The organism is Bradyrhizobium vignae, assembly GCF_004114425.1.
GTDB lineage: Bacteria > Pseudomonadota > Alphaproteobacteria > Rhizobiales > Xanthobacteraceae > Bradyrhizobium > Bradyrhizobium vignae.
Map to the genome: position 1 here is coordinate 1 of NZ_RDQF01000018.1, position 57,671 is coordinate 57,671.

The 57,671-nt window shown below is 59.5% G+C and carries 50 protein-coding genes and 5 pseudogenes (1 of these 55 running past the window's edge); 16 read left to right on the forward strand and 39 right to left on the reverse strand.

Features of this window, described 5'->3' with window-relative positions:
* Positions 1-281: 281 nt before the first annotated feature.
* The 4 genes and pseudogenes from EAV90_RS17225 to EAV90_RS17240 form a co-directional block, all read left to right on the forward strand.
* Positions 282-432: pseudogene (locus tag EAV90_RS17225) on the forward strand (DUF968 domain-containing protein); the annotation flags it as partial.
* 44 nt (positions 433-476) lie between these two features.
* On the forward strand, positions 477-737 hold the full coding sequence (locus EAV90_RS17230; protein WP_129144114.1) for a hypothetical protein: 261 nt from the start codon (positions 477-479) through the stop codon (positions 735-737).
* 9 nt (positions 738-746) lie between these two features.
* Complete coding sequence (locus EAV90_RS41725; protein ID WP_129144202.1) at positions 747-980, forward strand: recombinase family protein; 234 nt, start codon at positions 747-749, stop codon at positions 978-980.
* Positions 981-1,217: 237 nt separating this feature from the next.
* Complete coding sequence (locus EAV90_RS17240) at positions 1,218-1,400, forward strand: hypothetical protein (RefSeq protein WP_129144115.1); 183 nt, start codon at positions 1,218-1,220, stop codon at positions 1,398-1,400.
* A gap of 188 nt (positions 1,401-1,588) precedes the next feature.
* On the opposite strand, the gene EAV90_RS40625 is transcribed toward EAV90_RS17240, so the two are convergent.
* From EAV90_RS40625 to EAV90_RS17255, 3 genes are all read right to left on the reverse strand, one after another.
* Positions 1,589-1,954 carry a hypothetical protein gene (locus EAV90_RS40625; RefSeq protein ID WP_245509547.1) on the reverse strand — a complete coding sequence of 122 codons (366 nt, stop codon included), beginning with the start codon at positions 1,952-1,954 and terminating at the stop codon, positions 1,589-1,591.
* A gap of 257 nt (positions 1,955-2,211) precedes the next feature.
* Positions 2,212-2,607 (reverse strand): hypothetical protein, encoded by a 396-nt coding sequence (locus EAV90_RS17250; protein WP_129144116.1) that lies wholly within the window; start codon positions 2,605-2,607, stop codon positions 2,212-2,214.
* Positions 2,608-2,669: 62 nt separating this feature from the next.
* Positions 2,670-3,233, reverse strand: a complete 564-nt coding sequence (locus tag EAV90_RS17255; RefSeq protein WP_129144117.1) for a D-glycero-alpha-D-manno-heptose-1,7-bisphosphate 7-phosphatase — start codon at positions 3,231-3,233, stop codon at positions 2,670-2,672.
* A gap of 430 nt (positions 3,234-3,663) precedes the next feature.
* On the opposite strand from EAV90_RS17255, the pseudogene EAV90_RS17260 reads away from it, so the two are divergent.
* Positions 3,664-4,199: pseudogene (locus tag EAV90_RS17260) on the forward strand (YqaJ viral recombinase family protein); the annotation flags it as partial.
* Between the two features lie 223 nt (positions 4,200-4,422).
* Here the strand turns inward: EAV90_RS17260 and fcl are convergent.
* Both fcl and gmd read right to left on the reverse strand, forming a co-directional pair.
* Positions 4,423-5,401: pseudogene (gene fcl, locus EAV90_RS17265) on the reverse strand (GDP-L-fucose synthase).
* Positions 5,382-6,452, reverse strand: a complete 1,071-nt coding sequence (gmd, locus tag EAV90_RS17270) for a GDP-mannose 4,6-dehydratase (RefSeq protein WP_129144118.1) — start codon at positions 6,450-6,452, stop codon at positions 5,382-5,384. Before gmd ends, fcl begins: the two are co-directional and overlap by 20 nt.
* A 324-nt stretch (positions 6,453-6,776) precedes the next feature.
* On the opposite strand from gmd, the gene EAV90_RS17275 reads away from it, so the two are divergent.
* Positions 6,777-7,892 carry an acyltransferase family protein gene (locus tag EAV90_RS17275; RefSeq protein ID WP_129144119.1) on the forward strand — a complete coding sequence of 372 codons (1,116 nt, stop codon included), beginning with the start codon at positions 6,777-6,779 and terminating at the stop codon, positions 7,890-7,892.
* Positions 7,893-8,196: 304 nt separating this feature from the next.
* On the opposite strand, the pseudogene EAV90_RS17280 reads toward EAV90_RS17275, so the two are convergent.
* The 22 genes and pseudogenes from EAV90_RS17280 to EAV90_RS17390 form a co-directional block, all read right to left on the reverse strand.
* Positions 8,197-9,384, reverse strand: a pseudogene (locus EAV90_RS17280) (IS3 family transposase).
* A 1,010-nt stretch (positions 9,385-10,394) separates the two neighbouring features.
* Entirely contained in the window at positions 10,395-11,276 is an 882-nt protein-coding gene (locus EAV90_RS17290) for a glycosyltransferase family 2 protein (RefSeq protein WP_245509552.1), read from the reverse strand.
* A gap of 443 nt (positions 11,277-11,719) precedes the next feature.
* Entirely contained in the window at positions 11,720-11,965 is a 246-nt protein-coding gene (locus EAV90_RS17295; protein ID WP_129144122.1) for a class I SAM-dependent methyltransferase, read from the reverse strand.
* Positions 11,928-12,287: a hypothetical protein gene (locus tag EAV90_RS17300; protein WP_129144123.1), complete on the reverse strand. Its 360-nt coding sequence runs from the start codon at positions 12,285-12,287 to the stop codon at positions 11,928-11,930. The genes EAV90_RS17295 and EAV90_RS17300 overlap by 38 nt, the downstream gene beginning before the upstream one ends.
* 76 nt (positions 12,288-12,363) lie before the next feature.
* A complete protein-coding gene (locus EAV90_RS17305) occupies positions 12,364-13,323 on the reverse strand; it encodes an alpha-1,2-fucosyltransferase (protein WP_129144124.1) in 960 nt (319 codons plus the stop codon).
* A complete protein-coding gene (locus tag EAV90_RS17310; protein WP_129144125.1) occupies positions 13,286-14,221 on the reverse strand; it encodes an NAD-dependent epimerase/dehydratase family protein in 936 nt (311 codons plus the stop codon). The genes EAV90_RS17305 and EAV90_RS17310 overlap by 38 nt, the downstream gene beginning before the upstream one ends.
* Positions 14,208-15,305, reverse strand: a complete 1,098-nt coding sequence (rfbG, locus tag EAV90_RS17315) for a CDP-glucose 4,6-dehydratase (protein WP_129144126.1) — start codon at positions 15,303-15,305, stop codon at positions 14,208-14,210. The genes EAV90_RS17310 and rfbG overlap by 14 nt, the downstream gene beginning before the upstream one ends.
* A 62-nt stretch (positions 15,306-15,367) precedes the next feature.
* Positions 15,368-16,804, reverse strand: a complete 1,437-nt coding sequence (locus EAV90_RS40635; RefSeq protein ID WP_129144127.1) for a glycosyltransferase family 4 protein — start codon at positions 16,802-16,804, stop codon at positions 15,368-15,370.
* Between the two features lie 9 nt (positions 16,805-16,813).
* Positions 16,814-17,818 (reverse strand): glycosyltransferase family 2 protein, encoded by a 1,005-nt coding sequence (locus EAV90_RS17325; RefSeq protein ID WP_164936983.1) that lies wholly within the window; start codon positions 17,816-17,818, stop codon positions 16,814-16,816.
* On the reverse strand, positions 17,811-19,073 hold the full coding sequence (locus EAV90_RS17330; protein WP_129144129.1) for a class I SAM-dependent methyltransferase: 1,263 nt from the start codon (positions 19,071-19,073) through the stop codon (positions 17,811-17,813). The genes EAV90_RS17325 and EAV90_RS17330 overlap by 8 nt, the downstream gene beginning before the upstream one ends.
* A 5-nt stretch (positions 19,074-19,078) precedes the next feature.
* Positions 19,079-19,852 carry a glucose-1-phosphate cytidylyltransferase gene (rfbF, locus tag EAV90_RS17335; protein WP_129144130.1) on the reverse strand — a complete coding sequence of 258 codons (774 nt, stop codon included), beginning with the start codon at positions 19,850-19,852 and terminating at the stop codon, positions 19,079-19,081.
* Between the two features lie 9 nt (positions 19,853-19,861).
* Positions 19,862-20,851, reverse strand: a complete 990-nt coding sequence (locus EAV90_RS17340; protein ID WP_129144131.1) for a glycosyltransferase family 2 protein — start codon at positions 20,849-20,851, stop codon at positions 19,862-19,864.
* Positions 20,848-21,777, reverse strand: a complete 930-nt coding sequence (locus tag EAV90_RS17345) for a glycosyltransferase family 2 protein (protein WP_129144132.1) — start codon at positions 21,775-21,777, stop codon at positions 20,848-20,850. The genes EAV90_RS17340 and EAV90_RS17345 overlap by 4 nt, the downstream gene beginning before the upstream one ends.
* 8 nt (positions 21,778-21,785) lie before the next feature.
* Positions 21,786-22,535 (reverse strand): cephalosporin hydroxylase family protein, encoded by a 750-nt coding sequence (locus EAV90_RS17350; RefSeq protein ID WP_129144133.1) that lies wholly within the window; start codon positions 22,533-22,535, stop codon positions 21,786-21,788.
* Positions 22,532-23,275, reverse strand: coding sequence for a formyltransferase family protein (locus tag EAV90_RS17355; RefSeq protein ID WP_129144134.1), 744 nt, complete (start codon positions 23,273-23,275; stop codon positions 22,532-22,534). The genes EAV90_RS17350 and EAV90_RS17355 overlap by 4 nt, the downstream gene beginning before the upstream one ends.
* A 7-nt stretch (positions 23,276-23,282) precedes the next feature.
* Positions 23,283-24,425 carry a DegT/DnrJ/EryC1/StrS family aminotransferase gene (locus EAV90_RS17360; protein ID WP_129144135.1) on the reverse strand — a complete coding sequence of 381 codons (1,143 nt, stop codon included), beginning with the start codon at positions 24,423-24,425 and terminating at the stop codon, positions 23,283-23,285.
* Between the two features lie 5 nt (positions 24,426-24,430).
* Positions 24,431-24,985 (reverse strand): dTDP-4-dehydrorhamnose 3,5-epimerase, encoded by a 555-nt coding sequence (gene rfbC, locus EAV90_RS17365; protein ID WP_347338807.1) that lies wholly within the window; start codon positions 24,983-24,985, stop codon positions 24,431-24,433.
* A gap of 12 nt (positions 24,986-24,997) precedes the next feature.
* A complete protein-coding gene (locus EAV90_RS17370; RefSeq protein ID WP_129144137.1) occupies positions 24,998-26,374 on the reverse strand; it encodes an ABC transporter ATP-binding protein in 1,377 nt (458 codons plus the stop codon).
* On the reverse strand, positions 26,314-27,177 hold the full coding sequence (locus EAV90_RS17375; RefSeq protein ID WP_129144138.1) for an ABC transporter permease: 864 nt from the start codon (positions 27,175-27,177) through the stop codon (positions 26,314-26,316). The genes EAV90_RS17370 and EAV90_RS17375 overlap by 61 nt, the downstream gene beginning before the upstream one ends.
* A gap of 153 nt (positions 27,178-27,330) precedes the next feature.
* A complete protein-coding gene (gene galE, locus EAV90_RS17380) occupies positions 27,331-28,311 on the reverse strand; it encodes a UDP-glucose 4-epimerase GalE (RefSeq protein ID WP_129144139.1) in 981 nt (326 codons plus the stop codon).
* A gap of 115 nt (positions 28,312-28,426) precedes the next feature.
* Positions 28,427-28,936 carry a transcription termination/antitermination protein NusG gene (gene nusG, locus EAV90_RS17385; RefSeq protein ID WP_129144140.1) on the reverse strand — a complete coding sequence of 170 codons (510 nt, stop codon included), beginning with the start codon at positions 28,934-28,936 and terminating at the stop codon, positions 28,427-28,429.
* The gene (locus EAV90_RS17390) at positions 28,933-29,577 is read right to left on the reverse strand and encodes a winged helix-turn-helix transcriptional regulator (protein WP_245509548.1); all 645 of its coding nucleotides are present in this window, start codon (positions 29,575-29,577) and stop codon (positions 28,933-28,935) included. Before EAV90_RS17390 ends, nusG begins: the two co-directional genes overlap by 4 nt.
* A gap of 516 nt (positions 29,578-30,093) precedes the next feature.
* Here EAV90_RS17390 and EAV90_RS17395 point away from each other — a divergent pair.
* Positions 30,094-31,227: a glycosyltransferase family 4 protein gene (locus tag EAV90_RS17395; protein ID WP_347338808.1), complete on the forward strand. Its 1,134-nt coding sequence runs from the start codon at positions 30,094-30,096 to the stop codon at positions 31,225-31,227.
* A gap of 196 nt (positions 31,228-31,423) precedes the next feature.
* On the opposite strand, the gene EAV90_RS17400 is transcribed toward EAV90_RS17395, so the two are convergent.
* Positions 31,424-34,381 carry a M10 family metallopeptidase C-terminal domain-containing protein gene (locus tag EAV90_RS17400; RefSeq protein ID WP_245509549.1) on the reverse strand — a complete coding sequence of 986 codons (2,958 nt, stop codon included), beginning with the start codon at positions 34,379-34,381 and terminating at the stop codon, positions 31,424-31,426.
* A gap of 194 nt (positions 34,382-34,575) precedes the next feature.
* On the opposite strand from EAV90_RS17400, the gene EAV90_RS17405 reads away from it, so the two are divergent.
* Positions 34,576-34,890 carry a hypothetical protein gene (locus EAV90_RS17405; protein WP_129144143.1) on the forward strand — a complete coding sequence of 105 codons (315 nt, stop codon included), beginning with the start codon at positions 34,576-34,578 and terminating at the stop codon, positions 34,888-34,890.
* A gap of 232 nt (positions 34,891-35,122) precedes the next feature.
* Here EAV90_RS17405 and EAV90_RS17410 read toward each other — a convergent pair whose 3' ends face one another.
* On the reverse strand, positions 35,123-37,024 hold the full coding sequence (locus tag EAV90_RS17410; protein ID WP_129144144.1) for a polysaccharide biosynthesis protein: 1,902 nt from the start codon (positions 37,022-37,024) through the stop codon (positions 35,123-35,125).
* A 689-nt stretch (positions 37,025-37,713) separates the two neighbouring features.
* On the opposite strand from EAV90_RS17410, the gene EAV90_RS17415 reads away from it, so the two are divergent.
* The gene (locus tag EAV90_RS17415; protein WP_129144145.1) at positions 37,714-38,907 is read left to right on the forward strand and encodes a CaiB/BaiF CoA transferase family protein; all 1,194 of its coding nucleotides are present in this window, start codon (positions 37,714-37,716) and stop codon (positions 38,905-38,907) included.
* Between the two features lie 132 nt (positions 38,908-39,039).
* Here EAV90_RS17415 and EAV90_RS17420 read toward each other — a convergent pair whose 3' ends face one another.
* The 3 genes from EAV90_RS17420 to EAV90_RS17430 all read right to left on the reverse strand — a co-directional run bounded on the left by EAV90_RS17420 (position 39,040) and on the right by EAV90_RS17430 (position 42,327).
* Positions 39,040-40,557, reverse strand: coding sequence for a tripartite tricarboxylate transporter permease (locus tag EAV90_RS17420; RefSeq protein WP_129144146.1), 1,518 nt, complete (start codon positions 40,555-40,557; stop codon positions 39,040-39,042).
* A 13-nt stretch (positions 40,558-40,570) separates the two neighbouring features.
* The gene (locus tag EAV90_RS17425; protein ID WP_162500196.1) at positions 40,571-41,113 is read right to left on the reverse strand and encodes a tripartite tricarboxylate transporter TctB family protein; all 543 of its coding nucleotides are present in this window, start codon (positions 41,111-41,113) and stop codon (positions 40,571-40,573) included.
* Between the two features lie 239 nt (positions 41,114-41,352).
* On the reverse strand, positions 41,353-42,327 hold the full coding sequence (locus EAV90_RS17430; protein ID WP_129144204.1) for a tripartite tricarboxylate transporter substrate binding protein: 975 nt from the start codon (positions 42,325-42,327) through the stop codon (positions 41,353-41,355).
* Positions 42,328-42,784: 457 nt separating this feature from the next.
* On the opposite strand from EAV90_RS17430, the gene EAV90_RS39545 reads away from it, so the two are divergent.
* The 3 genes from EAV90_RS39545 (at position 42,785) to EAV90_RS17440 (ending at position 45,789) form a co-directional block, all read left to right on the forward strand.
* Positions 42,785-42,952 (forward strand): hypothetical protein, encoded by a 168-nt coding sequence (locus tag EAV90_RS39545; protein WP_160118811.1) that lies wholly within the window; start codon positions 42,785-42,787, stop codon positions 42,950-42,952.
* A gap of 147 nt (positions 42,953-43,099) precedes the next feature.
* Positions 43,100-44,044, forward strand: a complete 945-nt coding sequence (locus EAV90_RS17435; RefSeq protein WP_129144148.1) for a DUF4357 domain-containing protein — start codon at positions 43,100-43,102, stop codon at positions 44,042-44,044.
* 173 nt (positions 44,045-44,217) lie between these two features.
* The gene (locus EAV90_RS17440) at positions 44,218-45,789 is read left to right on the forward strand and encodes an AAA family ATPase (RefSeq protein ID WP_245509550.1); all 1,572 of its coding nucleotides are present in this window, start codon (positions 44,218-44,220) and stop codon (positions 45,787-45,789) included.
* Positions 45,790-46,010: 221 nt separating this feature from the next.
* On the opposite strand, the gene EAV90_RS17445 is transcribed toward EAV90_RS17440, so the two are convergent.
* From EAV90_RS17445 to EAV90_RS17465, 5 genes are all read right to left on the reverse strand, one after another.
* Positions 46,011-47,162, reverse strand: a complete 1,152-nt coding sequence (locus EAV90_RS17445; RefSeq protein ID WP_122402285.1) for a hypothetical protein — start codon at positions 47,160-47,162, stop codon at positions 46,011-46,013.
* A gap of 159 nt (positions 47,163-47,321) precedes the next feature.
* Positions 47,322-47,963: a hypothetical protein gene (locus EAV90_RS17450; protein ID WP_129144149.1), complete on the reverse strand. Its 642-nt coding sequence runs from the start codon at positions 47,961-47,963 to the stop codon at positions 47,322-47,324.
* 502 nt (positions 47,964-48,465) lie between these two features.
* Positions 48,466-49,260 (reverse strand): enoyl-CoA hydratase/isomerase family protein, encoded by a 795-nt coding sequence (locus EAV90_RS17455; RefSeq protein WP_122402283.1) that lies wholly within the window; start codon positions 49,258-49,260, stop codon positions 48,466-48,468.
* A gap of 52 nt (positions 49,261-49,312) precedes the next feature.
* Complete coding sequence (locus tag EAV90_RS17460; RefSeq protein ID WP_129144150.1) at positions 49,313-50,512, reverse strand: pyridoxal-phosphate-dependent aminotransferase family protein; 1,200 nt, start codon at positions 50,510-50,512, stop codon at positions 49,313-49,315.
* 137 nt (positions 50,513-50,649) lie between these two features.
* On the reverse strand, positions 50,650-51,852 hold the full coding sequence (locus tag EAV90_RS17465; RefSeq protein ID WP_430644733.1) for a pyridoxal-phosphate-dependent aminotransferase family protein: 1,203 nt from the start codon (positions 51,850-51,852) through the stop codon (positions 50,650-50,652).
* A 133-nt stretch (positions 51,853-51,985) separates the two neighbouring features.
* Between EAV90_RS17465 and EAV90_RS17470 the strand changes: the two genes are divergently transcribed.
* The 4 genes and pseudogenes from EAV90_RS17470 to EAV90_RS17485 all read left to right on the forward strand — a co-directional run.
* On the forward strand, positions 51,986-52,723 hold the full coding sequence (locus tag EAV90_RS17470) for a GntR family transcriptional regulator (protein WP_164936984.1): 738 nt from the start codon (positions 51,986-51,988) through the stop codon (positions 52,721-52,723).
* Between the two features lie 104 nt (positions 52,724-52,827).
* The gene (locus EAV90_RS17475) at positions 52,828-55,803 is read left to right on the forward strand and encodes an FAD-binding and (Fe-S)-binding domain-containing protein (RefSeq protein WP_129144153.1); all 2,976 of its coding nucleotides are present in this window, start codon (positions 52,828-52,830) and stop codon (positions 55,801-55,803) included.
* The gene (locus tag EAV90_RS17480; RefSeq protein WP_122402278.1) at positions 55,796-56,224 is read left to right on the forward strand and encodes a GlcG/HbpS family heme-binding protein; all 429 of its coding nucleotides are present in this window, start codon (positions 55,796-55,798) and stop codon (positions 56,222-56,224) included. The genes EAV90_RS17475 and EAV90_RS17480 overlap by 8 nt, the downstream gene beginning before the upstream one ends.
* A gap of 221 nt (positions 56,225-56,445) precedes the next feature.
* Positions 56,446-56,601 (forward strand): annotated as a pseudogene (locus EAV90_RS17485) (helix-turn-helix domain-containing protein); the annotation flags it as partial.
* Positions 56,602-56,724: 123 nt separating this feature from the next.
* On the opposite strand, the gene EAV90_RS17490 reads toward EAV90_RS17485, so the two are convergent.
* Entirely contained in the window at positions 56,725-57,507 is a 783-nt protein-coding gene (locus EAV90_RS17490; RefSeq protein ID WP_122402277.1) for an enoyl-CoA hydratase/isomerase family protein, read from the reverse strand.
* Between the two features lie 129 nt (positions 57,508-57,636).
* Positions 57,637-57,671 carry the end of a molybdopterin oxidoreductase family protein gene (locus tag EAV90_RS17495; protein WP_129144154.1) on the reverse strand. It continues 2,053 nt past the right edge of the window, so 35 of the gene's 2,088 nt are visible here — the last part of the coding sequence; its start codon lies off the right edge, out of view; the stop codon is at positions 57,637-57,639.

Below are 57,671 nucleotides of genomic sequence, written 5' to 3' on the forward strand. Positions count from 1 at the left end.
GGAGGGCGCGCTTCGCGAGCGGCTTGCTCCGACTCGCGGCAGCCGATCCAGAAAGACACCAGGGTGCGCTTCAGTAACATTGTCATCTGAGGCAATATGAGGGGGCAGTTTTCCATGGCGCGCGACAGGCCGGATGCGTTGGTCTCGCCAAGCCGGCCCGGTAGTCCTCAAGCAGCCGCAGGTTTTTGTCGCGGCGCGAACTCAGTTCAGCCAACCGGCGATGGATCTCACCCGCTCAAGCAAGCAATGGCGAAAGGCCTCCGCATCGATACTGGCCTCCGACGCAGCCCTGCCGGGTGTGCCGGCAAACCCCATGCGATGCCCATCATCTGACATTCGCCCAGCCGCGGGCGCTCGGGCGCAAGGTCAGCGACGAGTTCACCGTCCCACTTTGCCGGTTTCACCACCAGGCTGCATTGGCATGGCGATGAGACTTTGGCGGGCGAACTTGCATCGTCAAGAACATCAAGCGCGTGATGGCCGCCGAGTACAGCCGCGAGCTGTCAGCAAAGGTCTACGCCGGTCAATGCCGCTTTGCGCGGCTCGGCTACAAGCCTTGCGGACGTGCCGGTTACGCGCTCGTGCGGGAGCTCGTCGACGAAAAAATGCAGACGAGACGAGTGATGAAAAAGGGGGAACGGAAGTACCTTCTGACCGACCACATCCGCATTCGACCAGGTGACCCCATGGAAATCGTGGTCGTGAAGTGGATGTTCGAAAGGTTCCTGGAGGTGTAGGAGACAGTCATCGCTTGGGAGCTCAAGCAAAAAGGGCTCGTCTCAAGTACGGGCGTGCCATGGACCCGCGCCGCGGCTGGCACTGTTCCCAGAAATGAGAGCTATATCGGAAACCTGATCTTCAACCGAAAGTCCCAGAAGCTACGGCAGGCCGCGTCAAAAATCCGCCTGAACAAGGGATCCGAAGCGAGGGCTGCATCGAACCCATCATTGATCGCGAGGTCTTCTTCAGCGTTAAGATGATCGAGGAGCGGGGCGTTGATCCTTAAGGTCACACGCTTCGCGAATTACCACCCGTCACGCAAGACGGTCCTCGTCGGAGGCGTACCGTTGATCTTGCTGAAGAGGAAATGCTCGTTCGGTTGCGCAAAACTCTTCTCAAAGAAGGCCGCTTAGCCGAGCAACCGATATAGATTTCGAAAATTGCCGAAGTGAGTTTGGCAGGTCGCAGAGCAGCGCAGTCCGGGGGTGCGATCGACAATGGCCGGTGTCAAGTCGATTGTCGCGAAAATCCTAAGAGACGAACTCACGTCCATCGGCATCCGGTCATTGACCGTTCAGGAATCTGAGAGGATTGCTGCTCATATCTTCGAGCGGATTATTGACCTCGAATTGGAGCTTGCCGCTCGTGACTTCACCTCCACGAGCCGTGATCGCGACTAGCCTTCTCGTGCTTTCGCGAGGTGCTGGTTCGACGAGCAGCCTGGCAAGAATTGAGGCGACTTGAGCCATTCCGACCTCCGTTGGCAACTTGCGAAACGGAGATCACGCCAGATTGACCGGGGCAGCGAGGGTCCGTATGCGCTTCCAGAGGGACAATGGCCTTGCTCAGAAAGCTATCAGCCGGCAGCTTACAGCAGCATACCCGGCTTCCCGAGCCACGCCAGCGCCGTCGAGCAAGCGGTCGAAAGCAATGCGGTCCAAAACCAGGAACGCCCACGGGCGGCGCTGATTGAGCGCAGATACAGGAAGGCTCCGAGGATCTTTCCGTAATTCTTTCGAAATTCTCCGTTAAGCTTAGTTACTTCCGGCAGATCGGATAACGGCTTACATTCTTCGGCCATTGCGCTGGGCTCCATTTGCGGCTGAACCAGCCCCCTATGAACCACTGTTTTGCCCGACGATGCAAGTTCCCATTTCGGGTTTTCGGTACGCCGCAGGTCGCCGACCGCTAGAGCCTGGTAGAGAGTTGGTCGCCAATCAAAAATGCGACCCAAGTAGCTCAGTCGCCTATCTCAGACTTGAATGGGACCAGCGAGGAAGCTCATCGCCGGGCCGGGATCGGCGCAGGTTCGGCCGCACCATCGCGTAGAGCAGGAAAAGGCCGATGGTGACGGCCACCGCCAGCAGATGCCGCCTCCAAGTCTTCGGATTAAATGCCTAGCAGTGATGCATCTAGCCGTCGGGATGATGTTCTCCAGCTGAGCTCGGAATGCTTGAGTTCCTGCTTCGATACCCAGCCAAGCTTGAGGTCTCATCCATTGTTCCGCTTCATGTGTTTGAATCCTCGCCGCTGCCGCAACAGGGCAGCCTTCTCATAACGTTCCAACCCGTGCAGAAGTCTCATTTGTCTTGGTTCGGCGCCCTCGATCACAGCCAAGATCAGATCGAGCTGAATAGCTCGCAAGCGATCTTGTCGACTCCTGGCTTGAGCCAGATCTTGGAGCGCGATCTCCATACCCGCGCCTTTGAACTCCTCCGCAAACACTGCATCGAACCCGGCGAAATCAGAAGCATCGGAATCGTTCCAACGAGACAAACCATGCCGACAAGCGTTGCGGCTCGATATTGCTTTCCCAGCGCTCGTTTGCGGGCCTGTACTCTTGGCTGCGTTTGCACGATTGGCTTCGATCTGTTGCTTAGACGCCAAATTCCCTCCTTGATTTCGTCAGCTAGCAATCGACCGAACTTCTAATCGCGAAGCCGACAGCATCAATCCTCTGTTCCCGCGCCTCCACGATGCGACAGTGCTTGATGCGGACGATTATGGGATCGCGTCGTTAACAGCGGAGCGATAAAGGTATGGAGGTTAGACCCATTGAACAGATAGGCTGCAATGCCGGCCGCCTGCGCCGCAGCAAGGTCGCTCTGCTTGTCCCCGATCATGAAGCTAACATCGATATCCACCGGGTATCGCTCAAGCAGAGCTCTAATCATCCCCGGCTGCGGCTTGCGACAGTTGCAAAGGACACGGTATCGCTCAATCAGTCCATCAGGGTGATGTGGGCAGAACTCGAACGCATCGATATGCGCACCAACGATGGCCAGCTCACGCGACATCCATTCGTGCAAATTGCGAACATGCCGCTCCTCATAATAGCCCCGCGCAATACCCGATTGATTCGTTACGACAAACGCAAAATATCCGGCGTCATTGACTGCCTTTACGGCTTGTTGGGCTCCTTCCACCCACCGGATTTTGTTGGGATCAAAAGCATAGCCGTCGTCCTCATTGAGAACGCCATCACGATCAAAGAAAACTGCTGGACGCTTCAAAGCTCACTCACCCACGTTCGGAGGAATACTGCTGATCTTCCGACAATCACTGCTCCATTTCAACAAGTCGCAGTCGGACAGCATCATGATCCTTCTCTGCGCTGCGCCTCTTGCACATGCAGCTGTTTGCTGTTGAAGCGTAAATTGGCTTCGTTTTGTCGCTTTGATGCTGGTCCGCCTCCCGTCATCCCTGCCCTAAGCGCGTGAGAACAAGAGCCATTCTTGCAGCCAAAACGAACAACAATGTTGCTGCAGAAAGGACTGGCGATCCGGCGCGATTGGAGCGTTACTGAGTTGGCCGGGCGCCAACGCGATTATAGCGCCGGTATCTCGCCTCGCGGCCACGGGGCTTCGGGCAGTGCGGCATGTAAAGCCGCTTGTTCTTGCGTAGGAGATACCGGTGACAACCGTTCAAACGAATGGCGCAGACGTGCCAAATCAAATCATCACATTCAACCCGAACGATCGGCGCCTTTTCATCGGCGGCTCGGACGCTCGCATCATCATCGGGGACGACCAGGAGAGCCTTATTCGCCTTTAGCGCGAAAAACGCGGCGAAGCAGAGCCTGAGGATCTTTAGGACAATCTCATTGTCCAGCTCGGCACGGTTACTGAGGTCTTGAACCGCGCGTGGTATCAGCGGGCAAGCGGTCACACGATCAAAGACATCCAAAAAGCGCGTCCGCCATCCCGTGCACAGATGGATGGCGGCAACGCTGGACGGGACCGTCGAACAGACCGGCGCCCTTTTCGAAGCCAAATTCATGCTGCCCTGGGCCTTCGGAGGAGGCCGCGGCCGAGAAGCATATGGCGCAGCTGCAGCACAACATGTGGGTGATTGCTCCCCGCAACGCGGTGCTCTCGATCATCATCGGGGGACGGCAAATGGGTCGAGATCAAAATCCATGCCGATCCGCTCTACCACATCTCCTCCTCACTGCCGAGAAGAAGTTCTGGCGCTGCGTCCTGTCGCGCGCCGATCAGGAAGAGCGCGTCAATCAAGGTGAGAGAGTTCCAGATCGACGCGCTACAGCGTCCTGAGCGGCGAAGCTACAAATCCAATTCTCACTTCTTACTTGCTCAGCTCCGGAATAGGTGCCACGGGATGTGAGCCTCTGATGGATATGGATCAGATCACGCTTGATCTAAAACGCCTCAAAGGAGGCCTGTGGCGCCTCCTTGGATAGAGCTAGAGGGAGCCCGTGCTACTCGCAATCTCAGTATTGTACTCGTGGGACAGATACGCCGCATAGGTGCGCTTCAGACCATCATGAAGCGACGTCGCCGCACACCAGCCTAGGTTCGTGAGACGACTGACATCGAGCAGCTTGCGCGGCGTCCCATCTGGGCGAGAGGTGTCGAAATGAATCTCGCCGATGTAGCCGATGACGTCTGCCACGAGATGTGCGAACTCAGCTATGGTAATATCCATGCCTGTGCCAACGTTGATCAACTCCGCACCTGAATAGCTCTTCATGAGGTGCACGCAGGCATCCGCCATGTCGTCGACATATAGGAACTCGCGCCGCGGCGTGCCCGTGCCCCACACCACCACGGTTCTCGCGCCCGACACCTTCGCCTCGTGAAAGCGGCGAATAAGAGCCGCCACCACATGGCTCAATTCAGGATGATAATTATCGCCGGGGCCGTAGAGATTAGTCGGCATCACGCTGATGAAGTCGCTCCCGTACTGGTGACGATAGGCCTCTGCCATCTTGATGCCGGCGATCTTGGCGATCGCATAGGGCTCGTTGGTCGACTCCAGAGGGCCTGTGAGCATGGCGTCTTCATGCAGAGGCTGCGGTGCGAGCTTCGGATAGATGCAGGACGATCCCAGGAACATCAATTTTTCGACGCCGCTTTGATGCGCCGCATGGAGAACGTTCGTCGCGATCGCGATGTTGTCGTAAGATGAACTCAGCGCGCAACGTGTCGTTGGCGACAATGCCGCCGACCTTTGCGGCGGCGAGGAACGCGACTTGCGGCCGCATCTGCGCGAACCAGTCGAACACAGCAGCCTGGTTGCGGAGATCGACCTCGTGCCGCTCGACCGTCACGAGCCTGACGTCTTCCCGGGCGAGCCGGCGCAGGAGCGCACTGCCGACCATGCCGCGATGGCCGGCGACATAGACGCTCTTGCCTCTGAGCTCAAAGGGTACTCTTGCCACTTCCGGCGTCCCGTTTTGCTTCGGCTAGATCGCTCGCTACCATTTCCTCGACGAGTTTGGCAAAGCTCCGCTTCGGCTTCCAGCCGAGCACCTGACGCGCTTTGCTCGCGTCCCCCACAAGGAGATCGACCTCGGTCGGCCGGAAATAGGTGGGATCGATCCGCACCACCGTCTTGCCACTCGTGAGATCAACGCCGGTTTCTTCCACGCCCTGCCCGCGCCATTCGATGCGTCTTCCGACCTGCCCGAAGGCGAGCTCGACCATCTCCCGCACGGAACGCATCTCCCCGGTGGCGAGCACAAAATCGTCCGGCTTGTCGGCTTGGAGGATCATGTGCATGCCCTCCACATAGTCGCGCGCATGCCCCCAGTCGCGCTTGGCCTCCAGGTTCCCAAGATAGAGTGTATCCTCCAGCCCGACCTCTATGCGGGCGACGCCGCGGGTGATCTTGCGGGTTACAAAGGTCTCCCCGCGGATTGGACTCTCATGATTGAACAGGATGCCATTGGATGCAAACATGCCATATGCTTCGCGGTAGTTTACCGTGATCCAGTAGCCGTAGAGCTTGGCCACGCCGTAAGGCGAGCGCGGATAGAATGGCGTGGTCTCCTTCTGTGGGATTTCCTGCACCAGGCCATAGAGCTCGGAAGTTGAGGCTTGATAGAACCGCGTCTCCTTCTCCATACCGAGAATGCGGATCGCCTCCAGAAGCCGCAGCACGCCAATCGCATCCGCATTAGCGGTATATTCAGGGCTCTCGAAGCTGACGGCAACGTGGCTTTGCGCGGCGAGATTGTAGATCTCGGTCGGCCGGATCTGCTGCACCAGGCGGATCAGATTGGATGAATCGGTCATGTCGCCGTAGTGCATCAGGAAGGGCACGTTGCCGACATGTGGGTCCTGATAAAGGTGATCTACGCGCCCGGTGTTGAATGAGGACGAGCGTCGCTTGATGCCGTGCACGATGTATCCGAGCGACAGCAGATGTTCGACGAGGTAGGCACCGTCCTGGCCAGTCACGCCGGTAATTAGAGCAATCTGCTTGGTCATCGCTTAGCGTCTCTAGAACCCGCGGCGCAGGCGCAATGCCGATACGGGACGAAAATAAAGCCTGTTCTCACCACCCTTCTTGGACACAGACTCGAGGACAGGTCAAGCCCGGTCAGAGGAAACTCGAGATTGGATGGGCATACTATGGCGGGGGAGGCCAGAACCAATGCTCGCGCATCTTGGGTCTTGTCGTGGAGAGCGGAGCGATGCCAGTGTGCCGGCCCGCAAGGATTGACTTGATGCTCTTGGAAGAACGCTGTTGGAAAAGCTCTACCGGTTCTCGGCTGTGCTATACTGTTTTGCATCACCTCCATAAGAGGCATCATGCCCGAAGATAGATTGTCCCAGGCTGCAGACCGCGACGGGTTTTTAGATTGCCTGAAGGGGCTCGCAATCATGACAGTGGTAGCTGGTCACACGTTCCAGGGGGCAACACCGGATTTTGACGAATACTGGCCCTTTCGGGTGATCTACGCGTTCCACATGCCCATGTTCATGTTTGTCTCGGGCATGACTGCATCATTCGTTTACCAACGACAAATCGCCGCTGGGTCCAACGTCTCGGTTTTGCGAGACGACCTTTGGAAAAAAGCGCAACGACTCCTGGTTCCATTTTTGGCATGGGCGATTGTCAGTTATTTCTTACACCCGCTGGGCGACTTTGTTGCCCATATGGCTAAGGTCATTGCGTTCCCGGATAAAGGACTTTGGTTCCTGCTGGCGCTTTTTCAATGCAGTGTCGCGCTGACCGTGGCCACCTGGCTCATAATCGTTTTCCGTAGATGTGCTCCGCAGGACCAAGCACTTTCCTGGGGCAACCCCTGGACGCAGGCTGGTGCCTTGATTGTTGCAACCTTTTTGGTGAACTTGGTCAGTCGTTGCATTCCCAACGGGTTCGGTCTCTATCTCGCGCGAGTGCACTTTCCCTACTTTGTCGCAGGCCTAGTCTACCAGATCGCCCTCTCCCGCGGCTTACCAGCAATCCTTCGCCCGCTTCCCTATCTAGTCTTCTTGGCCCTCGTCCCTTTCTGGCATCGGACGAACGTATCGTCGGTTATCGCTTATTTTCCCGTCTCCTGGGCCTCGCCCCGTTCGATCAATTCCATCTACGTTATGATTGTCGCCGCAGCCGGCACGTTGGCGTTCGTCGACCTTGCGGGGAGCATCTATCGTCGCCTACCTGTTTTCTTGGAGCGGCCGCTTCCGTTTCTTGGCCAACGATCCTTGGATATTTATGCAATCCACTTCCACGTTCTTGGAACGTGGCCTCCGATCATAGCGCCCATACTGTACAGTCTGGCGGTGTCCACAGCACTGAGACTCAATTCATGGACGGCTTTGATTTTTTTTGGTCAACGCCAAAGCCTACTGTCGCAAGGACGCGATAGCGATTTTCTCCTGCGGGAAGCCAAGCAGTCTCAATCGACAGAAGCGCAATGAGGAGTCGGTTCTGCATGATATGCGGAAACACGCCGATTCTAATTGGCCCTTTTGGGGTAGCGGATCGCTGCCTGACAGGATGATCGTATCGACTTGAGAAGCGATAAAATGTGCGACCAACAAATCGCCTTTAGCTGGAAACACCGAAACACCTCTCGCACTCCCGAGATCGGCCCATAGGCTCAGTCGTTCGAGAACCGCACCGCCACTACCCACTACCTACGAGCCCGCCCGTAATTGCCCGCTATAATAAGATGTACCAACACCAGCAGGACAGTGACGATTCTGACCTGCCACCGAACTTTCATCCGGCCGCGGTTAGAGCCTCGGGGTTTTGTACGCCAAGCGGCGCGGTTGTAGCAACGGACGATCGGCGGAGCTGGTCGGGGTTGCGTAGCCGATCGTCCGTTGCGGTGAGGTGGGCGGCATAAGCCGCGGGGGTCATGTATTTCAGCGACGAGTGAGGCCGCTGAAGATTGTAGTCGGCAACCCAATTGGCGATCTTGGCGCGGGCGTCGTCGAGATCGAAGAACAGAGTCTCGTTGAGCAGCTCGTCGCGCATCCGGCCGTTGAAACTCTCGACGAAGCCGTTCTGCATCGGCTTTCCCGGTGCAATGAAGTGCCAGTCGATGGCTGCGTCCCTGCACCAGGCGAGCATGGCATTGCAGGTGAACTCGGTGCCGTGGTCGGACACGATCATTCCTGGCTTGCCGCGTCGTTCGACGACGGCCGTCAGTTCGCGGGCGACGCGTCGTCCTGAGATCGACGTATCCGGAATGGCGCCCAGACATTCCTTGGTGACGTCGTCGACGATGTTGAGGATGCGGAAGCGCCGACCGTTGGCGAATTGGTCGTGGACGAAATCCAGCGACCAGCGCGCGTTGGGCATCGCCTCGACTAGGATTGGGGCACGGGTCCCCACGGCCTTGCGGCGAGCCCGCCGCTTGCGGACGGTGAGCCCTTCTTCGCGATAAAAGCCGGTAGATCCGGTTGATCCCCGATGGCTCCCCCTCCCGCCGCAGCAGCACGAACAGCCGGCGGTAGCCGAACCGCCGCCGCTCGTTGGCAAGGTCACGCAGCCGGCCACGGAGAGTCGCGTCCGGAGAACGGCTGTAGCGATAGCGGATCATCTTCCGATCCGCTCCGACAATCGAACAGGCCCGCCCCTCCGACAGGCTCATGACGGCCTGCAGATGCGCGACCGCAGCGCGCTTGGCGGCGGGCCCTACCATTTTTTTGAAAGCAGCTCGCGAAGGGCGGCGGCGTCGAGCATCTGCTCGGCTAGAAGCTTCTTCAGCTTCGCGTTCTCGTCCTCCAGCGCCCTCAGCCGCTTCGCCTCTGAAACGTCCATGCCGCCGAATTTGGCCTTCCAATTGTAGATCGTTGCTTCCGAGACCCCGTGCTTGCGAGCCAGGTCGGCCGTCTTTGCTCCAGCCTCATGCTCCTTCAATACCGCGATAATCTGCTCTTCCGTGAACCTTGCTCGCTTCATCTGTCCGTCCTTCTTCGGGCCGGACTCTAACTCCATCTGGAGGAAATACGCAGGGGCAGGTCAATTCCAACCGCAAAACAAAAAATGAAATTTGGAAGGAAACTATGCCACCGTTAACCCTGACGTTCCACGGTGCACCGGGAAATGAGGCTGTTCTGGTCGACCAACACCAGAGCTTTGACCGCTTCGGCGCGCCCCACTTCGGAGCAGCAAATCGGGTTTGGTCAGCCAATTTACCAAAACCCATAGCCGGAAAGGCTTGTCAACCAATTCCGGCTTTTTCGCTCAGACCGGGCCTAGCGTCTATTCCGAGCCAAACCTAAACACGTTAACTTTGCAAGTGTTCGACTTTTGCTTTCTCTAATTCAAGGCCGTTATACCGACGAGCAGCGTATTTTCAGCGAATTCTAGCTGGCTTTATTGGAAGGCTCCGCCGATAATACAACCGGCAAAACGTCGGACTTGACGAGGACATACGATATGTTCCGAGTGTTTTTTCGGAGCCTGGCTCACCAGGTGCCAGCGAACAATTATAGTTTTAGGGCCCGCTCGATTGATCGAGATGCCGAAACAGACCACCGACGAGTTGCATCGGTGATGGCAGCACTAGAAGCTGCGATTAGAGAAGCAGAGGATGAGCGGTCGGGCCTCAAGCACCGCGTCGATGATGCGTTAGCACGTGCAGCTGTCACTTTGGGAAACTGTAGCGACGAGTACCTGGAACGCGAGCCTCTCGATGACCGTCATCAAAGTCTTTTTTCGTCCCAGATATCGAATGGCGAGCGGCGCCTCTCTGAGCTGAATGGGATAATTTCGCGCCTTCAATTCCTAAAAACCGCTGTTCAAGATCGTTTCCCGTTATTCGTATCTTCAGCCAGGTAGCGAAGAGCGCAGACCAAAGCTAACGTTTCAGCGAGTCTAGGTCCGCGTCTATAAGATCGCTCGCCCGATCTCTAAATGACTGACCAGCGTCCGCCTCGGCTTGGCTATCCGCAAATTTCTTACTCTACTCATTCCGAGCGCTGCGGAACTCGCGCCTGACGCAGCTTCTCCTGTAGGCTCCTCCACCGCACCGAGGTCGAATCACAAACAGGCTTTAATCGCTTCTTCTGCATCGGCACATTAATCCCGACTCCGACAGTAGCGATATCGATCACTCCTTTAGCGCATTGCCCGGCCACTCCCCCTAGTGCAGGCCAAATTTCTCCACCTTCAAGTCCGTAGCGCCAGAAGCTCCTAGCGAGAGCAGCCCGACCAGGCAAGATTTTACGCAATTGTAGTCTATCCTGGCGGTACCCCAAAAGTACTCTATCTAATCCGGCGAACTTGCTAGTATGCAACGTTCGCAGCAGTAGCTCGTGATCCTCGGCATACGTAGGTCTTGGATCGTACGGATTTCGACGAAACCATGACGCTCGCCCGCACCACGTGGGATGAGGGAGAGGAAATCCGGAAAATCGTCGCGCAACGATATCCTGATGCGTCAATCCAATCGGCATCTCTCCAATAAGCTCACCATCGCTCGAGAACACAACCGCCCCGCAACCTACAAGGTCAAGACTTGGATCGAGCTGCAGTCGCTCAACTTGCCGCGCTAGCCGTTCTGGGAAGCAAACATCGTCTGCATCCATGCGGGCAATGAATTCGCCTTTGCCGAAGGTGATCGCCTGGTTGAGACGCGTCGCCAATCCCGCAGAAGATGGCTCCCGAATAAGCCGAATTCGCTTATCATTGAACTGTTCGACAATCGCGCTACTCCCGTCCGTTGAGCCGTCATCAATGAGGATCAACTCCCAGTCCTGAAGCACCTGTAGTTGAATTGACTGTACGGCCTCCGCCACCGTCAATGCGCTATTGCGCATCGACATGACGATCGAAACGAGCGGGAGCATAGTCACGGTTCACTCGTATAAGATGCCAGTGCTCGGCGAGAATATCGATTCACATGATCTATACGGGTAAGCATGGCGGACAAGAACTGGGAAGTGTCTTAACTGACCAAAAACTCGAGCGCAGCTCACCACAATGCTTAGTACCGCGCGGGACCGAAGTCTGCATGCACAGCTCGCTCGCAAAACCAGCGATCGAGATGCCGAGTCCTAGTTGTTTGGGGATTAGTTCCATCGCGATGCGACGAGCCATTTCAAAGGATGCGACACCGCCACGCGTGAATAGGTGCGGTAGCGCGCTCGTTTTACTATCGATAGACTGCGGATCAGTAGGAGAGCAACAGCGTCATCCCAGGAAGGCCGAGCCCAGATTCTATCATGCGGAAGCGCGTAGGAAATTTCTCCGCCACCTCTTGGATCGCGCGCGCTGGCCCCACATTGTAGTTCTATTCAGCCGATTGGAAGAAGGTATCATGAACGATCGCGCTGGCGTCCGGCACAGTGGAAAATATCTCATCCAGCTCGTCACGCACGGATTCGTAGGCATGATCGCAGTCGACAAAAAACAGCGGCCGCTTGGGCTCGCCGAGCTCCCGCCACCTATCGAGCGCCACTTTCACACTATTGCCGCGATGTAGATGAACCTTCTCAAGGCTACGTACCAGGCGTCCGTGCTCCGCGCGCGGCGACATGCGAGGCATCCGACGGAAGATCGATCGTGTGAATTTCATAGCCTAGATTGAAAATCCGCTCGCATTCATAAAAAATTCGAGCCGATGCGCCGATATGCGTGCCCCAGTCGAACACGACTGATGGCTTAAGCCGACAAGCTGCGGCACTCATGAGCAGGAGCTCATTTAATGGATAGGGATGTGTGCCGACCACGGGCACGAGCTTTTCCAACAAGAAGCTCGACAGCGTCCAGAGATCGACTTCGAATTCGCTAGCAGTCGGGTTGCGGGCGGGATCGGGCCATGAGCGCTCGACTTCCGCCTGACGACGGAACCTGCCCAAGATCTCGCTAACTGCTGGCAGCGGCGTTCAACATTCCTCCTTTGCCGATTAGATCGCAAGACCAACCACCATCCTCTCAGACCAATCGCCAGCCTGCCGGGTAAAGATCGCTTGTATCCCGCTTCTTCAGTTCATTCGGTGCAAACCATGCCCGAGGTGCAAGCACCACCTTGTCGGGTGATCGGTTAAGCCAAGCTCCCCACCAGCTGAACGAGCTGTTAGCAATCACGTGGTGCCGGCATCGAGCCATCAATGCCATATCTTCCCAGGGACGGTCGGGATCGCCACAAACATGAACGAGCCGGGATCGCGGAACAAAAGCCAGCACTCGCTCTGCCGCCACCGGATCATCGGAGAAGATGAACAATTCCGCCTTCCGAGCGATTGTGCGCTCTAGGCGGTCAAGTGCTTCGCGGTAATAGGGCTCTCCGAGAATGCCATGGAATTCGGCCGTGCCGGGGTTGACGTAGTCGCCGCGGCGGACGTGAACAGAGACAGGCATCGGACTACCCTCAATGAGGGTGAGCATGCCGGCCGCCGACTCGCCGAACGGCTCCCTCGGCGAAAACCATTCCCGTAAACTTTCGGAGATCGAACTGAAGTAACGCTCGCTCTGAAAATAGCCGAACAGTGAAGTGTGCGGCCCAAGCGAATCGAACGCGGTGTCAAAGTGGAAATGCGGCTCGCGATAGCTATCGGCGGGAGCCGCCAGTTTCGGCAACCCGGCCAGCTTGAGGACACGATCGATCCGCTGCCCCCACAACGAGCGTGCGAAATGATTGGGCGGCTTCTCGGCGCTTCCGTTCAAGCTATCTCGCTGACCTGCCTCCGGCACACACATGCGATCCAGTAGGAAAGAACGCAGCTTGTCGTTCTTGAATCCACTTAGATCCAGCACAAGATCCACACCGTGACGTTCCGCGAGCGCCTTGCCGGCTGCGTATTGAAACATCTGATTGCCAAGCCCACCGATCAGAGACACCGTGATCACGTATCGTTCAATCCCTTGAGCGACAAAGTGCGGCGACAGCAGCATCGACACCTTTATCGAGACCTATGGAAGGTTGCCAGCCGAGCTCTGAGCGGAGCAAGCTGGGCGAGCCGACTAACCAAGGCTCGTCGTCCTTACGCATGTCAATTGCTCCAAAGCCGAGCAGCGATGGATCAGCGTGCATCGCAGTTGCGACGCGTTCGGCGAACTCCCGCACCGAATGGCCGTACCCGGTAGCCACGTTCCAAGTTGCGACACCGGCCTTCTCGCCACAATGCGCGTCGGCACGCAACATCGCCTCGATGACGTCCTCAATGTAGACGAAATCGAGGACCTGCGTCCCGGCCGAGATGGCCACGCGTTGACGTTTGGCTAAGCCGTTGACGAGTGCTGGCAGAAGTCGATGGGACGCCTCGCCAGCACCATAGACTTTGAAAAGACGCAACAGACGAAAGCGAATGTCGATGCTATTGGCGATCGCGCTCGCTATCAGACCTCCGGCAGCTTTTGAGGAGCCATAGAGCTTGCCCTGCTCGAGGGGCGACGCTTCGGTAAGTAAGTCCCGGCTGGAGGGGCTCCGATATTCCGAAAAAGTCCCAGCCATGATCATCCTCGCGCCCCATTCGGCGCTGAGCCGCACCAGAGCGGCCGGGAACCCTACATTTATGGCAATCATCTCCTCGATGTTGCGGTCGTTCGGCCGGACGCCATAAGCCGCCAAATGGAAGACCGTATCGATGGGCCCGTGCAGCAGCCGCCGCAAACCACTCTCGCTGAAATCGTCGCATGCAACGATATTCAGCCGATCTCGCCACTCGGGCGGAAGTAAGCTCGACGACCGTGCCAGAACCGTGACGCGGCGGCGTTCCGACAATAAGCGCGCGACGAGATGAACGCCAATGAAGCCCGAGGCTCCAGTGACGAGAACATTAGCGGCCGGCATGGCTCCTCAACGCGTTGCAATAATACTCGATCTGACGAACTGTGATTGGCGCACCTTCCGAGGGACTAGCCGCAAAATCGCGATACCAACTCGCAGTCAGATCGATGGTATCCTCGAAAGATAGAGGAGGCGCCCAACCCAAATGGCTTCGGGCCTTCGTGCTGTCGAGATGGAGGAAGCGCGTCTCCGGGAAACTACCGGGTGCGTAAGTGATCTCCGGCTTTGTCCAAACAGTGCTGAGCTGTTCGACCAGATCCCCGACAGTCCGAGCGGCCTCGTCGCTGGGGCCGAAATTCCAATTGTCCGCGGCCGAGCTGTCGCCACTCAACAGACGGACAGCTAACACCAGATATCCATGAACCAGCGCCATCACATGCTGCCACGGACGTACCGCGCACGGATTGCGCAGCGAGATTGGATTGCGCGTCATCACGGCACGGACGAAGTCCGGAACGATCCGGTCGGCCGACCAATCGCCGCCGCCGATGATGTTGCCGCCGCGGGCATTTGCGATCAGCACGCCGTTGCCGCGCTCGGCCAATGTCGCGCGATAGGAGGCTGCGACCAGTTCCGCGCAGGCCTTAGAGGCACTGTATGGATCCTTGCCTCCAAGTGGATCCTGCTCGCGATAGCCCCAGACCCAATCCTGGTCGCGATAGACCTTATCGGTGGTGATACAGACGACGGCTTTGACATGAGGCGTGAGCCGTGCCGCCTCCAGCACATGCGCGGTGCCGAGCGCATTGGTGGCAAAGGTTTCGATCGGATCGGCAAAGGATTTCGACACCAGTGGCTGCGCGGCGAGGTGAATAATCACCGAGGGCTGATGGCGGGCGATCGCGTCGCGGAGGGCCGCGAAATCGCGGATATCCCCGATAGTGGAGGCGATGCCGTCTGCGACATTGGCCGCGACGAACAGGCTTGGCTCGGTTGCAGGCGCAAGCGCAAAGCCGGCGACATCAGCGCCGATGCGCTTGAGCCAGCTGACTAGCCAGCCGCCGGTGAAGCCGGTGTGTCCGGTCACGAAGATGCGCTCGCGCCGCAAAGCCAGTTCGAAATGAAGCAAGGAACGATCAACGGTCATGGGGCTCATTTGGTCAGATCAGAGGCAAGGAGTCGAGCGACAGGCGGATCGAACATCCAGTATCACCTGCTAGTCGCTTCATCCTCAGGGACGTGCTGCATTGACGACAGGACCGTCTCTCCGCGCAGAATACGTTCATAGGACTGGGCGATCTTGCCCCAATTGAACCTGTCGAGCCACGCCCGGCGGCCGGCCTCCCCGAGTTGCCGCAGATACTCGGGCGAGCGGACCGCTTTCTCCATCTCCCGTGCGAGCAGCGAAGGCGAGACCTTGGTATATCCGCGCTCGTCGACGTCTGCGGGACATATCCAGCCGCCGCCCGTCCAGCGCACGATTTCCTTGGAATTGCCCACTGGGACAGTGAGAAACGGTGTTCCGGCCGCGGCGGCTTCGAACAGAACGAGGGGCGAATATTCCACTCTAGAAGCGAAAACGAACAGATCAGCCTCAAGAAACGCGCTGATCACATCCTCCCGCGGCATGTCCACGCACAGGATCCGCTTCCTGCCGCAGTTCTCCTGGATGACCGTGTCGGCGTCGGCGGTATCAGGTATCTTGAGACGTGGCCGCGGCACTCCGGCCACTGTTGCCGGCGTAGATAAAGTCGGCGTTTTCGGAAACAGTCGATTCCAGACACCGCTCCAGCCTTCGCGATAGAAGTAGACGAACCCCTTCTTGACAGTATTGGGACGCAGCAAAAGGCGCGCGATCACACGCGCCTTGTGCACAAGATTCTGTAGCCAAGTCGGCAAGAAGAGCAGCCACGCGCCAACCGCCGGACCGAGATGTGGCTTGGGCCAGGCACCGTTCAGGATCAATGTGGCGTTGCGGCCGCGCAAATCCATCTCAGCGAATGCCTCGCCGACCTCCTTGTGTCCCTTGGCATTGACTGGCGTGCCGACCGTCAAGAATAACAACTCATCGGGAGGTATCCCGAGCTTGGCTCGCAGCCTGCCGTCGGGAGCACGCGCGAAATCGATTTCGCTCGCGCCATTCGGAACGATCGAGAATTTGGAAATGCCATGCGTTTTGGCGAAGTCGATGTCGCGGTATCTCTCTGCGTAGAAAATCAGGTGGTCAAATTTGCGCAAAACAGCGGGCAATTGCGCGAAGTAATCGGCATAATCGGGTTCGTAGTAGCAAGAGAAGCCGCACGGGACGAAAACCTTACGGGCCTTCACGTGGTCCAGCACAGGCCACAGCGCGTCAAAACTCCATTGCTGCGCGGCCTTGATCAGAATCGCATCGCCGTCGAAGCTAGTGATGAACTTCTGGTAGCGTTCTACTTCTCCTCGAAGTCCGTTGACCAGATTGCCGGTCACATCGAACTCATGGATCCTCACACCATTATGGATGGTCGAGCTGCGATCGGCTTGCTTGCGAGCCGCAACTGAGACGTCGTGACCAGCCGCCACCATCTGTTCAGCGATTTGCCGCATCACCTCCTGTACGCCTCCGCGCGCAGGATAATAGCTTTCGCAACAAAGAAGTAGTTTCATTGGACAACTTTAGATCGAAAAACCTAAACGGCGCAATGCCCCTCTTACGCGACCTGCAGCCCTTCGCGCGTGACCCAAGCCATACTTGTATACACTGAAGTGATGCTGCAAATTTCTCGTCCAGACCGCCACGGGATTGTCTTCAGCGCCAAAGCTTCGATTGCCGAAGATCGTTTTCCCTGCCTGAGTTACGACAGCGCACATTGCATCAATATCAGCGCCTTGCGACATTCTTTGCGGAGCGCCGTGCAGTAGGCTCGCGATGTCTAGGTGAATAGGCAGCGGATTCGGCTCCCCAACCGTCGCCGCCGCCAGGTTCTCTGCCGAGATCAGGATTAACTTGTCCTTGAACGGATCCTTGCCGTCGCGCGACATGCTGGTCGGCACCTCACGATAGATGGTGAGACGCTCCGCCAAGTTGCTGACGCGGAAGCGCCGCGCGATTCGCGACCACAGCTCGTAATCTTCCGGCGGCTGACGCGCGCGGTCCGTGGTGTAGAGCCCGACCTCATCGAGCGCGGCTTTGCGTATCATGACCGATGAATGCACGAATGGATTGTTGAATAGAAGCCCGAAGCGCAGTTCTTCGTCCTCGATCGCATGATCGTGGAACCGACCAGTCGGACTCTCTCCGGTCCAGATCTCGGCGCGTGTGCCGACCAGGGCATAGTCCGGATGCGCATCCAGAAATGCGACCTGCTTTTCCATGCGAGTCGGCAACGCCCAATCGTCATGGTCCTGCCGGGCGATATAGCGGCCGCGCGCGACCGATATGCCGTGATTAAGCGCGGCCGCAAGCCCCTTGTCCTTTTGATGGTAGACACGCACGCGCGGATCAGCGATGCGGTCGAGATAAGGACCGGTCTCGTCCGTCGAGCCGTTGTTGATCGCGATGAGCTCAAAATCTGTGAATGATTGGTTCAAAATCGTGTCGACCGCCGCTGACAGATCGCGGCCGCCGTTCTTCACGGACAAAACGACACTGACCGTCGGCGCACTGACCCGTTTATTCATGTGCATTGCCACTGCTGTCGAGAATCACGGGCTCGGGCACGGGAATAATGAAATGCCCTGTCCAGTTAGGAATTTGGTTGAGCTGCGTGACGATCTCTTCCCGCAGATTCCAGGGTAGGATAAGCACATAATCGGGCCGCCGCTTCTCGATTTCGTCCGGGGGAAGGACTGGGATCCTCGTGCCCGGCAGCAACAGACCCTGCTTGTGCACATTGCGATCGGCGGTGAAAGCGATGAAGTCGCGGCCAATTCCGCAATAGTTGAGCAGAGTGTTGCCTTTCGCCGGCGCTCCATAGGCGGCGACCGATTTACCATCCTCGATCAGCTCAATGAGAAGCCGCAGCAACGACCGCTTTAGCTGGCGAACGCGCTGTCCAAAAGCTTCGTACGTCGCAAGGCGGTCGAGCCCGGCCGAGACCTCCTCCCGTCTGAGCCGATTGACCGCCTCGGCCACCGTCTTGCGGTCTGCATGCCCAACGTAGAGCCGGAGCGAGCCTCCATGGGTGGACAGGCGTTCGACGTCGATTACCCGCAACCCGTGGCGCGCAAACAGCGGCTCCAGCGCCAACAGCGACAAATAGGAGTAATGCTCGTGATAAATAGTATCAAACTCGACATTTTGGATCATTTCCAGCACATACGGAAATTCGAAGGTCGCAACACCTTGCTCGCCGAGCAGAAGCTTAAAGCCCGCAACGAAATCGTTGATATCGGGCACATGCGCAAGCACATTGTTGGCTATGACCAAATCAGCAGTGCCACCCTGCTCGCGCAGCCGCGTCGCGGCCTTTGATCCGAAGAATGCGACTTCAGTCGGTACGCGCCGCAGCTCCCAGGCTGCCTTGGCACAATTGGCGGCCGGGTCGACCCCGAGACAGGGGATGCCGCGCTGAACGAAATACTGCAGCAGATATCCATCGTTGCTGCCGACTTCCACCACCCGCGAGTTGACGCCGAGGACAAGGCGAGCCGCGACTTTTTCCGCAAAGCTTCTAGCATGGGCAAGCCAGCTGTCCGAGAAGGACGAGAAATAGACATATTCCGCGTGGAAATGCGTCTCCGGTGTCTCGAAATCCTCGAGCTGCACCAGCCAGCAGTGGTCGCAGACAAAGCTCTTGAGCGGATAGAATCGCTCGCTGAGGGAGGCATGTTCGGCACGAACGAACGCATTCGAAATCGGCGTCATGCCGAGATCCACCAGCACGGCTGTCAGCGGTGCACCGCAAGACCGACACGACGGAAAACCAGCGGGCATCGCGCCTAGCCCCACTGCCGCCAGGGCGCGTGACCGGATTGCCAGAGCTCTTCAAGCATCATCTTGTCGCGCAGCGTATCCATCGGTTGCCAGAACCCGTAATGCCGGTAGGCAGAGAGCTGCGCATCCCGAGCCAGGGCTTCGAGTGGTGCCGACTCCCACGAAGTCTTGTCGCCCTCGATATGTTCGATCACCGCGGGATTGAGCACGAAGAAGCCGCCATTGATGTAGGCATTGTCGCCAGGCGGCTTCTCGACGAAGGATTTCACGGTCGCCCCATCGATTTCCAGGGCGCCATAACGGCCTGGCGGGCGCACCGCCGTCACGGTCGCCTGCTTTCCATGGCTACGGTGAAACTCGATTGTGGCGGCGATATCGAGATCGGAAAGTCCATCTCCATAGGTGAAGCAGAACGGCTCCTGCGGATCGAGATAATTCCGCACCCGCTTGAGCCGGCCGCCCGTGAGCGTCGTCTCGCCGGTATCGACAAGCGTGATCCGCCAAGGTTCAACGCTGCTCTGGTGGTAGGTGACGCTATTTCTCGTGGCATCAATCGTGACATCGGAATGATGCAGCACGAAGTTCATGAAGTATTCCTTGATCATGTACCCCTTGTAGCCGAGGCAGATCACAAAATCCGTGATCCCATGATGCGCATAGAGCTTCATGATGTGCCACAGGATCGGCCGGCCGCCGATCTCGATCATGGGTTTCGGCCGCACTAAGGACTCCTCCGAGATCCGCGTCCCCATGCCACCTGCAAGAATAACTGCTTTCATTTTGACTCCTTACTTGCCGCCCCATGATCCGGGGAGACGAGCTCTTATTCGTGCGAGATTTCGCATAGCAAACCCAGACACGTGCGCCTTCCAATTCTCGAAGTCTCGCAATGTCCGCAACCTCCAATCCTCGAAATCCGAATTCTCATAGTCCGTTGCGGCTCTGCCCGATGCCGCATAGTCGTATGCAGACCGTGCCGCCAGCACAGCTGCAGTAAATAGCCGATATCCGCTTCCTGCCGCAGCGCAGCGATAGCTTTCGAAATAGACCTCGCGCTCTTCTCGCGGATAGATCTGAGAACGCGGAATGGGCACCGAATCAACTACTTCGATTGGGACACGCTTTTGCAGCGTCAGTTGATCGTCCACGATAAGATTGTACCGACACAGGTAACCGTAGACGAGATTCATGTCATTGCCCCAAGTCGGTGGACGCTCGCGAAATATGTCGACTATCCTTGCGAGCGCTTGCCTGCGAAAAATGGAATAGATCAGATTCGCCTTACCCATGATTTCCGGCTCCCAGAGGAAGCGTATCAGATCAAGCGGTTTCAGTATGGTAGATTGGAAACGCTTGAAGCTCGGATATTCGCGCACGACCTCGCCGCGCATGTTGATGTTAACGACCTGACAGAACCAGGCCGACGCATTTGGCTTGCCCTCGAGGGCGCGAACACCTCTCTCAAGGAAGTCGGCGGGCCACAAATCGTCATCGGATGCCCACAAGAATAGTGGGGCGCGCGCCTGATCGTAAACGAACCAGAAATTCTTCTCCGCACCCTGATTGACGGGCTGTCGCACGTAGCGGAAGCGAGCGTCAATGTTCGCATAGTGCTCGCATAACTTCCTCACCTCGGGATTGGGCGAGGCGTTGTCAGAAATAATGAGCTCGAATTGGCTAAACGTCTGCTGCCGGAATGCTTCAAGCACAAGCGAGAGTAGATCGGGACGATTGTAGGTCGGAAGACCGATTGAGACCCGCGGTTCGAGCGCTTTCATGCGTCTCGCTTTCGCCGCGGTTTCCACCGAAGCACGAAATATAACTCGTGCCGTCTAATGAGATAGGCCGCGAGACGTTGCAATGCCCTCGCCTGCTTGCGGTCCGGAACCGCATCGTCAATCGCCGCGCACATGTCACGAATGACCCCGGAGTGATATGCATGCAACGGTCGCAACGAGCGAAGATGCGTATGCCACTCAGATGAAAGCGGATACCTGCCGCCAACTTGTTCCCATCTGGCCTGCTCGCAGACCGATTTGGCCGCAACTTTGTACATGCCGACGTTGGGCAAGACGCGAATGTTACCCTGTGCAGCCAGCAGAATGAAAAGCGGAATCTCGTTCATGGTGGGCCCGACCCACTCCAGAACGGGCCGTCCCTTGTACTTCAGAAACTCCGTCCGGTAGACGCCGTAGATCAGCTTATCGAAGTTATTTCGAATGAGGTGCTCGATACGTTTGTACGCCGATGATGATGAAAAGCTGTAAAACGGAGCGCCTTCCGCAAAGAACTCGAACAGGCCTTCTGCCGCGATCTCGTACCGAGCTTCCATTTGGCACAATGCCACTGAAGGATCGCGCTCTAGCTCCTCGACGCAACTCGCAACAAAGAAGGGCTCCCATCGATCATCGTCGGCCGCCCACAGAAAAAAATCGCCGACCGCCTTGTCGATGAGAGAGTTGAAATTGGCAATTGAACCTAAGTTTTTCGAATGACGATGATAGCTTACTCGAGGATCGCTCCGCATTCGCTGCCGAACCACTTCCGCCACTCTAGGGTCTTCGGACGCGTTATCGGATACAATAATCTGCAGGTTCTTGTACGATTGACCGCAAATCAAATCCAGCGCACGGGTCAGCGGCTCTGGTCGGTTGTAGGTTGGAATTCCGACCGTGACGAGAGAGTTGGCCATGGCTTCAGGCATCCAAGCCACTAGTACACGCGCTTAAGATAACCATCGGGTGCCACCGTGATGAGCAGCTTGTGTTGTATGCTCTTATCCACTTCGAATTCCGGATGGCGCTTGAGGAAGTCCCACGCCGCCGTCTTCGCATTGTTTCCTCTGCGCCAAGGGCGATCGGAAAAAGCGTCATCGGGCATATCCTCGATCACCGTATCGAACACAACACAGTAGCTTCCGACCGTGGCGAGGCCTGCGTAGGCTTCAAGCTCGGCGAGAACGTGATCATGGGTGTGATTGCTGTCCAGCATGACGAGCACGCTGCGCTTGCCGGCGGCCCTGGCCTTGACTGCGGAAATTACGTCCGGCGCGATACTCGAACCCTCGATCATGGTGATGCGCCGCGCCATCGGATGAGCCTCAATCGCGGCACGGTTGTGGGCGCGAATATCGATATCGATCCCCAGCACTTCGGCGTCCCGTGGGCCATCCGCGATCGCGTTCAATTCCAGCATCGAAGCTGAGAAGATCAAGGAACCTCCGTGCGCGATGCCAGTCTCGATGATGAGCTCGGGCTTGATCGACCAGATGATTTCTTGAACCGCGAGGACGTCTTGAGGGTATTGAATGATCGGACGGCCCATCCACTCGAAATGGTAGGAATACTTGGCGTGGTTGGCGCGGTCCATCCATGCGCGCGTGGCGACGCCGAGTTCACGATCATTGCCCATGCCCGCGATTTCCGCAGCGCATTCGCGCTTGAACCTTTGATACTCGCTCATCGCATTTTCCTCTTGATCTCGACACGAACTTCGTACACGTCATCTCCATCCGAAAAGATACAAGCCGGATGGGCTGGAAAGGTGCGCGCGCGCAGCATGTTAAGCAGATCGCGCGCCGCATATGCCTTGTCGAGATCAATGACGCTCGCAGGCTCCAGCTCGGACGCACGGTGAAAGGTGCCGGCCTCGAGATTCTGTGGCCGCGTTTCGAAATCGAGGCCAACGAGCCTGGGATATGTTTTCTGGACTAGCTCCAGCATCGCTTCCGTTGCCTTTCGATAGAGCGATCCACCTGTGTCTTCCCAGTCGCTGGGAAGTTCGACCTGCGCGACGATATCGCCACTGTCGACGCCTTGATCGACCATGTGCAGGCTCACGCCGAAGGGCACGCGATCGACAATCGACCAGAAATTATAGTGTTTGCCTCTGCCGTAGGGCAGAAGGCTCGGATGCGTATTGATGAAGCCGCGACGCGGAAGCGACAGCAATGGCGGGCGAATGATTTTTGGCCACCACGCCATCAGGCCTAGATCGAAAGCCAGTCCTTCGCTTGTGGCGAAATCCGCCACCTGGGCAGAGGACTGAAATATCAACGACCGGACATCAGCATCGCGCGCCATCGCCGCAATTTCGTTATCGGACATCGTTACGATCAACGCAATATCTTTTCGGTGGTTGGCAATAAGCCACCGAACGATGTCGCAACCGACGTGAGCATCTGCAAGCAGGAGAAGCCTCATGCTGGCATCACGCCTCCTGCAGCACGCGCCGCAGCACCGCGATCACTCGGTCCTGATCCGACGTCGTCATGTCGTGATAGCTTGGCAGATTGATCGCCCGTTCTGGGATTTCCTGCGCATGACGATTTCCCGGCACCGCATCGAACATCGACAATCCCGATAGTGGATAGAAAAATACGCGGGCGTCGATATTGTCCTGCGCAAAAGCGGCAACGAGCTGCTCGCGCGACACTCGGGTCGTCTCGTGGAACACGACGGTCGGCATCCAGGCCCCGTTGACGATGTTGCTCGGCTCCGGATTCATCCCCACGCCCGGCAAATCCCGCAAGCGGTCGCGGTAATAATGAAAGATTTGCCGCTTGCGTGTGATCAATTCGTCGATCCGTTCCATTTGCGCGCAGCCGAGGGCTGCCTGGATATTGGACATCTTGTATTTGAAGCCAACGACGTCGGGCCAAAATTGCCTGCGCTGGCTCCGCGACCGGCCGTGGTTCGATAACGTCAGCACCTGTTCATAAAGGGAGAGATCGTTTGTGACGAATATCCCGCCCTCACCGGTCGTCACGGTCTTGGTCCCATGAAAGGAGAACGCCCCGAAGCGCCCCATACTTCCTGCGCGCCTGCCAAAGTATTCGGAACCGATGGCCTCCGCGGCGTCCTCGATCACCGGAATGCCGTGACGCTCTCCGATCATCAATAGACGTCCCATGTCGCACAGATTGCCATAAAGGTGAACCGCAAGGATGGCTTTTGTCCGCGGCGTAATCGCGGCCTCAGCCAGATCCGGATCGATGCACCAACTGTCCGGACGAATATCCACAAAGACCGGCTTGGCCCCGAGATGAACAATCGGCGCCGCCGACGCTATCCAGTTCGTATCGGCCATGACCACCTCATCGCCGGGGCCGATACCCAACGCGGCCATTCCCATGTGCAACGCCCCCGTACAGCTTGACGTCGCGATCGCAAACGAGACTCCCAGATGCTCCTTGAATGCAGCCTCGAACCGATTGATGTAGTCATAGCACCGCTCACCCCAACCGTTCGACGCAGCATCTGCTGCGTAACGCGCCTCGAGTTCGGTAATCGACGGCTTCGTGTAGAGAACACGGGGCCGGTTTTCGACAGCCGCGCGACTTCGATCAGGCATGCAAATCACCCGGGTAGAGTTTCAAGAAACGACGGCGGCAACGCTTCGTCGCGCTCCGAGATGACAGCATCCGCCACGGGCCAGTTGATGGCCAGCCCAGGATCATCGAACCGGAAGCCTCTCTCCGCGCCCGGCACGTACGCTGGCGAAATCTCGTAGTCGACGTCTGTATTGTCCACCAACGTCTGAAAGCCGTGCGCAAAGCCCTTTGGAACATAAAGGATGACGCGGCTATCGGCAGTCAGGGTTTCGGCATACCATCGACCGAATGTTGTCGAACTCCGACGCAGATCGACTATGACGTCGAATATCGCGCCGCGCGTGCATCGCACAAGCTTAGCCTCAAGGTGCGGGGCAGCCTGGAAATGCATACCACGCAATGTTCCTGCCCGCCTGTTGTAGGAGATTGATCTCTGGACGAAGTCCGATTCGAGCCCGTGAGCACGGAAGGTTTCCGCGCAGAACCTCCGTGCGAACCCGCCACGGTGATCAACGATTAACTGCGGCTCAATGCGGTAGGCTCCGGCAAGCGGGAGCTCGTGGAATATCACGGGATACACCCGTACAGTGGATTACGCACGGGTTACGTTCCATTCCATTGCGGGGCGAACCGGGCCCGGAATTTCTTTGAATATGCCGGAGGCCTTGCTTTCCGTAACGCGAAAGCCCAAAGCATGTTGAACATAAAAATGGATATTCAGGGGATTGACCGACGTCAACGCAACCCCGATGAGGAAGAATCCAATATTGAGCAATCCTCGCGGAATTGACATCGTGGAGTTGTACACACCGGGCGCCAGTTCCGAATTTTGGGGGGGAGAGCTTACAAATACGTACTGATCCTGCAGAAACACGTGAAAATTCGGCATCAGAACATAGCCCGGCTTCAGCACCTCGAATGTCATTTCGACGGTAATCAGTGAATTCCTATCGATGATCTTGGGGTCACCAATGCCATCGACCAGTAATCGTGCACTGCAGAGTCTTGCAACATCGTCGCCGGGCCTCGTCATGTCCTCGGGAAAGCTCACCGAAGAGCTGGGACCAATCTCGCCCTTCGAGCCGAGATCCGTACCATCTGAAGATGAAGATTCGGCTCGCGCCAGCCGTTTTGCCCGCTCAGTCATCGCGGCCGCGTGGACGCTTTCATAATATTGGTCGCATATCTCGTCCGCCGGACCAAACGCAACGATTCGGCCCGCCTCCATCAGGACGGCTTTGTTGCACATCGCTTTGATGATCCTGTCTGAGTGGCTCGCCAGAACCATGATAGGGCTTCGTCCGATGAAGTCCTTCATGCGCGCTTCCGCGCGCTCTGCGAAGCGAAGGTCCCCAGTGCCAAAGCCCTCGTCCATCAAGATCACGCCAGGATCGAGCGAGGTCACCAGCGCGAAGCCCAGGCGCATTTGCATTCCGCTGGAGTAGGTGCGAACCGGCAGCGAAAGATATTCGCCGAGCTCGCAGAACTCCTCGATCTCCGGAATTTTTGCTTCGATCTCACGCCTCGTCATCCCGATCAGCATTCCCGACGTGATGATGTTCTCATAACCGGTATCTTCACCATCGAGCCCAGGCATAGCATCGAACAGCGGCGTCACGCGGCCCTCGACCCTGACAGTCCCCGATACCGGCTGGTAGATACCAGCCATCAGCTTCAACAGAGTCGATTTGCCGGCTCCGTTGTGACCGACTAAGCCCACACGATCGCCGTCGCGCAGCGTCAGTGAAATGTCACTGAGGGCCTTCACGGTTATCCGGTCATTGTCCTCGTGCTCGATCGAACCGCCCGTCGCGCGTCCGAAAATCGCCTTGCGAAGACTCCGCTGCTGCGCACCATAAATGGGAAAATGGGCATTCACATTTTCAAGAATAACGGCCGCCACTTCGCTCAACTCCAATAAGCGATGCGCTTGCGGAAGCGCCTGAACACCAAATAGGTCAACCACCATCCCCCGATCGCCATCGCGATCATCACTCCGTAGCTAATGGCTTCAGGCACCCTTCCGACCAGCGGGGCCCGAACGACGTCGAGGACATGATAGAGGGGGTTCAAGTCTACGAAGACAATGCGCCTTCCCCCAGTCAGCGTGTCGGCAGGCCAGAACAACGGAGTGATCAACATCGAAATCTGTATGGCGCTGGAGACCAATTGCGGCACGTCACGAAATCGCAGGCAAACCAGCCCAAGAAACAGGGAAATCCAAACCCCGTTCAAGATCACGAGCGCAAGTCCTGGAAAAACCAGCAGAAGCGTGAAACTGAAAAGCGACGGTTTGAGCGCCAGGACGATCACGAAATAGACGGCGAAGTTGTGCAGGAGCACGAGGAAATTTCGCCAGACCAGCGCATAAGCGAGGATCGAGTAATCGAACCTAATGTTGCGGAACAATACCTGCCCCGCGATGAACATATTGCATGATTCCATCGCGATCGAAGAGACCAGCATCCAAACAACCATGCCGCTGACCAGAAACGGCAAGTATTCATAGATGTCCTGGTGCCACAGAGCCGCGCCGACGGATCCGACACTCAACGTATAGATCGCAAGTGTAATAGATGTCCAAAACGGCCCAATCGTAGTTCGTCGATAACGCCTTTTCACATCAAGCCAGCCAAGCCGGCCCCACAGTTCTCGTTTGGCGAGTCCGCGCAACAAATCTTCGGCTGCCGTGGTATCCAGCGAGCGCAGGCCTACGTCGGAATCCTTGATGCCCCCGATCACGTTTTCAATATGCGTCAAAACGATTGTCATATTCGGCTCCGCCGTCGTGCCAGTTAGGTCGCGATTGTCGCATGCTGGTTCTCTATCGCCAGCCAAATCCACTCCATTTCACGACAATGCAAAATGTCGGGTTAATGTGGATCGCGCGACCGTGCGGCGCGATTATCTTCACTGTCACAGATGTCATTGGAGGTTTAACTTCCGTTCCCATGCGAGCGCATGCGCGACCACGGTATCGAGATCGTCGTAAGCCGGCGTCCACGACAACACTTGCCGCAGCCGCCCGCTGTCAGCGACGATGGCAGCCGGATCACCGGCACGCCTCTCGCACTGGATCGCCGCGAAGTTGCTGCCCGAGACGCGCCTGACCGCCGCGATGATTTCGCGCACTGAAGAGCCGTGCCCATAACCGCAATTCAGGGTGACGCTCGCCCCGCCGCCGCGCAGATATTCGAGCGCCTTGATGTGAGCGCTCACGAGGTCGCAGACATGGATGTAGTCGCGGATGCAGGTTCCGTCCGGCGTTGGGTAATCGGCGCCGAATATATCCATACTTTTGCGGATACCCAATGCGGTCTGGACAGCGATCTTGATTAGATGCGTTGCAGCCCGCGTCGACTGTCCTGTCCGCATCAGAGGGTCAGCTCCGGCGACGTTGAAATAGCGCAACACCACGTAGCTCAGGCCGCTCGCCGCTGCAGCATCGTGCAGCATCATCTCCGTCATGAGCTTCGACGCGCCATAGGGCGACATCGGCTGAGGCGGCGCCTCCTCTGAGACCAGTTGAGTGGCTGGATTGCCATAAACTGCAGCGGTGGATGAGAATACGAGGTGCCTGACCCCACTGCTGATGCCGGCTTTGATCAGCGCCAGCGATTTGACGGTGTTGTTAGTGTAGTAGGCTATCGGCTTTGCGACAGACTCAGGGACCACGGTCGACGCAGCAAAATGCATGATTGCGCTGATGCTATGTTTGGCAATCAGCTGCGACACTAGTTCTGCATCTCCGACATCGCCGACAACAAGTGTCGCCTGCTTCGCCACAGCCTCGCGGAAACCCGATGACAGATTGTCCAACACGATCACGCGGTGGTTCTGCTCAAGAAGCCCGTACACGACATGACTGCCGATATAACCCGCGCCGCCTGTGACCAAAACTGCCATTCGCAAAATTCCATGCTACCGCACTCCGGGTGAAACGCTCTCTACCCGGAGGCCCCCCGAAGGAAGCAGAGACGAAGCGCGGCGATCTCAAGGTGAGCCGCGCGAAAGGCCGCCTTCAGGCGGCAGTAACCAGATCCACGTCGAGATGAACGCGGACCTTGCGACCGAGCATGTCGAGCAGGATGGCAACCCTATCGTGGTCACTCATTCCAACGAACAGCCCGCCGTTGTCTGTGAAGGCGCCTGCAAGCACCCGCACCTTGTCGCCCGGCGCGAACGCCGGCTTGGCGTCCATCCTGACGAAGCCGTGCTCGTCCTCGCGCGCCCTCAGCGCGTCCAGTACGCCGCTCGGCACCGCAGCCGGCTCTTCGCCGTTGCAGACCAGATGCGACACACCTTGCGTCGACTGGATCGCCCGCCAGCGCTGCGTCGCCGTATCGATGGCCACGAACATGTACCGGGGAAACAAGGGCTTTGCGACGACGTCGACCTTGCGCGCATGGCGCCGGCGCTTCAGATAGCGCGGCAGATAGATCTCATAGCCCTGGCGCAGCAGGCTATGCGCGGCCCTCGACTCGCTGTTCACCTGGGTCTGCACCACATACCACCGCACGGCCTTGCTCACTGCGCGCCCTCCGCAAATTCGCCTCTCTCGCGCAAGCCCAACAGCCCCGGAGCGAGCACGCGCTCCGCTCCGCGCACTGCTGCCGCCGCGTTGTAGGATGAGCTGGCGTTCGCGACGTCGGTAACGATGACGGCGTCGAACGCGTCCTTCACCTCTTCGAAAGACCTATAGACATTGACACCGACAAAGCGCGCAATCTCACTTGCAGGATCGACGACCGCAACGACAGCCACGCCCGCCTCGACCGCGCAGAGGATCGCAATTTCGGCCAAGTCCGATTGACCCGCGAGGGCTACGCGCGAAAAGCCTCTTCTTTTGGCCTGATCGAGTACGCGCGCGCAATCGCTCTTGGCAAGCCGAAAGAATGAAAATGAATGGGATAAGTATTGAACAGTCAGACGCGACTTCTCGGCAAAACCCTGCGGCGTCAGGTAATAAGCATAGCGGCGCGCTGGTGCGTCATGGACTTTGACCAACCCCTTCTTGATGCAACGCCTAAGGTAAGCGTTCACAAGACCCAGCGCGATGCCGAGCTCCGCGGCCATGCGGCGCTGCGATCGCGCTCCATCACTCTCAACAGAGCTCAGCACACCAAGAACAATCCGTTCGCTCTCATGCTCCGTGTTCAGCAAATGACCCAACCCGCGTTCGCCAGTCTCTAGTAGATCCCTTACAGCGTTCACGCAATGAACGTCAAGAGTTTTGTTCACACGATGAACGCGATAAGTCATTGAAAGGGCTTGGCTTAGTAATCTGAGACATACAGTTTTCAGACTTGGAGTGGAGGAAGAGTTGACGCTACTAGCGGCGGCGTCCGAGACCTACAAGTTCCGCCTATCGGACCTGGCCTAAGTCGCGCTAGATTGGTGCCGTCGACATCAAAGATTGGCACATAGGGAACAGGTTTCCGTTGGGTGAAACCGCTTAGAATTAATCTCATAAGCCTTTCTTCGAAAGTACGACGCCTTCGGCACTCAGATTAATCTGGATAGAACGACAGGATTGAGATTAGTTGCGTTGCAACCCTAATCGCGGAAATGAAAATACCGTCCCTTACGACGCCATGCGACGGGCTAAAGCATCACCATGCTCCTTCCGCGAGGCACTTCCATAACGCTCTGCCAGCATCTGCCGTAGTTCACATGAGTTCTGTCAGTATGGGGAAGCGACGGATACTGTACGTCGCGAATGTAGATTTTGCCTTTCTCCATCGATTACCGATGGCTCGGGCGGCGAAGAGAGCAGGGTTCGAAGTTCACGTCGCAACACGGACCGAGGGGCTCAAACAAGCGATCGAAGCTGAGGACTTTATCGTCCACGAGATTCCATTCCGTCGTGGATTATCTCCGATCTCGGGAATACGTACAATTTTGGCTCTCCGACACCTTGAACGCGTGGTAGGGCCGGACATCATTCATTGCGCTGGCATGCAATCTTGCGTTTACGAGTCGCTCACCATGGGCACTCGCAGGGTATCGCAAATAAACGCGATCACGGGCTTAGGATATGTCTTCACGTCGAGTACATGGAAGAGTCGAATATTAAGGACAATTATCCGCCGAATTTTGCCTCGGCTACTCAATCGCAACGCCAGCGTCGTGCTTGTTGAGAATCTCGATGATCAGAGAGATCTCGTAGCCCTAGGAGTGGACCAAGAGCGGATCGTCCACATTCCCGGATCCGGAGTTGACACGGATCGTTTTCAACCTTTGCCTGAACCTAAAGGACCTATCACTTTTGGGTTTGCTGGGCGCTTGTTAGCAGACAAAGGAATTCGCGCCTTGGTTTCTGCACACGGCATTCTGAGAGAACAAGGTCACGACTTTCGACTGTTAATTGCCGGAAAGCCTGATCCCGCTAATCCCGCGTCGATCCCTCTCGAGGAAGTTGAAGACTGGGCCCAACGTCCAGGAATTACCTGGCTTGGACATCTCAGCGATATCGTCTTGCTCTGGACGCGTTGTCATTTCGCAGTGCTACCGTCGCACCGCGAGGGCCTCCCGGTCAGCTTACTGGAGGCAGCCGCGTGCGGTCGAGCAATGGTAGCCACAGATGCTCCTGGATGCCGAGAGATCGTCATTCAAGACGAGACAGGTCTTCTGGTCCCTGTCGAAAACGTCAAAGAGCTAGCGAATGCTCTTCTGAGCCTAGCAGTTTCCTCAGAGCTCCGCGATCGGTACGGTCGGGCAGCCCGCGACCTGGTCGTGCGAAGGCTTTCGGCTAAAATCGTCGGAGCGGCGATCATTGATCTTTATAATAGGCTAGCGCCGGCACGCGTCAGCCGCCCCTAGCCTCTTGCATTGCGGCGAGCCACGACGACGCGAGTCGCTACCGGCAGGCAGTAGAAACATCGATATTCATCACACACAAAAACGCAAGCTAAGCTATGTCGGAGCGTCCGATTGTGTCGTCTCAGAGCTTCAAATCGCGACCGTCCGAGTCGACGGGCTACTTCTGGCACTGTCCACAGGGCTGGCTCGCTACACTTCACGCGAGCAAGTCGTGAGCACCGAAACTTATCAGATGATTAAAATGGCCTGGAAGCATATCAGCGATTTTCGTGTCGATCTGCGTCACGGCTTCTAGCACAGGATTGAATGGGCCGAACGAAGACACCTTTGCGCCAGCACTGTCTGAATTAAGCTGCTCACCTAAAAGTACGACAGGAACGTGCTCAAAGCTGTTGAATTCGGCGACCGTAGGACCGAACACAAAAGAGTCTTTTGCCGCCATTGCAATGGTTGAATTGGCAACAGGAGAGCTTGTTGCTGACATCCCAACAACACCATCGCTGTTCAAATCCTGATGGAATGTAGTTTCGTACGATTGCAGCGCCGTGCTCCCGCCGGAAACGAAACTGAGGAGATTCGCGATGTAGTTGCCGTTCGAGTCGGTGCTCCAAATGTTGTATTGGCCCGTGCTCGCATTCTTCCAGGCCACATCATAACCACCACCAGCCTGCTCCGCCGCGATCGGCGCCCATCCCGCCCACATGTCAATCGTGACAGGCGCGCTCGAGAACATGAGCTTGGGCCCTACTCCGCCTGCCACAGGATTGAGGAAGTACTCGTTTCCAACTTGAACAAGGCTCGTCGAGCCCGCTGCCTCGATCGTAATCGCGGGTACACCAATCAAACCGTCGCCATTGAGATCCTGATGGAACGTAGTCTCATAGGATTTCAGCGCCGTGTTCGTCCCAGACACAAAACTAAGGAGGTTCGCTGCGTAATTGACATTGGAGTCGGTGCTCCAGATGTTGTATTGGCCCGTGCTCACATTCTTCCAGGCCACGTCATAACCACCACCGGTCTGCTCTGCCCCGATCGGCGCCCATCCCGCCCACATGCCGACCGTCACCGGCGCGCCCGAAAACATGAGCTTGGACCCTACTCCGCCTGCCACAGGATTGAGGAAGTATTCATTCCCAACTTGGACAAGGGTCGTCGAGCCCGCTGCTTCGATCGTAATCGCGGGTACACCAATCATACCGTCGCCATTGAGATCCTGGTGGAATGTGGTCTCATAGGATTCCAATGCCGTGTTCGTCCCAGACACAAAACTAAGGAGGTTCGTTGCGTAATTGCCATTCGAGTCGGTGCTCCAAATGTTGTACTGGCCCGTGCTCGAATTCTTCCAGGCCACATCGTACCCACTACCCGTTTGCTCCGCCCCGATCGGGGCCCAATCAGTCCACATGTCGACCGTGACCGGCGCCCCCGAAAACGTGAGCTCGGGCCCGGTTCCGCCTGCCACGGGATTGAGGAAATAGTTATTCCCGACTTCGACCAAGGTCGTTGAGCCGGCTGACTCGATCGCTATCGTCGGCACACCAAGTGCGCCGTCGCCATTCAGGTCCTGGTGGAAGAGTAGTTCATACGATTCCAGCGCGGGGCTGGCACCCGAGGAAAAACTCAATAGATTCGTAACGTAGTTGCCATTCGAGTCGGTGCTCCAGATGTTGTACTGGCCCGTGCTCGCATTCTTCCAGGCCACATCGTACCCACTACCCGTTTGCTCCGCCCCGATCGGGGCCCAGCCCGCCCACATGTCGACCGCGACGGGCGCGCCGCTATATTTCAGCTGCGGTCCTGTTCCGCCGGCAACAGGGTTCAATGAGTAACTGGTCCCGACCTGCACCAAACTCGTCGTTCCAAGCGCCTCGATCACTATTGGCGACACGAACGTGGAGCTGGCGACCGTGCCATCTCCAAACTGGAAATACTCGACGCCGGTGACGGTATCAGTGCCGTCTGGCGAGCCGTTGCGCAGATCGGTCAGCGTGAACGTCTGTGTCGTCGCGTTGGACGAGATCGCGTAGCTCGCCCGGCTGCCCGAATACACTGCGCTATCCGTACCCGGGCCGCCGATGATGGTGTCGTTGCCGCCACCGCCGGTGATCGTATCATTGCCTGCGCCGCCGTTCAGCACGTTGGCGATGGCGTTGCCGATGATCGTGTCGTTGCCGGACCCGCCGGTGGCGTTGTCGATGTAGGAGCGGGCGTCGCCATTATAGAGATAGGCGTTGTAGACGTTGCCCGATGCGTAATGGCCGTCGCCGAGATAGGCCAGTTGAACGGAGGAGAATACCGACGACGCACCGGGGTTGAGATTGATACTTAGGTTCGTTGTGTAGTTCGACAGATCGTAGGTATCGATGCCGCCGCCGTCCCAGATCGTCTCGTAGATTCGATTGGCCGAGCCGCCGGCGCCGCCGCCCGGCGCGAGCTGGCCGACGCCGTTGATGAACTCCTGCCCCGTGGTCGGGCTCCAGGTGTAGACCGTGTTGCCGCTCTGGGTGTTGAAGTTCGCGCCGTACATCGTCTGCAGCGCTAGGATATCGTTGGCCATGTAGGTCTGCGGATATCCGTACGATTCATTGGTGTAGCCGCTCGTGGTCGACGCACCGACATAGCTGCGATAGCTCATGACGGTGTATTCGCTGTCGTCATGCGCGCTCGGCACCGCGACGTTGGCGGGGCCGCCGGTCTCCTGGCTGTGCTTGAGGCCGAGCGAGTGGCCGAGCTCGTGCAGCGCGGTCGTGAAATAGTAATTGCCGAGCTTCGCCTGCGTGTAATCGTATTGGGTCCCGAACCAGACGTCGCCACCAGCCGCATAGTTGCCGGGATAATAGGCGTATGAGGTCGGATTAGCCGCCGGCGACTGCGCGATCATGATGTCGGCGCCGTTTGTGCCCGCGTACTGGATTTTGGCGTTGGTGTAGCTGTTGATCAGCCCGATCGCGTAGTTGATCGCCGCCTGCATCTGGCTGGGAGCCGAGGTGAAACCCGTCGAGGTCGGTTCGCTGCTGCCGCCGTAGTATGGATTGGAGTAGTCGCTGGGCGAATCGGGAAAGCTGTAACTGATCGTGCCGGTCCACTTGGAGCCCGACAGCAGGCCGTCGATCTCAGCATTGTTGGTGGCACTGACATTAACGGCGGTGGCCAATGAACTCTCCGGAGCAATGCATCGCGCGCGATTCGCCGTGCAGGTGTATCATTTTAGCAAGAGAGTTATGTTTGGTTTAAATTGGGCGCCGGGCTGTCAGCCGGACCGTAACGCCCTGTTAGCCAACAATCCGTAGTGATACGGATCAGCGGCGGCATTCGGTTCGGCGGCTGGTCTGTTCCATAAAGGAAACCATGAAACTGGGTCCACTTTCGGCCGGTCTGATCGGAGCCTTGGCGATGCTCGCCGGGCCGGACCGTCTGCCCATCGGAGAACAGCCTGTCATGGCCTCGAAAGCCAATGCGGACGAAAGCGGCAAGGGAAACAGCAAGGTGGGTCGCGCCCCCTCCATGCCAATGGCCCGCGATCCTGCCGTCGCGGTGGCCGAGGAATACGCAGCCGCCCGCCAGAAGGGAACGCGGGAGGCCTTTGAACTCTTCATAGCGCGTCACGGCGACCATCCTCTGGCCGAAGAGGCGCGCTCCCAGCTGAGACGATTCTCACGCTAGCTTGCTAGTCCCAATCAGATTTCCAAACGCTCGCCGAAGCTGGCGGTCCGGAGACTAACATTGAGCAACCGCAACCTATGACGGAAGCCTCACGTGGCCTCCTAAGTTGCGACTTTGCCAGCTTAGAGGCGCAACGCGGCGGTCGGTCTATATTAGCTCCAGATAGCAGCTATGCCGCTACACAAAGTGGCCCGGCTCAAGGGTTCCAGCGCCTACCCACACGAGAGTATCATTACGCTGCGTCAGATCCAAACTCGGGAATAGCTTCATGCAACACTGCCAAGATGGCATTCCTATCAACTCTGGCCGCTGCACGGTCAAGTGCTTCCAACCACCGTTTCACCTGCAAAGTGGAAGGCTGATTAGGTTTAGCTGCCATAATGCCGTCGATTCCGATGTCGACGGGTGGCTCTTCGTGCGCAAACAGCTTTTCATTCAGTCTTTCCCCTGGTCTCATTCCAGTAAACGCGATCTCAATATCTCTACCGGGCTCGAGGCCTGACAGCCTTATCATGCGCTCAGCCAAATCGACTATCCTGACCGGCTGTCCCATATTTAACACGTAGACCGAGGCCTCACGGTTGCCGGACGCGACGGCGTGAGACGCAGCGGTGATGACTAAGTCACACGCTTCGCGAATGGTCATAAAATAGCGAAGCATATCGGGATGCGTAACTGTCACCGGGCCCCCAGCGTCGATCTGAGCTTTAAACTTCGGAACGACCGATCCATTCGAGGCTAACACGTTTCCGAAGCGCACGGAGATGAGCCGTGGGGTATCAGACCCGGAACACCGGATGTCGTGATCGAGCGCCTGACAGTACATCTCAGCAAATCGCTTTGTGAGACCCAGCATCGAAACCGGCTCAATCGCCTTGTCTGTGGAGATCAACACCATTGCTTGAGCGCTCGACGCCACAGATGCATCCGCAACATTGATCGACCCAAGCACGTTTGTCTTTACGCCTTCGCTCCAATCGCGTTCGAGAAGTGGGACGTGCTTCAAGGCGGCAGCGTGGAAAACAATGTCAGGCTTAAATTCTTGCAAGAGCTGGAATATACGACTCCGATCGCGTACGTCTGCTATTCTCCCCTCTACATTCGCTTGAGGAAACCGCGTAGATAGCGCCTCGATTATGCTATGTAGTGCAGGCTCAGAATTATCGATCACTAGAACACGATCTGCTCCATGCAGAATGACACGTTCGCATATCTCAGACCCAATTGATCCAGCTCCGCCAGTAACGAGGATTGCTCTTCCCTTGACCAGCTGCTCGATACGGCTGCGGTCAATTGCCTGCGTCGCGCGAAGTAATAAATCCTCAATTGCGATGGGCCTTAACTGAGGCGTCTCCTCGCCATCTAAAGATGGCAGACGGCTTACGACCAGCCCGAGTTTCCGCGCTTGAACTAAAACTCTCTCTGGATGTGCATCGGCCTCAAATGCAGAAGCCCCCATTACGAGCCGTGCAATCGGCCAATGGCGATCTGCAAAATCTCGAACCACGTCCTGCAGATCTTCTAACCCACCTAGCACCGGGATATTGCGAACAAGTTGTCCCCGATCGGCACGCGATGGAGACAATAGTCCAACCGGCCAAATGGCCCTCACTGAACCATTTTCGATCGCGCGGAGAAGAACTTCCAGGTCCGCTGCGCGACCGACCATCAAAGCTGGCGCCGCGTTTCTTTCGCGTGCATGATGCAACGTACGAGTGTACCGGAAATAGCGGTAGGCGAACCGCGATGCACTCAGCAAGAACACCTGGAAAAACCAATACAGTATGATCGTCACTTTACCTAAGAAGAACGCCCCATAGATGTTGGGCGCTAAGAAGATGTAGTCCAGCGCGACAAGGGCAACGGTGAGAACCGTAGCCGCACGAAGAACGTTAAATGCATCCGGCAGAGAAAAGAAGCGCCACTTAGTTGTCGTCAGATTGAACAAGTAACAGACAACTACGCTTAGGGCGACAAAGAATGGCAGAATTCGAACCAGCACAGGTAGACGCTCGAGGAGCGCGTCGCTTTCGAAGCGAAGATAAAAGCTGGCGAGCACTGCCGCCGTTGTCGCAAGTGCGTCGTGCACCGCAATGAGAAGATTACGACGAGTGAGACTCGACAGAGGCGTCATTCGACAAGGTTCTCCAATCCAATATTCCCCAGTACCTGTGTATCCAGAATAGAAATACTCCTAAACGTCCCCGCAGGCATCTGCTGCCCAAGGTCCGCAAAAGGAACGCCAGCGTCGACGGATAGCATGCCTAAACGTGCAGCCACAGCGACAATAATGCAATTGCAACAGACGAGTTCGCAGGGTTTGCAGCAAACGTCAGCACACTCAAAATCAGCGACCGATTGCCCACTTTACTTGCGTCGACAACTTGATGCTGCTGGGTACACAATCGGCCGGCGACAGTCCACGCCGCCAACATCATGATTGGATGCTGCCGATCAAGAGGAAGACCGCAAGCAACGATAGAAGGCAACATAGCTCATCTTGAGGATCGTTACTCTACCTTCAAGAAGAGTGGCAAACCTCGTATCCATTCATCAACTTGGCAGCAAGTCAACTGTGCGTCGGATTGCCAGGCAACGAGGAAGTCAGATTCGAAGCTCAGGAACGTGACCCGACCAAGCAAGATTGCAGTGACGTCCTTCTGTCAGAGCTGGTGGTGCTCCCTGCGACACACAAGCTTTGCCAAGGCGAAATACCGCATCGCCGCGATTGCGCCGTCACTCGCCGCGGTCACGTCCCTGCACAAGCTTCCCAGCTGTGCATTTGACTACTAAGCTAGGAATCCATCATCTGGAGCAATCAAGATGCCTTCTCCGCATGCCTCGGAAGCCCTGTCGCGCTTCACCGTGCTCGATCTGACCCGTGTTCGCTCCGGGCCGACCTGCGTGCGGCAGCTCGCGGACTGGGGCGCCAACGTCGTCAAGATCGATGCGCTGACCGAGGATGCGGGCGGCGAGCAGCCGGGTGGGCCGCGTCAGGGTTCCGACTTCCAGAATTTGCACCGCAACAAGCGGGCCATGACGCTGAACCTGAAGGACGAGCGCGGGCTCGCCGTGTTCAAGCGCCTCGTCGCCAAGGCCGACGTCGTGGTCGAGAATTTCCGTCCCGACGTGAAGAAGAAGCTCGGCATCGATTATGACAGCCTCGCCACGATCAACCCGCGCATCGTCTACGGCAGCATCTCCGGCTTCGGCCAGGATGGCCCCTACCACAAGCGGCCGGGCTTCGATCAGATCGCACAAGGCATGGGCGGGCTGATGTCGATCACCGGCGCGCCGGGCGAAGGCCCGATGCGGGTCGGCATTCCCGTCGCCGACCTCAGCGCCGGCCTGTTCTGCGCCATGGGCATCCTCACCGCGCTGCTCGAACGCGAGGTCTCGGGCAAAGGCCAGTGGGTGCAGACCTCGCTGCTGCAGGCGCAAATATTCATGCTCGACTTCCAGGCCGCGCGCTGGCTGATGGAGAAGGAGGTGGCCAAACAGGCCGGCAACAACCATCCGACCAGCATTCCGACGGGCGTGTTCAAGACCTCCGACGGGTACATCAACATCGCCACCACCGGCGGGCGGATCTGGGAGCGCTGTGCGCAGGCGATCGGCGCGCCGGAGCTCGTCAGCAATCCCGACTACGCGACCGCGCCGGCACGCTCGAAGAACCGCGATGCGCTCAACGCCGAGATCGAGCGGCACACCATGACGAAGTCGACCGAGAGCTGGGTCCGCGAACTCAACGAGGCCGGCGTGCCCTGCGGGCCGATCTACGCCATCGACCAGATGTTCGAGGACGCCCAGGTCAAGCATCTCGGCATCGCGCAGGACGTGCCCAACGAAGAAGGCCGGCACATCCGCCTGGTCGGCCAGCCCGTGACGCTGTCGCGCACGCCGAGCAGGATGGTGGCGCGGCCGCCGGAATTCGGCGAGCAGACCGAGGAGGTGCTGAAGGAGTTCGGCTTCAGTGCGGACGAGATCGCAAGGCTCCGCGACGCCAAGGTGCTGTGAACCTCACACGCACCGTCTCCAACGACAAAGCCCGGCGCGAGCCGGGCTTTGCTTCCAAGCCGAGGTAGTGTGCCGACCGAAACGCCACCACACAGCTAAGCTATTGATATCAGGATGGATTACTCCGAAATCCTATGCGGATGTCGCCCTGGTCCCATGTGTGAACCCGACGCGTCCCAGCAAACTGTCGATCGCCGGCCAGAACAGCAGCAGAATCGCCAGCGTCGTGATCGAGCCGACCAGGCCGTTCGACCAGAACACCTTCAAAGTCCCGCCCGAACCGATCATCGACAGGCGAAACGCATCCTCGGCACGGTTGCCGAGCACGAGCGCCAGCGTGAACGGCGCCAGCGGAATGCCGATCTTCTTGAAGACGTAGCCGACGACGCCGAAGCCCAGCATCAGCCAGATGTCGAACATCGCGTTCTGAATCGCATAGGCGCCGATCGCGCAGGACACCACGATCATCGGCGCGACCGCGGCGAACGGCACCCGCAGGATTGAGGCGAAGATCGGCACCGTCGTCAGCACCAGCACGAGGCCGACGACGTTGCCGAGGTACATCGAGGCGATCAGGCCCCAGACGAAGTCCTTATGCTCGACGAACAGCAGCGGACCCGGATTGAGCCCCCACACCATCAGGCCGCCAAGCAGGATCGCGGCGGTGCCCGAGCCGGGAATGCCGAGCGCCAGCATCGGCAGCAGCGCCGAGGTACCGGAGGCATGCGCCGCCGTCTCCGGCGCGAACACGCCCTCGATGCGCCCCTTGCCGAAGCTTTCGGGCTCCTTGGCGAAGCGCTTTGCCAGATTGTAGCCCATGAAAGACGCCGCGATCGCGCCTCCGGGGGTGATGCCGAGCCAGCAGCCGATGAAGGAGGAGCGCAGCAGCGTCACCCAGTATTTCGGCAGGTCCTTCCAGACGCCGAGCACGACGCGGAGCGAGATGCTGGCCGCGTGTCCCCGCAACGCCAGCCGCTCCTCCATCGTCAGCAGGATCTCGCTGATGCCGAACAGGCCGATGACGGCGACCAGGAAGTTGATGCCGCGGAGCAGCTCCGGCGAGCCGAAGGTCATGCGCAGATTACCGGACACCGTATCCATGCCGATGCCGGCGAGCAGCAGGCCCAGCGACATCGAGATGACGGTCTTGTGCTTGGCCTCGCGCCCGAGACCAACGAAGGAGCAGAAGGTCAAGAGATACACCGCGAAGAACTCGGGCGGGCCGAACTTCAGCGCGAAGGACGAGATCATCGGTGCGAGGAAGGTGATCAGGAGCACCGCGACCAGCGAGCCGATGAAGGAGGACGTGAACGCAGCCGTCAACGCCTCCGCCGCCCTGCCCTGCTGGGCCATCGGATAGCCGTCGAAGGTGGTTGCGACCGACCAGGCTTCGCCGGGGATGTTGAACAGGATCGAGGTGATGGCGCCGCCGAACAGCGCGCCCCAATAAATGCAAGACAGCATCACGATCGCCGAGGTCGGATCCATCGTGAAGGTGAGCGGCAACAGGATCGCGACGCCATTGGGACCGCCGAGCCCCGGCAGCACTCCGACGAAGATGCCGAGCACGAGCCCGACCATCATCAGGACGAGCGTCTTCCAGGTGAGCAGGACGGCGAAGCCGTGAAGCAGGAGACCGAGAGCTTCCATCGCGTGCGCCCGCCTAGCGGCCGAGGGCCGCTTCGAGCGGTCCCTTCGGCATGATGACGTCGAAGGCGATATCGAAGGTGACGAACATGATCGCCGTGAACACGAAAGCTGTGAGCAGCGACTTCCACAGCGCGATCTTTCCGACGAGCCGCATGAATCCCGCGATCAGGAGGAAGCTCGCGACATAGAGGCCGAGGAACTGCGTCACCACGCAGAACAGCAGCGTCGGCACGAACACCGCCATGACGCGGCGGGCCTGCGCGTGCGTGACGAAGGTCTCGCGCGAGGAGCGCCGGGCGAGGAACGCCGAGATCAGGCCGTAGAGGCTGCCGGCGCCGAGGATGACCGAGAGATAGAACGGGAAATAACCGGGCTCGGGCCCGGTCGCATCCCAGGACGCGCCGGTGCGCCAATTGTCGTAGCCGAGCGTGATGGCGAGCGCGAGCAGCAGGAGACAGACGACGATCTCGATCGTGCCGGAGGCGACGATGGAGGGCGAGTCGTCTTCGGGCGCGGTTGGATCGTCGACGACGATTTCGATATCGGTTTGGGACATGGGCGAACAACAAACGCTGCGGCTGATCCCTCTCCCGCTTGCAAGGGAGAGGTTAGAGTGAGGGGGAGTCTGCACGAGGACGGTGAAAGCTGGACTCGCGGAGAGTCCCCCTCACCCGGATTGCATCTTCGATGCAACATAGCCGAAGCTCCGCTTCGGCGTCCCCTTGAGAATGGCCGCCTAGGCCACCTATGCTCTCCCCGCAAGCGGTCGCAAGCGGAGAGCAGTGAAGAAGACGACTACTTCGCGACGAAACCGGCTTCCGTCATCAGCGACCTGTTCAGCGCATCATCCTCTTCGAGGAACTGCACCATATCCTTGCCGGTGAGAAAGATTGGCTTCAGCGCCTGCTTCTCCATGTAGTCCTTGTATTCGGCAGTCTGCGTTACCTTGTGGAACAGATCGACATAGAACGCCTGCTGCTCGGCCGTGACCTTGCCGGGCAGGAACATCGCGCGCAGCATCAGATACTGCACGTCGACGCCCTCCTCCTTGCAGGTCGGGATGTCGGCCCAGGACTGGGTGTCCGTCACCTTCGTCGTGTAGGAGATGCGCTCCTTGTCGAACACGCAGAGCGGACGCACCTGGCCGGCGCGCCAGACCTCGAGATTTTCGGACGGATTGTTGACGTTGGCTTCGGTGTGGTTGCCGACCAGCTGGGTCGCGGCTTCGCCACCCGACTTGTATGGCAAATAGGAGAATTTCGCGCCGGTCTTCTGCTCCAGGAATACGGTGAGCACGTGATCCTCGCGCTTGGAGCCGGTGCCGCCCATCTTGAATGGCGAACTCGCCGCCTTCGCGGCCGCGACGAATTCCTTCACCGTCTTGGGACCTGCGCGGTTGTCCCAGAGCACGAACTGGTCGAGCGCGACCACGGAGACCGGGGTCAGCTCACGCCAGTTGAACGGGATCTTCGCCGACAGCGGCAGCATGTAGATCAGGGAATAGGCGATCAGCACCTTGTTCGGATCGCCCTCGCTGGATTTCATGTACATCAGCGCTTCCGCGCCCGAGGCGCCGCCCTTGAGCGAGACGACCATCGGCTGCTTCATCAGATTGTTCTTCTGGATCGCGGCCTGCATCATCCGCGCCATCTGATCGGAGGCGCCACCGGCGCCCGCGGCGACCACGATCTCGACCGGCTTCGTCGGCTCCCAGCCGGCGAAGGCGGGAGCAGCTGCCAACAGCGCTCCTGCGCTGCAAGCGACCATCATCAGTTTTCGCACGCGTCTCTTCCCTGTGGTTCTATCGCCGACAAGATCATCATGTCTCTGCCTCGACAAGTAATGGCATGTTCAGGCAGTTGCGCAATGTGACTTTGGGCGGAACCTGCTGTTGAGGCAACGAGTCGCGGTTCACCCGCAGATGCGACCACGCGCCCAGAGTGGGTCCATGGACAAAGTTCTCTCGCCAGAACGAAACGATGGCTCGAGACAAACGATCTTCAACCATAGCTCCTTTCCCTCACGTAGACTCTCGACAACGGAGAACCGCGTTCAAGCGAACCAGCGCTGTTAACCATCCCGCTAAAAATTTATGCCATGCAGCTGGCTTTTCTCAGATCCGCGTTCTACATTTGTCCTGCCGCCGCAATAAACGCGAAGGCGGCCGCCGCCGATGTTGGAGCACCGGACGACGGCCTGACCACAACAGACTTCGATGGAGTCCATCATGGCTGATGGCCATTATACCGCCGATTCGGCGATCGTTTTCGCTTTCAAGCTTGCTGTTCCCGGCCGCAAGGGCCGCCAGGGCGGCCCCGAGGAGCAGGTTGTCGCGGCGCTCGCGCGCTGCAAGTCGGCGAACGAGGCAATGCTCTTGGCTTCGCCCCTGAACTAGCACCCGCCCTACTCACCCCAGACCCGCGATCCGCACGCCGGCGACGCCCCGTCGCGGCATGGCCGCACGGCGCTGCTCGTTCGAGCCGAGCCCAGTGCCGTGCTGCCCCGTTCGGACAGGATCTTCATAAGCCCCAGGAGTTCTTCAATGTCGTTGTTCAAGAGCAAGGCCGTGCTGGCCCGCAGCACCACTCACATCTACCGGCCCTATGGCGGCATTGCCGACGTGCGCGAGGTCACCGACCGCGCCGCCCATGTCCGGGTTCTCGATTTTCCGTCGACACTGATTTCGGACATCATCGCAAGCGAGCTTGCCTGCCCCGCCTTCTACGCCATGGTCGGCTCGGGGCGCATCTATCTCGGGGAGACCAACAATCTCGGCCGCCGGTTGGGAGAACATGCCGCCGATCCTCAGAAGGCGTTCGTGCAGCGGGTCTTCGTTGTCCGGGGCGCCGAAGGGTTCCGCTTCACCAAGGACACGGCCGTCTATCTGCAGTACACGCTGACGCAGGCCGCCAAGGCGGGCAGGGCATTGCAGGTGATGGCGGGTTGCCCGCCCCGCTTGCCCGAACTCGACCCGCTCGACGTTCCGCTTCTCGAGCGCATCCTGGAGGATAGCAAGCGCCTTCTGTTCGACGCCGGCCTCGCCGCTTTCGAACCCTCACCGTTCACTGGCGCGCACGAGCAGATCGCCGAGATTCCCGCATCCGAAACCGTCGAGGCGGACGAGACCGGCCCGATGGAAATCGGTGTCGACCTGCCGCGCGGCGGCAGCGAGTTCGAGCTTCGCTACGACGACACGCTGTGGGCGCACGGCTATCCCGCCGGCGACCGCTTCGTGGTGGCGGCCGGTTCGGACATTCGCATCACCACGAATCCGAGCGCGAGCGCAGTCAACCGCGCCCGCCGCGCGGCATTGTTCGACGCCGGCGTCTTGAGCCCGATCCCCGGAGCCTCCGATCGCATGCGCCTGACCGTCGACGTCGCCCTCCCCTCGATGGCGATCGCCGCCGCCGTGGCGTGCGGTGCCCATGTCGATTCTTCGAAGTGGCGGGCGATCGACCCCAATCAGCGCCCCTTGATGCATCTCTAGTACGAAGGTCGACGTCGCACGCTCCCGAGAGCGTGCGGCGGGGGCCTCAGCGCTTCTGGCGGCACCGCACCGCCGATCGAGCCCGAGGCGCCGGGCGTTGCCTTCCGCCCCTGGCGAGGCCTTCACAACAAACATCGGGCGGCCGATCGCCGGCCGGTTGCAGCGATGCATTCATGGACAAGATGATGACCGACGATACGGACGAGATAACGTTCACCGATTTCGATCTGGATCTCATCGAAGGGGCGGCGGAGGATTCAGCCTCGAGCGACGACGAACTCGCCAAGCTGCCGCGGATTCTCCGATATGGGCTGCTCGCCTCGCGTGGCGTCAATTCGGTCTATCAGCGACTTGCAGCCGACATCGAGGAAAGCTGTCCCGGCTTGCCGTTGGCCGCCGCATGGCTGGACATGCCCAATGCCGACACCGGTAGCAGGCTCGCCGCGGAGCTCGACCACCGCTCCGTCGTCGAGGACAAGAGTGAGCTGCGGGGTCTTGCCGATTGCATCCGGCTGACCTCGCTGATGCTGCCCCGCGACAAGGCTCTCATCGAGGACCATCGACGTGTTGCAAGAGCCTTGCTCGCCGCGCTGCGCAAGCTCGACCACGACAGCCCTCTTCGTCTCGCCGCCGAAGCAGAGGCGGTGACCTATGGCTGGGCAGCCTTGCCGGTCTGTGCGAACGACGTCACCAGAACCTTCCAGACTCCGGCCGCGACCGCCGCGGCGGCTCTGGGCGCGCAGATGGCAAAGTATCGGATTGAGGACGTCACGGCGAAACTCATGGCACACGCCGCCAGGGAACGAGTGGAACGAACCAAGTCCGATCGCGCCGTGGCTCCCGAGAAGGACGCGCGAGCCGACGACGCGCCGGCGCCGAACGGCCAGGTTGTGGTCGCCCAAATAGATTCGGCAGAGGTCTCGCGCCATAAGCTGAAGGACATCATGGCGCCGCTGAGTAAGGTCATCAATATCGCCTTGCCCCTCGTCGCCATGCCTCCTCTCTCCGAAGTTCGTCGAGCACTGCTGGCCGAGTTTCCGTATGCGGCCCTCGTCGTCGACTTTGTCCTTGCCGATCTCGTCGGTCGGCCAACGGTGAGACTAAATCCATTGCTGTTGAGCGGCGAACCGGGGTCCGGGAAGACGCGGTTTGCGGAGCGCATGTTTCATCATCTCGGCGTATCCTGTTGGCGCACCGACGCAACGGCAGCCGACGGCTCGGCCTTCGGTGGCACCGACCGACGCTGGTCGACCGCCCAGGTCTGCCATCCCATGTTGGCGATCGCGCGTGCAGGCCACGGCAACCCCGGAATTCTCATCGACGAAATCGACAAGGCCGCGATTGGCCGCGACTATGGCCGGCTGTTCGATCGCCTGCTGGCGTTCCTGGAGTCGGAGACCGCGCGTCAATACCCTGATCCCGCATTGCAGACCACGCTGGACCTACGCCATGTTTCTTACGTCGCCACCGCCAATCACACCCACACGCTGCCGTCCCCGTTGCGCGACCGATTTCGGCAGATCGAATTTCCGAAGCCCGCCGCAGAGGACCTCGAGGCCTTGCTGCCTGCCGTGATCGCCGACATCTTGCGTGATCGTGGTCTCGACCGTCGCTGGATGATTCCGTTCACGACGGCGGAGAAGCAGGCTATTGCCCGCCACTGGCATGGCGGCTCGGTCCGCCGCTTGCGCCGGGTCGTGGAGGTCGTGATGCGCGAGCATGACGCTTGGGCCGCCCGCAACTGAGCGATGTTGTTCGATCGCGAGACGGTCCTGCCGATGCACATGATTTGTGGCGCAGGTTGCGCTCGCGTGCGTCTCGCGCCGACAGCGGCCCAGCATCGGTAGCGCCCGAGCGATCTTGGCTCCCGCACTGGACACGAGTGTTCTCGCCAGCCCAGCCCTGACTGCCCGGAAACTGCGCATCACCGGGTTGGTCTCGTCCAAAGATCGGGAGCTTAAGACCGTCAGCGATCCGGCTTGGGTTTCGGGCGGCGACGATGGGGGAGCTGCCTCGCGCGGTCGATGCTGCCGGTGCGGGGCTCTCGGGCGGCTTCGATCCTCACGTAGCCGACCAGTTTCCGGCCATGCTGCTGGTGGCCGTAGTGAGACTGGGTCTTGTCGGTACCGTGCCCCGCGGCAATAGCGACCTCCCTGCCCGCCCCGTAAGTTGCCTTCAGGTCGGCGACAACTTGGTTCCTTACGACGTAGGGCGTGATGGACACCGCGACATCGCGAAAAACACGCTCGCCAAGCCTGACAAGCGCTTTGCGGAAGGCGTCGGTTGAGGCGATCGTCACGACCTGGCACCCGCCTGCGCACAAATCGGCAAGGCACTGCGCTGGCCCTCCGATAATGGTCCAGTCCACGGTGATGGTGGTGCGGCCGGTGCCATATCGGCCACGGTGGCTCTTGGCCGGTGTATATTCGATCGAGAGCTCATTTTCTTTCATGGAAAGGCGAACGCCCAGCCGATGCACGTCGTTGCGCAGCCCTTCAGTCAATTCTTCGGGTCTGATCGCAGCGATCAGGCAAACCGCAAGCGCCGCTTGATATGGCCAGCCCTTGGAAACGCCATCCCACAGCTCTCTCGTCCAGTCGCCCCCTCTCTTGTGCAGGACTGCCAAGACGTTCTTCTTTCCGCCCTGGGCACCCTCAGATTCTTCCTTCTTTCCGCCCTGGTCACCCTCAGATTCTTCGCATTCTTCCGTCTGTTCAGCCTCAATCGGCTTCCAGCGGGAAGGCCCGTTCTCGAAGGGCAGAACGCCGGGCTCGCAAGGGGGGTCGAGCGCCAACGATTTCTCCACCGGGATCAACACCCGATGAAGCCGACGCGCATATTCCAGAGCGAGATCTGCATCGCCCCGCTCCGCGGCGTCGTAGCAGCCCCAGAAGAGGTTGATTAAAGTAATCCTTGCCGCAGTATGAAATGCAGCACGGGAAAAATAATAGGTGTGGCGGCTACTGCGCGGCCTCAACGGATCGAGATTGCCCGTTGCCAGCATGCGCTCGAACTCCCCGAGATAGGCATCGAGCGTATTCGGGCTGACTTCGCGCTTGGGAATGCGGTCGCAACATGCCCGCGTACGCTCCAACAGTTTCCGGACGTTTACGTTCATTGCTGGACTAGCCTCCTTATTGTCGGACGCCTAGCGTCCAGAAAAGTGCTTGGTGTAGGATGGTCGTGATGCAGTTCGAGCCGTTGGCGACAGATCGCGTCCGACTACATGGAGGTCGGGTCTCGCGTATGCGGGTCCGAGGCTCGCGCGGGAGCAGGGCTATCCGAAAATAGTCCCGGAAACCTGGCGCGGAACGATCGGCGCCTCGGTCGCGCCGCCGAGCAATCCACATTTCTTTCCGAGTTCGCCGATCGCCGAAGAGTTGGCCCCCGCCAGAAAACCGACGAACGACGCGAGCTGAGCGGAAGACAGAGCGGTGACCAGCATGACCGCGAGCCGATCCAGCTCTTCCGGAGAAACGCCGGCGCGGCGGCTACGGCTAGAGCTACCCTTCGTCTCGTTGATGCGCTCCACGACGATTGCGAAGGTCGGGATATCTCCCGCGGCGATCTCTGCCAAGATAGCCTCGACCAACTCGGGGGCAACGCCCTTGGCGCCGAGCTTATAAGCAATACTGGAGGGTACTTTCGAAACGGCCTCGGGCCCGTAGCAGTCAGACAGCCTCGCCACGTTCATGTAGTTCTGCAGCGTGCGAAGGCTTTCGGTGTAAGCTTCTTTGCAGTAGGTGAGAAACTCACCCTTCTGCAGCTTGGATTTCACCTCGATGAGTGCTTTGCCGGCATCGATGCCACAGTCGATCGAGGATCGGATAGACGCTCGAATTTGCATCGTCAGACGCCGAACTTCCTCGCGATGCTCGGCCGGGATCTTCGTGTAGTCGTAAGTATCGACGTCCCTCATGCGGTCCTCTCAGGCTGAAACCCAGTGGACCCCCGTAGGACTGCCGCCCTACCCCGCGAGTAGATTAGATCCCTTCGGAATTCCGTCAAGGCAATTTGATCAACTCAAATAAAAAATCTTAAAAAGCGAAATTGTTTCGCTTTCGGAAACATATAAAGACCAAAAGCACTACTTTAGTGCTTTGCTATCAGCTACTCGTCGGCACCAAGCCAATCATCATGACGAGAGCTTTTAACGAGATCGGTCCGTTAATCTCTATCCACTGATGCATCTATCACGATTAGAGATGTGTCGTGCGCCCAACAGACCAATGGCAACTTGTTTGGCACGAGGACCGAGTGCACACACGTGCTTCGCGTGGCTCCATAGAGCACAGGCTGCCTGCCGTGCCCGAAAATACCGACGCATCGAAAATTTCGCTCTCGTCGCGCGAATTGGATGCCGGGGCAAAAAACGAAACTGTTTCGCTTTCTCGATCGGGATGCTTTTGAGCGGGAGTTCGCTACCTGCCCTTCCAGTTCGGGGCGCGCTTGTTGAGGAAAGCGTCCATGCCCTCGCGGAAATCCTCGCTCATATAGGCTTTCAGGATCAGGTCCTCGCCCTCTTCGCGCGACAGCGTGCGGCGGATGCGACGCACCGCCTCCTTGGTTGCTTCCAGCGTCAGCGGCGCATGGCTGGCGACGAGCTTTGCGGTCTCGTCGGCACGGCGCTGCAGCGTCTCGACATCGGGCACGACCTCGTTGAGCAGGCCGAGGGCCAGCGCCTCCTGCGCCTCGACGAGGCGCGCCTTGAAGATCAGATCCTTGGTGCGGGCAGGCCCGACCAGCGCGACGACGCGGCTGATGTTGGACATCGACAGGCAATTGCCGAGCGTGCGCGCGATCGGAAAGCCCATCCGCGTCGTCTCGGTGCCGATGCGGAGATCGCAGCAGGCCGCGATGCCGGCACCGCCGCCGGTGCAGGCCCCGGCGATGGCCGCGATCACCGGCACGCGGCACTGCTCCAGCGTGCCGAGCACGCGGTCGATGCGGGCCTCGTAGTCGAGCGCGTCCTGCGCGGTCTTGAAGGCGCGAAATTGCGAGATGTCGGTGCCGGAGGCGAACGCCTTGTCGCCGGCGCCGGTCAGGATCAGTGCCTTGATCGAACGGTCGGCGTTGATCTCCTGGCAGATCTCCGCCATGCGGTCATACATGGCGAAGGTCATGGCGTTGCGCGCTTGCGGGCGGTTGAAGGTGATCCGCGCGATGCCGTCCTGGACGGAGTAGAGCAGGTCTTCGTTGGCAGTCGGTGCGTTCATCGCGCGCTCACTTTCGTTACTTCAGTTCGTTCGCCCTTAAGCGCCCGGATCCCTAAGCGACTTGGGCCTTGGTGATCGGCACCACGTCGCGTCCCTTCAGGACGTCCATGGCCGCCAGCACGCCGCCGCTCCGATGCGGGATCTTTGCAAGATCGAGACCCATCTCGACACCAGCGAGGGTGCCCATCAGCATCAGATCGTTGAAATGGCCGATATGGCCGATGCGGAACACCTTGCCCTTGACCTTGTTCAGGCCGGTGCCGAGCGACATGTCGAAGTTTTCCAGCACCACCTTGCGGAAGGCGTCGGCGTCGTGACCCTCGGGCACGCGCACGCCGGTCAGCGCCGGCGAATGCGCGGCCGGATCGGCGCATTGCGTCTCCAGGCCCCAGACCTTGACGGCGGCGCGAGTCGCTGCACTGTGGCGCTTGTGTCGGGCCCAGACATTCTCCAGCCCCTCCTCCTCGAGCATCTTCACGGCTTCGCGCAGGCCGTAGAGCAGATTGGTCGCGGGCGTATAGGGGAAGGTGCCGAGCTTGTTGAAGCTGATGACCTCCTGCCAGTCCCAATAGGAGCGCATGCCCGGATTGGCCTTGGCAACGGCGAGCGCCTTTTCCGAGATGGCGTTGAAGCCAAGCCCCGGCGGCAGCATCAGGCCCTTCTGGGAGCCCGCGACCGAGACGTCGATGCCCCAGGCATCGTGCTCATATTCCATCGAGCCGAGGCCGGAGATGGTGTCGACCATCAGCAGCGCCGGATGTTTTGTGCGGTCGAGGATCTTGCGCACCTCCAGCGGCGGCGTCACGCAGCCGGTCGAGGTCTCGTTGTGGACGACGCAGACCGCCTTGATGGCGTGCTGCTTGTCCGCGGCAAGGCGCTTCTCGATCTCGGCGAGGTCGGCGCCATGGCGCCAGTCGCTCGGGATGAAGTCGACGTCGAGCTTGAACTTGTCGGCGATGCTGCGCCAGAGCACGGCGAACTGGCCGGTCTCGCACATCAAGACCTTGTCGCCGGGCGCGAACACATTGACCATCGCCGCTTCCCACGCACCGGTGCCGGACGAGGGGAAGATGATCACGGGCTGCTTGGTGCGGAACACCCGCTGCATCGCAGCGAGGACGGCAAAACCGAGCTCGGCGAACTCCGGACCGCGATGGTCCAGCGTCGGCATGTCCATCGCCCGCAGCACCCGATCGGGCACGTTGGTCGGTCCTGGAATCTGTAAGAAATGCCTTCCAGTATGCACGGTCATCGGCGTCCTTCCCGGTCTAGCCTTGGTTTGGTGGGCGCCGAATAGCACCATTTGACCGGCTTGTCCCCTCCTCCAAAAGAGGACGTCCGTGGATCGTGGGCCGGCCCGTCTGCCATCCGCTCCCACCGCGACCACCCTTACGTGCCGGCGATCTTCAGATGCGGCGAGGCGTTGCCTTGGGGACGCTGCTCCAAGAGCTTCATCGCGACATCGACACCGCCGGAGCGATGTGGCACGCCGGCGACCGACAGACCCATCTCGACGCCGGTGAGCGCGCCGAGCAACGTCAGCGCGTTGCATTCGCCGAGATGCCCGATGCGGAAGACTTTTCCGGCGACCTTCGAGAGCCCAGAGCCGAGCGACATGTTGTAATTGTCGAGCACCACTTTCCGGAACTGGTCGGCATCATGGCCGGGCGGCATCAGCACCGCGGTCAGCACCGGCGAGAATTCCGACGGCTCCTGGCAGAGCACTTCGAGCCCCCAATGATGGACGGCGGCGCGCGTCGCGGCGGCAAGCCGCTGATGCCTGGCGAATACGTTGTCGAGCCCCTCCTCGAGCAGCATCGCGATCGCGTCGCGCAGGCCGTAGAGCAGATTGGTCGCCGGCGTATAGGGGAAGAAGCCTTTTGCGTTCGGCTTGAGCATCTCCTCCCAGTCGAAATAGGAGCGCGGCATCCTGTTGGTCTTGGACGCGGCCAGCGCCTTCTCCGAGATCGCGTTGAAGCCGAGGCCGGGCGGCAGCATAAAACCCTTCTGCGAGCAGCTGACGCTGACGTCGACCTTCCACTCGTCGTGGCGATAGTCGACCGAGCCGAGCGAGGAGATGGTGTCGACCATCAGCAGTGCGGGATGGCCCGTGCGGTCGATTGCGGCGCGGATCTCGGCGATGCGGCTGGTCGCGCCGGTCGAGGTTTCGTTGTGCACGACCATGACGGCCTTGATCGCGTGCGCGGTATCCCCAGCGAGCTTCGCCTCGATCACCGCCGGATCGGCGCCGCGGCGCCAGTCGCCCGGGATGAAATCGACCTCGATGCCGAAACGGCCGGCCATCTGCCGCCACATCGTGGCGAAATGGCCGGTCTCGACCATCAGCACTTTGTCGCCCGGCGACAGGGTGTTGACGATCGCGGCCTCCCAGGCGCCGGTCCCCGACGAGGGGAAGATCACCACGGGTCCCTTGGTCTGGAAGATCTTCTGGCTGCCTTCGAGCACGGTGCGGCCAAGCTCGCCGAACTCCGCGCTGCGGTGATCAATGACAGGCATATCCATGGCGCGCAGGATGCGCTCGGGGACCGGGCTCGGGCCGGGAATCTGCAGGAAATGGCGTCCCTGATGCATGAAGACCTCCTCGTCGGCGGTAATGGATCGGCTTCTTCCATCATTTTGCATTCATTTTTTGTCTCTTCAATCGAAATTTGGTATTCGATTGTGGACGTCGACGCGACCAAACGGGCAAACTACTGTGCTGCAAATGAAATCCACGATTCCCGACACCGGAGTTCCGATCACCCCGCCCGACGCGAATGGCCGCGACCGCCAGGAGGCGTCGCTTCACGGCGAGATCCTGCTGCGGCTGCGCGACTATGTGGTCGAGGGCAACATCCCCGCGGGCGGGCGCGTTCCCGAGCGGCAGCTCTGCGAGATGCTCGGCATCTCCCGCACGCCCTTGCGCGAGGCCTTGAAGGTGCTCGCCGCCGAGGGGCTGATCGAGCTGCTACCCAACCGCGGCGCGCGGGTGCGCCAACTCAGCCGGCGCGACCTGGAGGAGCTGTTCGATGTCATGGCGGGACTGGAAAGCCTGGCCGGGCGCCTCGCCTGCGAGACCATCACCGATGCCGAGATCACCGCGATCGAGCAGCTGCATTACGAAATGTACGGCCACTACCTGCACCGCGACATGCACGGCTATTTCCAGGCCAACCAGCGCATTCACGAAAGCATCGTCGCGGCCGCCCGTAACGAGACGCTGAAGACCGCCTACGCCAATTTTGCCGGCCGCATTCGCCGCGTCCGCTACTCCGCCAATTTCGCCCGGAAGCGGCAGCGTTGGGCGGAGGCGATGCGCGAGCACGAGGCCATCCTCGATGCACTGCGCCGCCGCGCCGGCAGCGAGCTCAGCGACATCTTGTTCCAGCACCTGCGCAACAAGCGGATGGCGGCGATCGAGCACCTGACCGAGCCCCAAGAGGGCGTACAGGCATCGCCCTAAAACCCGATCAGCTTGCTCATTTTGAATTCATAATGTAACCGGCAAACGCAAGAGTGAATAATCCGCTGGGCGGAACGCCCCTGTGGATCACCTCGGGATCAGGGATGACCAACGCCTCCTCGCTCGAACGACGCCTGCGCGCGGAAATGACCGGCGACGTCCTGTTCGACCGCTTCAGCCGCGGCCGCTACGCCACCGACGCCTCGTTCTACCAGATCATGCCGGCCGGCGTGTTGGTGCCCCGGACCATGGACGAGGCCTTGCTGTCGCTGGCGATTGCCCGCGACGAGGGGGTGAAGGTCACCCCGCGCGGCGGCGGCACCTCGCAATGCGGCCAGACGGTCAATGACGGTTTGGTGGTCGATCTCTCCAAGCACCTGAACCGGATCCTGTCGCTCGATGTCGAGGGCCGAACCTGCGTCGTCGAGCCCGGCATCGTGCTCGACGACCTCAACCGTCAGCTCAAAAAACACGGCCTGTGGTTTCCCGTGGACGTTTCCACGGCCTCGCGCGCCACCATCGGCGGCATGGCCGGCAACAATTCCTGCGGCGGCCGCAGCTTGCGCTACGGCACCATGCGCGACAACACCCTCTCGATGGAGGCATCGCTCGCTGATGGCACGCTGAGCCGCTTCGGCGAGGTGTCGCGCGATCTCTCCGACGTTGATGCGCCCGACAGCACCCGCGCCCTATTCCGCGACATGCTCGATCTCGGCACACGCGAGGCCGAGGAGATCGCGGCACGCTTCCCGAAAGTGCAGCGCCGGGTCGGCGGGTACAATCTCGATGCGCTGGTGCCCCGCAATGCGCCGAACAACATGGCGCATCTCCTGGTCGGCTCGGAAGGTACCCTCGCCTTCACCACCAAGGTCGAGCTGAAGCTGTGGCCCGTGATCCGCAACAAGGCGCTCGGCGTCTGTCACTTCGGCAGTTTTTACGAGGCGATGGATGCGGCCCAGCACCTCGTCAAGCTCAAGCCGATCGCGGTCGAGCTGGTCGACCGCACCATGATCGCACTCGGCCGCGACATCGCGATGTTTCGTCCGATCATCTCCGCGGCGATCAAGGGCGATCCGGACGCGGTATTGGTGGTCGAGTTCGCGGAAGAGGACCAGGCGGACAATCTCTTGCGCCTCAAGCAGCTCACCGAAATGATGGGCGATCTCGGCTTCGGCTGGAGCAACGACACGCGCAAATGGGGCGGCGTGGTCGAGATCACCGAGCCGGCGCTGCAGAGCGGCATTGCCGATTTCCGCGCCGCCGGCCTCAACGTCATGATGTCGATGAAGCAGGAAGGCAAGCCGGTCTCCTTCGTCGAGGACTGCGCCGTGCCGCTGCCGCATCTCGCCGATTATACCGCACGGCTGAACGAAGTGTTTGCAAGGCACGGCACCAGCGGCACCATGTATGCGCACGCCTCCGAGGGCTGCCTGCATGTGCGCCCGGTGCTGAATTTGAAGCTGGAGAAGGACGTCAAAGCGATGCGGGCCATCGCCGAAGAGGCCTTCGCGCTGGTGCGCGAGTACAAAGGCTCGCATTCGGGCGAGCATGGCGACGGCCTGGTGCGCTCCGAATTCCACGAGACCATGTTCGGCGAGCGTCTCGTTGCCGACTTCAGGGAGGTGAAACGGCGCTTCGATCCCAAGGGCGTCCTCAACCCCGGCAAGATCGTCGATGCGCCCAAGATGGACGACCGCTCGCTGTTCCGCTTCAAGCCCGACTATCGCGTCGGCGAGCTGACGACGAAGCTCGACTGGTCGGCCTATCCCGGCGCCGGCGGCGGCTTCCAGGGCGCGGTCGAGATGTGCAACAACAACGGCGCCTGCCGCAAGCTGGAGAGCGGCGTGATGTGTCCCTCCTACCGCGCGACGCGCAACGAAAAGGACGTCACGCGAGGACGTGCAAACACGCTGCGTCTCGCGATCTCCGGCCAGCTTGGCCCCGATGCGCTCGCGTCCGACGAGATGATGGAGACTTTAAAACTCTGCGTCTCCTGCAAGGCCTGTCGCCACGAATGCCCCACGGGCGTCGACATGGCCAAGATGAAGATCGAGGTGCTCGCGGCGCGGGCCGCCAGCCACGGCCTGACGCTGCGCGACCGCCTGGTCGGCTACCTCCCGCGCTATGCCCGCCTTGCTTCGCGCTTCGCCCCGCTGGCGAATTTGCGCAACCGCAGCCCACTGCTGCGAAAGCTGTTCGAGCGCTATGCCGACATCAGCGCGCGCCGGGCGCTACCCGCGTTCCGTAGCGACGTGTTCGTGCCGCCGGCCGAAAGCGTCGGGCCGGAAAGCGGCCGCGAGGTCGTGCTGTTCGCCGACACCTTTAATCGCATCTATGAGCGCGAGAACCTGGACGCCGCGCTGCGCGTGCTCACGGCTGGCGGCTATCGCATTCACATGCCGAAGCCTGCAAACGGCAGCCGCCCTTTGTGCTGCGGTCGCACGTTTCTCTCGGCAGGTCTCGTCGACGAAGCCAAAGCCGAGCTCGACCGGCTGGTGTCGGTCTTCGCGCCCTTCGCCGCGCGCGGCGTGCCGATCGTGGGCCTGGAGCCGAGCTGCCTGCTGACGCTGCGCGACGAGCTCGCATCGCTGCGCAAGGACAACGACGCCAAGGCCGTCGGCGCCCACGCGCTGACCTTCGAGGAGTTCCTGGTGCGCGACGCCGAGGCCGGACGGCTGCAATTGCCGCTCGGGACCGTCGCGGACAAGGCCGTGGTGCACGGCCATTGCCACCAAAAATCCTTCGGCGCGTTCAAGCCGGTCGAGCAGGTGCTGCGGCTCGTCCCCGGCCTTGAGGTCGAGACCATCGAATCGAGCTGTTGCGGCATGGCCGGCGCCTTCGGCTACGGCGCAGACACCTACGATGCCTCGATCGAGATGGCCGAGCTGTCGCTGCTGCCGGCCGTCCGGCGTGCGGATCAGAATACGCTGGTCGTCGCCGACGGCACCTCCTGCCGCCATCAGATCCGCGACGGCACGCAGCGCGAGGCCCTTCACGTCGCGCGCGTGCTGGCGATGAGCCTCGATCGCGCCGAAACCGATTCCACTTCTCCAGCTGCAAAGGAAACCAGCCATGGCTGACCTCACGCTCGACACCGCCCGCAAGATCCTCGACGCCGCTTTCGCAAAATCCGCCGAGCTGAAGCTCAAGCCGCTGGTCGTCACCATTCTCGACGCGCGCGGCGTGCTCAAGCTCGCCGCCGCGCAGGACGGCACCAGCCTGATGCGCGCCGAGATCGCCCACGGCAAGGCCTATGGCGCCCTCGCCATGGGCATGGGCTCGCGGGCGCTATTCCAGCGCGCGCAGGAGCAGGCCTATTTCATCGACGCCGTGAACACGATTGCGAAGGGCGCACTGGTGCCTGTTCCCGGCGGCGTGCTCATCATGGACGGCACGACGCTGATTGGCGCGGTCGGCGTCTCCGGCGACACCTCCGACAATGACGAGGCCTGCGCGGTGGCGGGCATCCGGGCGGCGGGGTTGAAGGCGAACGCGGGGTAGCGGTCTGCATCCAGGCTACAAGGTCGTTCGCTGCCCGCAGCGGAAAGGTCTCTGGATTTGCTTCGCTCCGCTCGCCATGACGAGCTGGTGGCACGCTCTCACTACACTTTCGTTGTCATCGCCCGGTCTGATGTTCAGCCCGGGGACATGACCGACGGGTGTTCGGGGACATAGCCGACACATCATAGTGCAGGGATTTGGCAGTAAAGGAGGCCAAGTCCATGCCCTGGCGAGAGGTGTCGGTGATGGATCAGCGGCGGGAGTTCGTGCGGCTTGCGATGCAGGAGGGAGCGAACCGGCGGGAGCTCTGCCGGCGGTTCAATACCCATCCCGACACGGGCTACAAATGGCTTGCACGATGGCAAGCGGATCACCGTCTGCCGCCTTCGCTAAAGCTTCGGCGCCCCTGGACCTTCACCCCGGCGAAGCCTTGGCGCAGCCGGGTCGCCGGCATGACAGTCACGGTGTACGTGCGTGCGTCGTTCCTTCGCGCTCCATCCTCACCTCCCCGTCCAGACCGGCTTGCGCTTCTCGCTGAACGCCTTCAGCCCCTCCTTCGCGTCCTCGGTCATTGCCAGCAGCGCGATCTGGCTTTCGGTGTAGGCGATGCTCTCATCGAACGACATCGCGGCGATGGCGCGCATGGCGTATTTGCCGCGGCGGATCGCGGTCGGGGATTTGTCGACGATGCGGCTGATCAGCCAGTCGACCTTGGCGTCGAGCTCGGCGGCGGGCACGACGTAGTTGAGCAGGCCCGCAGCTTGCGCGGCCTTCGCATCGAACGGCTCGCCGGTCAGCGCCCATTCGTTGACGAGACGAGGCGGCGCGATCCTCTGCAACAGGCTCAGCACCTGCATCGGAAACACGCCGACCTTCACCTCGGGCAGGCCGAAGACGACGTGATCGGCGGCAACCGCCATGTCGGTCATGCAGAGCAGGCCCATGCCGCCGGCCATGCAGACGCCACTGAGGCGCGCGATCGCCGGCTTGGTCGCGTTCTGGGACAGGCGCAGCAGGTCGGCATAGTCGACATTCGGCTTGGAATGATCCATCGCGAACGCCGCGCCGGAGTTCTGCAGATCCGCGCCCGCGCAGAACGCCTTGTCTCCCGCGCCCGTCAGCACAATGACGCGGACGTCCTTGTCCTCATGCGCGTCGCGATAGCCACGTGTGATGCCCGCGATGACGTCGCCGTTCAGCGCGTTGCGTTTCTCCGGCCGGTTGATGGTGATCCAGAGCGCCTGCCCGCGCTTTTCGATGATGACGGCAGTGGTGTCGGTCATGGCACGCTCGCTTCCTTGGCTCCGTTTTGCAGCCATTTGCGGCAGCTCGAGCGAGAGGTGCAAGCGCAAACTGCGGGGCCGCGCCGCTTTAGCGCCTCGACACAATTGCGCGGCGATCCCCATGCGCACTCAGGCGACCGCTTTCCTGATCCAGACCTTGTTGT

Excerpts from the sequence above, each read along its gene's own strand:
- EAV90_RS17325 (WP_164936983.1), bottom strand. The coding sequence starts at position 17,818 with ATGAATAAACGGGTCAGTGCGCCGACGGTCAGTGTCGTTTTGTCCGTG.
- EAV90_RS39545 (WP_160118811.1), top strand. The coding sequence starts at position 42,785 with ATGGCTGATGGCCATTATACCGCCGATTCGGCGATCGTTTTCGCTTTC.
- EAV90_RS17240 (WP_129144115.1), top strand. The coding sequence starts at position 1,218 with ATGGCCGGTGTCAAGTCGATTGTCGCGAAAATCCTAAGAGACGAACTC.
- EAV90_RS17430 (WP_129144204.1), bottom strand. The coding sequence starts at position 42,327 with ATGATGGTCGCTTGCAGCGCAGGAGCGCTGTTGGCAGCTGCTCCCGCC.
- galE (WP_129144139.1), bottom strand. The coding sequence starts at position 28,311 with ATGGCAGTTTTGGTCACAGGCGGCGCGGGTTATATCGGCAGTCATGTC.
- EAV90_RS17330 (WP_129144129.1), bottom strand. The coding sequence starts at position 19,073 with ATGCCCGCTGGTTTTCCGTCGTGTCGGTCTTGCGGTGCACCGCTGACA.
- EAV90_RS17450 (WP_129144149.1), bottom strand. The coding sequence starts at position 47,963 with ATGAGGGACGTCGATACTTACGACTACACGAAGATCCCGGCCGAGCAT.
- EAV90_RS17345 (WP_129144132.1), bottom strand. The coding sequence starts at position 21,777 with ATGCCTGAAGCCATGGCCAACTCTCTCGTCACGGTCGGAATTCCAACC.
- EAV90_RS40635 (WP_129144127.1), bottom strand. The coding sequence starts at position 16,804 with ATGAAACTACTTCTTTGTTGCGAAAGCTATTATCCTGCGCGCGGAGGC.
- EAV90_RS17275 (WP_129144119.1), top strand. The coding sequence starts at position 6,777 with ATGCCCGAAGATAGATTGTCCCAGGCTGCAGACCGCGACGGGTTTTTA.
- EAV90_RS17475 (WP_129144153.1), top strand. The coding sequence starts at position 52,828 with ATGACCAACGCCTCCTCGCTCGAACGACGCCTGCGCGCGGAAATGACC.
- EAV90_RS17295 (WP_129144122.1), bottom strand. The coding sequence starts at position 11,965 with ATGTCGCCGCGCGCGGAGCACGGACGCCTGGTACGTAGCCTTGAGAAG.
- EAV90_RS17410 (WP_129144144.1), bottom strand. The coding sequence starts at position 37,024 with ATGACGCCTCTGTCGAGTCTCACTCGTCGTAATCTTCTCATTGCGGTG.
- EAV90_RS17375 (WP_129144138.1), bottom strand. The coding sequence starts at position 27,177 with ATGACAATCGTTTTGACGCATATTGAAAACGTGATCGGGGGCATCAAG.
- gmd (WP_129144118.1), bottom strand. The coding sequence starts at position 6,452 with ATGACCAAGCAGATTGCTCTAATTACCGGCGTGACTGGCCAGGACGGT.
- EAV90_RS17445 (WP_122402285.1), bottom strand. The coding sequence starts at position 47,162 with ATGAACGTAAACGTCCGGAAACTGTTGGAGCGTACGCGGGCATGTTGC.
- EAV90_RS17490 (WP_122402277.1), bottom strand. The coding sequence starts at position 57,507 with ATGACCGACACCACTGCCGTCATCATCGAAAAGCGCGGGCAGGCGCTC.
- EAV90_RS17415 (WP_129144145.1), top strand. The coding sequence starts at position 37,714 with ATGCCTTCTCCGCATGCCTCGGAAGCCCTGTCGCGCTTCACCGTGCTC.
- EAV90_RS17460 (WP_129144150.1), bottom strand. The coding sequence starts at position 50,512 with ATGACCGTGCATACTGGAAGGCATTTCTTACAGATTCCAGGACCGACC.
- EAV90_RS17305 (WP_129144124.1), bottom strand. The coding sequence starts at position 13,323 with ATGCTGCTGTCGCCGCACTTTGTCGCTCAAGGGATTGAACGATACGTG.
- EAV90_RS17465 (WP_430644733.1), bottom strand. The coding sequence starts at position 51,852 with ATGCATCAGGGACGCCATTTCCTGCAGATTCCCGGCCCGAGCCCGGTC.
- EAV90_RS17310 (WP_129144125.1), bottom strand. The coding sequence starts at position 14,221 with ATGCCGGCCGCTAATGTTCTCGTCACTGGAGCCTCGGGCTTCATTGGC.
- EAV90_RS17340 (WP_129144131.1), bottom strand. The coding sequence starts at position 20,851 with ATGAAAGCGCTCGAACCGCGGGTCTCAATCGGTCTTCCGACCTACAAT.
- EAV90_RS17440 (WP_245509550.1), top strand. The coding sequence starts at position 44,218 with ATGGACAAGATGATGACCGACGATACGGACGAGATAACGTTCACCGAT.
- rfbG (WP_129144126.1), bottom strand. The coding sequence starts at position 15,305 with ATGACCGTTGATCGTTCCTTGCTTCATTTCGAACTGGCTTTGCGGCGC.
- EAV90_RS17395 (WP_347338808.1), top strand. The coding sequence starts at position 30,094 with ATGGGGAAGCGACGGATACTGTACGTCGCGAATGTAGATTTTGCCTTT.
- EAV90_RS17480 (WP_122402278.1), top strand. The coding sequence starts at position 55,796 with ATGGCTGACCTCACGCTCGACACCGCCCGCAAGATCCTCGACGCCGCT.
- EAV90_RS17470 (WP_164936984.1), top strand. The coding sequence starts at position 51,986 with ATGAAATCCACGATTCCCGACACCGGAGTTCCGATCACCCCGCCCGAC.
- EAV90_RS17455 (WP_122402283.1), bottom strand. The coding sequence starts at position 49,260 with ATGAACGCACCGACTGCCAACGAAGACCTGCTCTACTCCGTCCAGGAC.
- EAV90_RS17360 (WP_129144135.1), bottom strand. The coding sequence starts at position 24,425 with ATGCCTGATCGAAGTCGCGCGGCTGTCGAAAACCGGCCCCGTGTTCTC.
- rfbF (WP_129144130.1), bottom strand. The coding sequence starts at position 19,852 with ATGAAAGCAGTTATTCTTGCAGGTGGCATGGGGACGCGGATCTCGGAG.
- EAV90_RS17230 (WP_129144114.1), top strand. The coding sequence starts at position 477 with ATGGCCGCCGAGTACAGCCGCGAGCTGTCAGCAAAGGTCTACGCCGGT.
- EAV90_RS17405 (WP_129144143.1), top strand. The coding sequence starts at position 34,576 with ATGAAACTGGGTCCACTTTCGGCCGGTCTGATCGGAGCCTTGGCGATG.
- EAV90_RS17420 (WP_129144146.1), bottom strand. The coding sequence starts at position 40,557 with ATGGAAGCTCTCGGTCTCCTGCTTCACGGCTTCGCCGTCCTGCTCACC.
- EAV90_RS17355 (WP_129144134.1), bottom strand. The coding sequence starts at position 23,275 with ATGAGGCTTCTCCTGCTTGCAGATGCTCACGTCGGTTGCGACATCGTT.
- EAV90_RS17435 (WP_129144148.1), top strand. The coding sequence starts at position 43,100 with ATGTCGTTGTTCAAGAGCAAGGCCGTGCTGGCCCGCAGCACCACTCAC.
- EAV90_RS17350 (WP_129144133.1), bottom strand. The coding sequence starts at position 22,535 with ATGAGCGAGTATCAAAGGTTCAAGCGCGAATGCGCTGCGGAAATCGCG.
- EAV90_RS17370 (WP_129144137.1), bottom strand. The coding sequence starts at position 26,374 with ATGGTGGTTGACCTATTTGGTGTTCAGGCGCTTCCGCAAGCGCATCGC.
- EAV90_RS17290 (WP_245509552.1), bottom strand. The coding sequence starts at position 11,276 with ATGCTCCCGCTCGTTTCGATCGTCATGTCGATGCGCAATAGCGCATTG.
- EAV90_RS17425 (WP_162500196.1), bottom strand. The coding sequence starts at position 41,113 with ATGTCCCAAACCGATATCGAAATCGTCGTCGACGATCCAACCGCGCCC.